This is a genomic window from Aquabacterium sp. A7-Y (genome assembly GCF_026153205.1).
Classification (GTDB): Bacteria; Pseudomonadota; Gammaproteobacteria; order Burkholderiales; family Burkholderiaceae_C; genus Caldimonas.
In genome coordinates, this window is the sequence record NZ_JAPFBW010000041.1 from 1 (window position 1) to 53,210 (window position 53,210).

48 protein-coding genes and 4 pseudogenes are annotated in these 53,210 nt (G+C 67.1%); 34 read left to right on the top strand and 18 right to left on the bottom strand.

All coding sequences use genetic code 11. The annotated features are described in order from the left end of the window. Positions 1 to 1,042, bottom strand: a 1,042-nt coding sequence (locus OOT46_RS26680) for a PAS domain S-box protein (RefSeq protein WP_265406671.1), incomplete at its 3' end; no start/stop codon positions are given. A gap of 810 nt (positions 1,043 to 1,852) precedes the next feature. On the opposite strand from OOT46_RS26680, the pseudogene OOT46_RS31060 reads away from it, so the two are divergent. The 3 genes and pseudogenes from OOT46_RS31060 to OOT46_RS26690 all read left to right on the top strand — a co-directional run. Then, positions 1,853 to 2,227: pseudogene (locus OOT46_RS31060) on the top strand (transposase); the annotation flags it as partial. Next, on the top strand, positions 2,228 to 2,917 hold the full coding sequence (locus tag OOT46_RS26685) for a glutathione S-transferase family protein (protein WP_265406672.1): 690 nt from the start codon (positions 2,228 to 2,230) through the stop codon (positions 2,915 to 2,917). Positions 2,918 to 2,947: 30 nt separating this feature from the next. After that, positions 2,948 to 3,805 carry a MerR family transcriptional regulator gene (locus tag OOT46_RS26690; RefSeq protein ID WP_265406673.1) on the top strand — a complete coding sequence of 286 codons (858 nt, stop codon included), beginning with the start codon at positions 2,948 to 2,950 and terminating at the stop codon, positions 3,803 to 3,805. A gap of 502 nt (positions 3,806 to 4,307) precedes the next feature. Here the strand turns inward: OOT46_RS26690 and OOT46_RS26695 are convergent. Genes OOT46_RS26695 through OOT46_RS26705 form a run of 3 tightly spaced genes read right to left on the bottom strand, consistent with a single transcriptional unit; the run spans position 4,308 to position 7,691 of the window. Continuing rightward, entirely contained in the window at positions 4,308 to 5,912 is a 1,605-nt protein-coding gene (locus OOT46_RS26695) for an ATP-binding protein (RefSeq protein WP_265406674.1), read from the bottom strand. A 2-nt stretch (positions 5,913 to 5,914) separates the two neighbouring features. After that, positions 5,915 to 7,279 carry an ATPase domain-containing protein gene (locus OOT46_RS26700; protein ID WP_265406675.1) on the bottom strand — a complete coding sequence of 455 codons (1,365 nt, stop codon included), beginning with the start codon at positions 7,277 to 7,279 and terminating at the stop codon, positions 5,915 to 5,917. Then, positions 7,257 to 7,691 carry a response regulator gene (locus OOT46_RS26705; protein ID WP_265406676.1) on the bottom strand — a complete coding sequence of 145 codons (435 nt, stop codon included), beginning with the start codon at positions 7,689 to 7,691 and terminating at the stop codon, positions 7,257 to 7,259. Before OOT46_RS26705 ends, OOT46_RS26700 begins: the two co-directional genes overlap by 23 nt. A gap of 439 nt (positions 7,692 to 8,130) precedes the next feature. On the opposite strand from OOT46_RS26705, the gene OOT46_RS26710 reads away from it, so the two are divergent. Both OOT46_RS26710 and OOT46_RS26715 read left to right on the top strand, forming a co-directional pair. Continuing rightward, positions 8,131 to 9,537, top strand: coding sequence for a response regulator (locus OOT46_RS26710; RefSeq protein ID WP_265406677.1), 1,407 nt, complete (start codon positions 8,131 to 8,133; stop codon positions 9,535 to 9,537). Then, positions 9,530 to 10,699 carry a PAS domain-containing sensor histidine kinase gene (locus OOT46_RS26715; RefSeq protein ID WP_265406678.1) on the top strand — a complete coding sequence of 390 codons (1,170 nt, stop codon included), beginning with the start codon at positions 9,530 to 9,532 and terminating at the stop codon, positions 10,697 to 10,699. The genes OOT46_RS26710 and OOT46_RS26715 overlap by 8 nt, the downstream gene beginning before the upstream one ends. 504 nt (positions 10,700 to 11,203) lie before the next feature. Here the strand turns inward: OOT46_RS26715 and OOT46_RS26720 are convergent. Both OOT46_RS26720 and OOT46_RS26725 read right to left on the bottom strand, forming a co-directional pair. Then, entirely contained in the window at positions 11,204 to 12,343 is a 1,140-nt protein-coding gene (locus tag OOT46_RS26720; RefSeq protein WP_265406679.1) for a glutathione-independent formaldehyde dehydrogenase, read from the bottom strand. Next, positions 12,340 to 12,858 carry a hemerythrin domain-containing protein gene (locus tag OOT46_RS26725; RefSeq protein ID WP_265406680.1) on the bottom strand — a complete coding sequence of 173 codons (519 nt, stop codon included), beginning with the start codon at positions 12,856 to 12,858 and terminating at the stop codon, positions 12,340 to 12,342. Before OOT46_RS26725 ends, OOT46_RS26720 begins: the two co-directional genes overlap by 4 nt. Positions 12,859 to 13,058: 200 nt before the next feature. Between OOT46_RS26725 and OOT46_RS26730 the strand changes: the two genes are divergently transcribed. After that, complete coding sequence (locus tag OOT46_RS26730) at positions 13,059 to 13,265, top strand: hypothetical protein (RefSeq protein ID WP_265406681.1); 207 nt, start codon at positions 13,059 to 13,061, stop codon at positions 13,263 to 13,265. 12 nt (positions 13,266 to 13,277) lie between these two features. Beyond that, positions 13,278 to 14,018, top strand: a complete 741-nt coding sequence (locus tag OOT46_RS26735) for a type 1 glutamine amidotransferase domain-containing protein (protein WP_265406682.1) — start codon at positions 13,278 to 13,280, stop codon at positions 14,016 to 14,018. A 67-nt stretch (positions 14,019 to 14,085) separates the two neighbouring features. On the opposite strand, the gene OOT46_RS26740 is transcribed toward OOT46_RS26735, so the two are convergent. The 5 genes from OOT46_RS26740 to OOT46_RS26760 form a co-directional block, all read right to left on the bottom strand. After that, positions 14,086 to 16,365, bottom strand: coding sequence for a xanthine dehydrogenase family protein molybdopterin-binding subunit (locus OOT46_RS26740; RefSeq protein ID WP_265406683.1), 2,280 nt, complete (start codon positions 16,363 to 16,365; stop codon positions 14,086 to 14,088). Between the two features lie 55 nt (positions 16,366 to 16,420). Continuing rightward, a complete protein-coding gene (locus tag OOT46_RS26745) occupies positions 16,421 to 17,443 on the bottom strand; it encodes an FAD binding domain-containing protein (protein ID WP_265406684.1) in 1,023 nt (340 codons plus the stop codon). Then, the gene (locus OOT46_RS26750) at positions 17,440 to 17,997 is read right to left on the bottom strand and encodes a (2Fe-2S)-binding protein (RefSeq protein WP_265406685.1); all 558 of its coding nucleotides are present in this window, start codon (positions 17,995 to 17,997) and stop codon (positions 17,440 to 17,442) included. Before OOT46_RS26750 ends, OOT46_RS26745 begins: the two co-directional genes overlap by 4 nt. Before the next feature lie 178 nt (positions 17,998 to 18,175). Then, positions 18,176 to 18,319 (bottom strand): hypothetical protein, encoded by a 144-nt coding sequence (locus OOT46_RS26755; protein WP_265406686.1) that lies wholly within the window; start codon positions 18,317 to 18,319, stop codon positions 18,176 to 18,178. A gap of 16 nt (positions 18,320 to 18,335) precedes the next feature. Then, positions 18,336 to 18,788, bottom strand: a complete 453-nt coding sequence (locus OOT46_RS26760; protein WP_265406687.1) for a PRC-barrel domain-containing protein — start codon at positions 18,786 to 18,788, stop codon at positions 18,336 to 18,338. Positions 18,789 to 19,180: 392 nt separating this feature from the next. Between OOT46_RS26760 and OOT46_RS26765 the strand changes: the two are divergent. Together OOT46_RS26765 and OOT46_RS26770 are read left to right on the top strand one after the other, a co-directional pair. Then, positions 19,181 to 19,294 (top strand): annotated as a pseudogene (locus OOT46_RS26765) (IS481 family transposase); the annotation flags it as partial. Beyond that, positions 19,267 to 19,416, top strand: a pseudogene (locus tag OOT46_RS26770) (integrase core domain-containing protein); the annotation flags it as partial. The pseudogenes OOT46_RS26765 and OOT46_RS26770, both read left to right, overlap by 28 nt. Positions 19,417 to 19,482: 66 nt before the next feature. Here OOT46_RS26770 and OOT46_RS26775 read toward each other — a convergent pair. Continuing rightward, positions 19,483 to 19,575 carry a LuxR C-terminal-related transcriptional regulator gene (locus OOT46_RS26775; RefSeq protein ID WP_265406717.1) on the bottom strand — a complete coding sequence of 31 codons (93 nt, stop codon included), beginning with the start codon at positions 19,573 to 19,575 and terminating at the stop codon, positions 19,483 to 19,485. A 251-nt stretch (positions 19,576 to 19,826) separates the two neighbouring features. Between OOT46_RS26775 and OOT46_RS26780 the strand changes: the two genes are divergently transcribed. The 4 genes from OOT46_RS26780 to OOT46_RS26800 all read left to right on the top strand — a co-directional run bounded on the left by OOT46_RS26780 (position 19,827) and on the right by OOT46_RS26800 (position 23,646). Next, positions 19,827 to 20,834 (top strand): LLM class oxidoreductase, encoded by a 1,008-nt coding sequence (locus tag OOT46_RS26780; RefSeq protein ID WP_265406688.1) that lies wholly within the window; start codon positions 19,827 to 19,829, stop codon positions 20,832 to 20,834. 21 nt (positions 20,835 to 20,855) lie between these two features. Beyond that, positions 20,856 to 21,764: a protease HtpX gene (htpX, locus tag OOT46_RS26785; protein WP_265406689.1), complete on the top strand. Its 909-nt coding sequence runs from the start codon at positions 20,856 to 20,858 to the stop codon at positions 21,762 to 21,764. A gap of 10 nt (positions 21,765 to 21,774) precedes the next feature. Beyond that, positions 21,775 to 23,139, top strand: coding sequence for an NAD(P)/FAD-dependent oxidoreductase (locus OOT46_RS26790; RefSeq protein ID WP_265406690.1), 1,365 nt, complete (start codon positions 21,775 to 21,777; stop codon positions 23,137 to 23,139). Between the two features lie 384 nt (positions 23,140 to 23,523). Further along, positions 23,524 to 23,646: a hypothetical protein gene (locus tag OOT46_RS26800; protein WP_265406718.1), complete on the top strand. Its 123-nt coding sequence runs from the start codon at positions 23,524 to 23,526 to the stop codon at positions 23,644 to 23,646. Between the two features lie 131 nt (positions 23,647 to 23,777). Here the strand turns inward: OOT46_RS26800 and OOT46_RS26805 are convergent, their stop codons facing one another. The 4 genes from OOT46_RS26805 to OOT46_RS26820 all read right to left on the bottom strand — a co-directional run bounded on the left by OOT46_RS26805 (position 23,778) and on the right by OOT46_RS26820 (position 28,189). Beyond that, positions 23,778 to 26,078: a hypothetical protein gene (locus tag OOT46_RS26805; RefSeq protein ID WP_265406691.1), complete on the bottom strand. Its 2,301-nt coding sequence runs from the start codon at positions 26,076 to 26,078 to the stop codon at positions 23,778 to 23,780. A 616-nt stretch (positions 26,079 to 26,694) separates the two neighbouring features. After that, positions 26,695 to 27,021, bottom strand: coding sequence for a helix-turn-helix domain-containing protein (locus OOT46_RS26810; RefSeq protein WP_265406692.1), 327 nt, complete (start codon positions 27,019 to 27,021; stop codon positions 26,695 to 26,697). A 283-nt stretch (positions 27,022 to 27,304) separates the two neighbouring features. Then, a complete protein-coding gene (locus OOT46_RS26815) occupies positions 27,305 to 27,535 on the bottom strand; it encodes a copper-binding protein (RefSeq protein ID WP_265406693.1) in 231 nt (76 codons plus the stop codon). Between the two features lie 333 nt (positions 27,536 to 27,868). After that, positions 27,869 to 28,189, bottom strand: coding sequence for a hypothetical protein (locus OOT46_RS26820; protein ID WP_265406694.1), 321 nt, complete (start codon positions 28,187 to 28,189; stop codon positions 27,869 to 27,871). Positions 28,190 to 28,502: 313 nt separating this feature from the next. Between OOT46_RS26820 and OOT46_RS26825 the strand changes: the two genes are divergently transcribed. From OOT46_RS26825 to OOT46_RS26920, 20 genes and pseudogenes are all read left to right on the top strand, one after another. Next, complete coding sequence (locus tag OOT46_RS26825) at positions 28,503 to 28,946, top strand: hypothetical protein (RefSeq protein ID WP_265406695.1); 444 nt, start codon at positions 28,503 to 28,505, stop codon at positions 28,944 to 28,946. A gap of 10 nt (positions 28,947 to 28,956) precedes the next feature. After that, positions 28,957 to 30,387 (top strand): TolC family protein, encoded by a 1,431-nt coding sequence (locus OOT46_RS26830; protein WP_265406696.1) that lies wholly within the window; start codon positions 28,957 to 28,959, stop codon positions 30,385 to 30,387. Between the two features lie 20 nt (positions 30,388 to 30,407). Then, positions 30,408 to 31,826 (top strand): multicopper oxidase family protein, encoded by a 1,419-nt coding sequence (locus OOT46_RS26835; RefSeq protein ID WP_265406697.1) that lies wholly within the window; start codon positions 30,408 to 30,410, stop codon positions 31,824 to 31,826. Positions 31,827 to 31,912: 86 nt separating this feature from the next. Further along, positions 31,913 to 32,410: a cupredoxin domain-containing protein gene (locus tag OOT46_RS26840; protein ID WP_265406716.1), complete on the top strand. Its 498-nt coding sequence runs from the start codon at positions 31,913 to 31,915 to the stop codon at positions 32,408 to 32,410. Positions 32,411 to 32,481: 71 nt separating this feature from the next. Further along, a pseudogene (locus OOT46_RS26845) lies at positions 32,482 to 32,688 on the top strand (DUF411 domain-containing protein); the annotation flags it as partial. 21 nt (positions 32,689 to 32,709) lie between these two features. After that, positions 32,710 to 33,060: a copper-binding protein gene (locus OOT46_RS26850; protein WP_265406698.1), complete on the top strand. Its 351-nt coding sequence runs from the start codon at positions 32,710 to 32,712 to the stop codon at positions 33,058 to 33,060. 204 nt (positions 33,061 to 33,264) lie between these two features. Beyond that, on the top strand, positions 33,265 to 33,522 hold the full coding sequence (locus OOT46_RS26855; RefSeq protein ID WP_265406699.1) for a heavy-metal-associated domain-containing protein: 258 nt from the start codon (positions 33,265 to 33,267) through the stop codon (positions 33,520 to 33,522). A 58-nt stretch (positions 33,523 to 33,580) separates the two neighbouring features. Then, entirely contained in the window at positions 33,581 to 33,832 is a 252-nt protein-coding gene (locus tag OOT46_RS26860) for a DUF2933 domain-containing protein (RefSeq protein WP_416136262.1), read from the top strand. Next, complete coding sequence (locus OOT46_RS26865) at positions 33,801 to 34,103, top strand: hypothetical protein (RefSeq protein WP_265406701.1); 303 nt, start codon at positions 33,801 to 33,803, stop codon at positions 34,101 to 34,103. Before OOT46_RS26860 ends, OOT46_RS26865 begins: the two co-directional genes overlap by 32 nt. A 13-nt stretch (positions 34,104 to 34,116) precedes the next feature. Next, positions 34,117 to 36,537, top strand: a complete 2,421-nt coding sequence (locus OOT46_RS26870; protein ID WP_416136261.1) for a copper-transporting P-type ATPase — start codon at positions 34,117 to 34,119, stop codon at positions 36,535 to 36,537. A gap of 178 nt (positions 36,538 to 36,715) precedes the next feature. Then, positions 36,716 to 36,991, top strand: a complete 276-nt coding sequence (locus OOT46_RS26875) for a DUF2933 domain-containing protein (protein ID WP_265406703.1) — start codon at positions 36,716 to 36,718, stop codon at positions 36,989 to 36,991. A 10-nt stretch (positions 36,992 to 37,001) separates the two neighbouring features. Then, on the top strand, positions 37,002 to 37,667 hold the full coding sequence (locus tag OOT46_RS26880; RefSeq protein WP_265406704.1) for a methyltransferase family protein: 666 nt from the start codon (positions 37,002 to 37,004) through the stop codon (positions 37,665 to 37,667). Positions 37,668 to 37,865: 198 nt separating this feature from the next. Further along, positions 37,866 to 38,318: a hypothetical protein gene (locus tag OOT46_RS26885; protein ID WP_265406705.1), complete on the top strand. Its 453-nt coding sequence runs from the start codon at positions 37,866 to 37,868 to the stop codon at positions 38,316 to 38,318. Positions 38,319 to 38,433: 115 nt separating this feature from the next. Beyond that, positions 38,434 to 38,784 carry a DUF305 domain-containing protein gene (locus OOT46_RS26890; RefSeq protein WP_265406706.1) on the top strand — a complete coding sequence of 117 codons (351 nt, stop codon included), beginning with the start codon at positions 38,434 to 38,436 and terminating at the stop codon, positions 38,782 to 38,784. A 124-nt stretch (positions 38,785 to 38,908) separates the two neighbouring features. After that, complete coding sequence (locus OOT46_RS26895; RefSeq protein ID WP_265406707.1) at positions 38,909 to 39,307, top strand: hypothetical protein; 399 nt, start codon at positions 38,909 to 38,911, stop codon at positions 39,305 to 39,307. An 84-nt stretch (positions 39,308 to 39,391) separates the two neighbouring features. Beyond that, complete coding sequence (locus tag OOT46_RS26900) at positions 39,392 to 40,675, top strand: TolC family protein (RefSeq protein ID WP_265406708.1); 1,284 nt, start codon at positions 39,392 to 39,394, stop codon at positions 40,673 to 40,675. Positions 40,676 to 40,679: 4 nt separating this feature from the next. Continuing rightward, complete coding sequence (locus tag OOT46_RS26905; RefSeq protein WP_265406709.1) at positions 40,680 to 42,215, top strand: efflux RND transporter periplasmic adaptor subunit; 1,536 nt, start codon at positions 40,680 to 40,682, stop codon at positions 42,213 to 42,215. Further along, positions 42,212 to 45,418, top strand: coding sequence for an efflux RND transporter permease subunit (locus tag OOT46_RS26910; protein WP_265406710.1), 3,207 nt, complete (start codon positions 42,212 to 42,214; stop codon positions 45,416 to 45,418). Before OOT46_RS26905 ends, OOT46_RS26910 begins: the two co-directional genes overlap by 4 nt. Before the next feature lie 147 nt (positions 45,419 to 45,565). Then, the gene (locus OOT46_RS26915; protein ID WP_265406711.1) at positions 45,566 to 45,886 is read left to right on the top strand and encodes a response regulator; all 321 of its coding nucleotides are present in this window, start codon (positions 45,566 to 45,568) and stop codon (positions 45,884 to 45,886) included. A 168-nt stretch (positions 45,887 to 46,054) separates the two neighbouring features. Next, positions 46,055 to 46,588, top strand: a complete 534-nt coding sequence (locus tag OOT46_RS26920) for a hypothetical protein (protein WP_265406712.1) — start codon at positions 46,055 to 46,057, stop codon at positions 46,586 to 46,588. Between the two features lie 228 nt (positions 46,589 to 46,816). Here OOT46_RS26920 and OOT46_RS26925 read toward each other — a convergent pair whose 3' ends face one another. Then, positions 46,817 to 51,307, bottom strand: a complete 4,491-nt coding sequence (locus OOT46_RS26925) for a PAS domain S-box protein (RefSeq protein WP_265406713.1) — start codon at positions 51,305 to 51,307, stop codon at positions 46,817 to 46,819. A gap of 50 nt (positions 51,308 to 51,357) precedes the next feature. After that, complete coding sequence (locus OOT46_RS26930; RefSeq protein ID WP_265406714.1) at positions 51,358 to 52,311, bottom strand: diguanylate cyclase; 954 nt, start codon at positions 52,309 to 52,311, stop codon at positions 51,358 to 51,360. 651 nt (positions 52,312 to 52,962) lie between these two features. Here OOT46_RS26930 and OOT46_RS26935 point away from each other — a divergent pair. Continuing rightward, on the top strand, positions 52,963 to 53,210 hold a 248-nt coding region (locus OOT46_RS26935; protein ID WP_265406715.1), incomplete at its 3' end, for a SymE family type I addiction module toxin.

Genomic DNA, 53,210 nt, shown 5'->3' on the forward strand with positions numbered 1-53,210 from the left:
GGCGCCCCTGCAGCTCCAGCCCGGCGCCCATGGGGCGTACCTTGGGCTCCTTGAAGAACCGGGTTCGGTGCTCGGGGTGTGTCGCGCGGAAGCGCTCCGGGATCAGGATCTCGATCGGCTGGCCAAGCAGTTCTTCGCGTTGGTAGCCGAACAAGCGCTCGGTCTGTGAGTTGACCAGCACAATGACGCCGGCGGTGTTCACGATCACCATCGCGTCCGGCGCCGACTCCAGCAGCCCACGGAACTTCTGCTCGGCCTTGCGCCGGGCGGTGATGTCGCGGATCGCGCCCATGCTGACCCGGCCAACATCCGTCTGTAGCGGGCTCAGGCTGATCTCGACGGGAAACTCCTCGCCGTTCTTGCGCATGCCGTAGAGTTCCAGTCCGACAGCCATGGGACGGGTGCGCGAGCGGCTCACGTACCCCGCACGGTGGCCCACGTGCGCTTCCCGGTAGCGTAGCGGCAGCAGCACTTCCAGCGGCTGCCCTACGAGTTCGTCGCGCGAATACCCAAACACCGCTTCCGCCTGGCTGTTCACCAGCACGATGCGACCGATGTCGTTGACCATGACGATGGCGTCCGGCGTCGACTCGAGCAGATCACGGTAGCGTGCCTCGAGCAGCTGGGAATCGCGCCGAACCTTCAGATGTGTGACGTCGGTTTTTCCGTAGACCCAACCGCGCAGTGCGCCGCCGGGGCCGTGCAGTTCACGCACGCAGGCATTCACGTAGATCAACGCGCCGTCCTTGCGGCGTCGCATGGCCTCGTAGCTGCGCGGCGTAGCTGGCCCCGACAGACGCTGCGGCCCGACCTCGCCGTCAGTTGCGCCTTCCGGAATCACCAGTTCGCGCAGTGTGCGCCCGATCGCTTCATCCCGGGCAAAGCCAAACAGCTCTTCGGCGGCTCGGTTCCAGCAGCTGACCAGGCCGTCGGGCGAAACAACGATGACCGCACTCGGCACCTCTTCCAGTGTATGCAAGCTGCGGTGCTCGTGGTCTGGGGCGAAAGCCTCGCTGGCCGAGCTCCTGTATTTGTCGTCCATGCTGCCGCTCCAGTACTGCGTTTGAGCCTTGGTATGCGCCCCAACCATCCAAGCAATGGCCGTTCCGGCGATGCCGACCGCGTCGAGGTACGCACACGCGGCGGTGAAACCGCCGACCGGCCTTGACGAGCCAAGCGACGGGTGGGCGGCGCGAGCGGCACGGAGCGGTCCGTGGTCACCCGCTTTCCGCTCTGCGCCGAACGGCTAAGAGATGAACAGGTAATATTTGCAGATCTGCTCTATTGCCCCATTTGCAGGACTGGACGGTGACGACGCGCAGATCACCGGGTTTCCTCCGAAATGCCCTTCAGTCCCCGCGCTCGTACAACAGAGCCTCGTGTCAGCAGGGCGGAGGCGGCTGCGGCGGCAGGAGAGACGCCGCTTCTGGAGCAGCACGCGCGGAGATCTCGGCGCCGGTCCATGAGAGTCCGCGCTCGAGTCTGGGCGTCGGCCAGCGGCGGGTGCCGAAAGCTGTCATGGGAAAGCCCCACGAGAAGGGCGCAGGGCCAGGGGTTAACGTCAACCCACCGCGGCCACCCACTCCTCGCTCTTGCCGCGGAGCTGCCTCGCTTTGCCAAGGTCCAGTGCGTGGCTTCGGACGCCGTCGGCAAATGGAACGGGCGTGTCGTCGACGGGCGCGATTTCCCGCAACGGCGCGGGTTCTGGGCCATTCTGCGTAGGCCACGCCTTCGCCCTTCTCCGCCGTTTTTGGCCCGGTTGGACTCTCTTTTCCTCTCTCTTCTCTAAACATGGTGCGCAAGCGCGAGCACAAGGAGCTGCTGGCCGAGGGGCGGTGCCACGCGGCGCACGAGCAAGTACCTGTGGCTGTACAGCGCCGAGAACGTGCCTGAGAAATCACGCAAGCGCTTTGACGTCCTGAAGAACGCCGAGCTCAAGACGCCACGCGCGTGGGCACGGAAGGAATCGCTGCGCCAGCTGTGGCACTTCACCCGCCAGGCCTGGACCGAGAAGTTCTGGCGGCGCGGGTACTTCTGGGCCCCACACTGCCTGGTCTTGTCAGCGGTTCTCGGCAGTACGGACCAGCGGGAGGACGCGGCCAGGAGCGGTCGTTCTGAACACATGCCGCGAACCCGCCGCTGGCGGGCTTGCCGCATGGGCTTGACTTTGACGCAACGTCAAACTCGAAAGTACCAGCTCCCAACTGTTCCTTCTGAGGAGAGCTGAATGCTGAAGATCTACGGCGTACCAATTTCTGTACACGCGCGCAAGGTGATTGTGGTGTCCAGGCTGAAAGCACTGCCCTACGAGCTGGTGCCGGTGGCCCCCGTGATCCCCGGGAGCTTGCCGCCGAACTGGCGCGAGCTGAGCCCCACCGGGCTGATCCCTGTGATGCAGGACGGAGACTTCACACTTGCGGACTCATCTGCGATCTGTGTCTATCTTGAGCGCATGCACCCGCAGCCATCCGTGTACCCGAGCGCCCCACGCGACCATGCAAGCGCTCTGTGGCTCGAGCAGTACGCTGGCGGCACGCTGTTCCGCCAGATCGTGCATCCTCTGTTTCACGAGACCGTCGTGAATCCGAACATCCTGCAGCAGCCCACCAACCCGCATCGGGTCGACGAGGTAGTGACCCGCGCCATGCCGGAGGTGTTCGGCTACCTCGACTCCGTTTGTGGTGGCGCTCACCTCGCCGGGCCTGTTCTGTCGGTGGCCGACATTGCGGTGGCGTCTAACCTGGTGACACTGCAGTACCTCGGCTTCATGCTCGATCGCTCTCGGTTCGCCAAGCTCGCCGGATTGTTGGATCGAACGATCCGTCACCCGGCGTTCATCGAGGCGCTGCGGGCCGAGCAACCGGCGGTGCAGCAGATGGGACTGAGGGGCGATTTCCTGAAACCTGTCCTCGCCTAGACTCACGAACCACGAACAGGAGGCAGCGGCATGTTCCGAATCGGTGACTTCTCGCGCGTCGCACGGGTTTCGGCACGGCTGCTGCGCTTCTACGACGAGATTGGCTTGCTCGCCCCGGCCCACAGCGATCGGCAGACGGGCTATCGCTACTACACCATCGATCAACTGGCGCAGCTCAACCGCATCACGGTGCTGAAGGAGCTGGGCTTCAGCCTCGAGCAGGTGGGTGACATCCTCCGCTCGCCGGCACTCGATGCGGCGGAACTGCGGCGCATGCTGCAGCTCAGGCGCAACGATGCCGAGCGGGCCGTTGCACTGGAGGAGCAGCGATTGCGCAACATCGAGACTCGCATTGCACAGATCGAGTCAGAAGGCGCCATGTCGGTCGACGACGTGATCGAGCGCGCAGAGCCGGCGCGTCAGCTACTGTCATTGCGCCGTACCGTGGCTTCGCTTGCGGAAGGGCGAGCCTTGATCGGAGTGCTGCGAGAACAGTCGCGAGCGCTGCTGCCCAAGAACCACGGTTGCCAGTTGGTCGCCGTGGCGCATTCGTCGCAATTCGAGAGCGACGAGATCGATGTCGAATTTGGCTACACGGTGGATGGCTTGGACCTGCGCGTCCCTGGTGAGGGCTCGATGCTGAAACTGAGCGAGTTGGTCGCGGTCGAGCGCATGGCTGTGTGCGTGCGCATTGGCCTGCCGGAGGACGCCCATCTGGTCACGGCGAAGATCGGGCGCTTCATTGCGGCGAACGGCGACGTGTTCGATGGGCCCAGTCGAGAGGTTTTCCTGCAGCCGCCCGATCCACAGCGCATGCACGAAGCGGTGGTTGAGATGCAGTTCCCGCTGCGCCGGAGTTGCCTGGATCAAGACAGACCGGACAGATGACACGGTCGGGCTTGCTTCGATGCCCGTCTGCTTCGCCGACTCGCAGAGGTCAGCAGTGGGTCGGAGTACGACCGTCGAACCCCCCACAGGCGTCGCCCAACAGCTGGCTTGCGGGTTCTCCCGGTGTCTCTGCTCCTGCAAGACGATGCGCAACCGCTCTCTTCGACACACGTGGAAGTGCTTGATCTGAAACGCCTTCTGCGAAGGTGGCCTACGCAGAATGGCCCAGAACCCGCGCGGTTGCGGGATACCCAGAAAGCAAAACGCCCAGCCGAGAGCGGTTGGGCCTTGTGTTCTGGTGCAGGACAAGGGTGCTGCGGCGAGCCTTCCTCTCAAGCTCCTGGGGGCTTCCACGTGCGGCGGCGGGGGCGGGGGGGCTGCTGGTGGAGGAGCGGGGGGTGGCCCGGCTGCACCGCGACCGAAAGATGATCACCGGTCCGCCACTGGACATTGAGTGACATGGCGGTTGCGGGGGCCAGGCAATCGGCCGTAGCGTCCACGTTCAAGGAGTAGCGGCCCCGGCTCGTCTGTTCGTGCCGAGTTCGGATCGCAGGAGCACCTTCTCGATCAACTCGAAGCGGACGGGTTTCGTGAGATGAAGGTCGAAGCCGGCCGCGATCGCGCGCTCGACATCCTCGGAGAGGCCGTAGCCCGAAACCGCGACCAGCAGGCAGTCTTCGAAGTCGCCCGTGCGCCTGAGCGTGCGGGCGACTTCGTATCCATCCATCCCCGGCAAGCCCAGGTCGCAGAAAACCAGATCGGGCGCGTGGGACAGCGCATTGGCGACGCCGGACTCTCCATCGTGCTCTACCTCGATGTCGTGCCTGCCGTTGAGTTCGATCAGCTGCCGGAGCGTTTCTGCCGCGTCGGCGTTGTCTTCGATGATCAGGATCCGGCGGTGGCTGAGGTCCGTTCCCGGTGCGCTGGCCACAGGACGAGGCACTTTCCTCCGCGTCAGCGGCAGTCGCACGGTGAAGGTCGTGCCTTGGCCATGCCCTTGGCTCCACCCGCTCACGCTGCCGCCCTGCATCTCCGCCAAGCCTTTCACCAGCGCGAGCCCGAGTCCCAGGCCTCCCTGCGAACGCGCAAGGCTCTGTTCCGACTGCCAGAACGGCTCAAAGGCGGCGTCGAGTTGTTGAGCGTCCATACCGAGGCCGGTGTCCCGGATCGACACGATCGCCATCCCGGCGGCCGGGTCGCTGTCGAGCGTGACCGTTGCGCTGCCCCCGCGCCCCGTGAACTTGGCCGCATTGCTCAGGAGGTTCCCGAACATCTGCGCGATGCGCACCGCATCACCCCGCACACGCGCGGGCGCGGCCGGAAGCCGAAGGTCGAGGCCGATGCCGGCCCTCTCGAAGGTGCTCTGATAGTCCTGCACCGAGTGCGAGAGCAACTCGTTCAGATCGACGTCAGCGATCTGAAGCTGGACCCTGCCGCGGTTGATCCGGCTGATGTCGAGCAGGTCGTTCACGAGCCGGATCATGTGGTCGATCTGGCGCCTGATCACGCCGAGCGCGTAGGTCGCACCGGCGTTGTCGAATTCGACCCGCTGCAGCAAGTGCAGGCTGTTGCTGATCGGCGCAAGGGGATTGCGCAGCTCGTGTGACAGCATCGTGAGAAACGCGTCTTTGCGGCGATGGTCTTCCTGCAGGCGCTCGAGTGCTTCTTCGAGCTCGCGGTGCTGACGCGCGTGCGCGAGCGCGATCGCGACATGGTCGGAGAGCGCGGAGAGCATGAACTCCTCCGTTTCGCCGCACGGCGCGTCGCGCCGGTGGATGGCGAGCACGCCGCGGATTTCGCCCCGCTCGATCACCGGAGTCGCGACGAAGCGCTCTTCCGAGCAGTCGATCAGCCCGCACAGGCGCGAGCCGATGCGCTCGTCGAGCGGACAGTCGAACCCGCTTGCCCTCGCCGGATCGAGGCCGACAGAGGCAGCGACATCGGCCTCCCCGCGCTTCCCGCGGAGCAGGAGAACGCAGACGTTCGCATCGAGGGATGCCGCCGTTCTTTCCACGATCAGGCGCGGCAGTGCGGCGTAGTCGGTCGCGCCGGCGATTTCCCGGTTGAGTGCGAGCAGCTCTCGCATGCGCTCCGGCGAAAGCGTCATGATCAGCGCGGCTCGCCGACGACCGCGCCCTCGGAGGTGATGCGCAGCTGGCAGCGACGTCCGTCGTGCGCGCTCCCACGCGACTTGACGACGCGGATGGTGCGCTCCAGCGCCTCGCCCATGAGCATCTCGAGCTGCAGAACGTTGTCCACCAGCGGCGACACGTCGGCCGGGCTGAGGTTGTTGCGGCTCGCCTCCACGGTCAGCATGGCGGTGATGCCGAGTTCCGAAAAGCGCTGGGTGAGCGCATAGATGTAGTCGCGATAGCGCTGCTCGTCCTGTGCGGCGCTGAGGAGGTCATCGAGCGAATCGATCACCACCCGCTTGGCGCCCACCTCTTCAACGCGCCGGAACAAGCGACCGATGATCGAGTCGATCTGCAGTTCGACGGGGGAGGTATAGAGGTGTTCGAGGCCGCCGGTGACCAGGAGCTGGTCCGGGTCCCATCCCAGGTTCCTGACGATGCGGCGCAGCTGCGAAGGATTTTCCTGGAAGCTCGCCAGCAGGGCGGTTTCACCGAGCTGAACGCCCTCGCGAAGGAAATGCAGCCCGACGATCGTCTTCCCGGACCCGGGCGGGCCGATCACGAGCGTCGACGTGCTGCGCAGCCACCCGGTCTCGACCATGGCGTCGAGCCCCTTGACGCCCGTCTGCAGGCGTTCCTCGGTCGTCGCATAGCTGCCAGTGCGCCGTGGGGTGATGAGCCGCGGGTAGACGCACAACCCCGAGGCGCTGATCTCGAACGCGTGCGAGCCGCCAAGGAATCCGCTGCCGCGTAGCTTCGCGACGCGGAAGTAGCGTGCCTCGCGCTTGCCGTGCTGTTCGCGCGTGAGCTCGACGATGCTGTCCGCCACCGCGAACTCGGGCAGCCGCGGCACCATGTCCGCGATGTACTCGCCGATCCAGAAGGTGGTGGTGTCGTACGCCGAAAGGCTTCCGGCGAGCTCGTACAGTACCTTGCGCCAGGTGACGAGGTCGGGCATGAGATCACCGATGGCCTTGAAGGAATCGAACACGATGATGGCCGGCCGATACGTCTGCAGTAGCTCGAACACGCGCTCGGGAAGGTGCTGCGGGCCCTCGGTGACGGCGTCGGCGATCGACTCGTAGATGATCTCGCTGCCAACCGCCTCCTCCTTCGCGAAGCTGAACTCCTGCAGGTAGGTGAGGACCTTGGGGAGGGGCTCGGAGATCGTGGTGAGATAGAGGACAGGGCGCTCCTTGCAGAGGTTCGCGAACGCGAGCTGCTCGACGAAGATCGTCTTGCCGCTGCCCGGCTGGCCCATGATCACGTTGATCGAGTTCACCGGGAAGCCGCCGTTCAGGATGAGGTCAGCGTCTCGGTTACCTGTGCTGATGCGCCGCATGTGCGTTTCCCTCCGAGTGTCCGATCAGATGGCGAACCGAGTCGATGAGCAGGGTGCCGTTCAGCGGCTTGCGCACATACGCGTCGGCGCCCGCCTCGCGGGCGCGGTCCGCGCACGCGAGGATGCTGACGATGATCACCTTGATGTCGCGCGTGGCCTCGTCGCCCTTCAGCTGCCTGCAAAGCGCAAGACCGTCGCATTTGGGCACGAGCACTTCCGTGATGACGAGCGCCGGCCTGGTGCTGCGCGCGTAGTCAAACGCGCACAGGCCGTCGTCGGAGAACTGGACCATATAGCCGGCCTCCTCGAGAAGAAAGCGCTCGAGTCGCCGCACATGCGGGTCGCGTTCCACCACCAGGACCAGGGCGCGCGCCTCCCGGGACTCGGAACCGTTACCACGATCTTGCTGCATTGTTGAACTGAAGTCCTGCGTCGCGTATGACAGAGGCAGCAAGTGGCGCACCTGCGGTTGCGCCTCGCGAGCGCGCACTGATGGCGGTCGCATTCCGCGAGGTGACGCTCCCGGGCGCGCGTGGTGTACATGGCCTATAGTCGGAACAAGATGGGCGCGACACGCAAGGGGAAAGCCGCTCTCGGTAGCCTTCGCGCAAGCCGTTGTCGGCAGAAGACTCCCGTGCGGCAAAGAGCGTCCAACAGAGGAAAAAGCGGCAGGGAGGGGCGTCGACATGACCCGCCGCCGTGGCCTCTCCGCTCAGTGCTTCCGCGCCGCACGGGCAGCTGATCGTGCGGCGGTCGGACACCTCCTACAGCCCACTGCGCGATGGCCGACGACTGCGTCGTGTGCGGCCCCTATCCTTTTCTTGTCGATCGCAAAGGAACAAGGGCCTGAGTTGAAGGACACCCAGGACGTGCACACCTCTCTTGCGCCTTCCGCGCGCGATCTGAGCGAGCTGTTGACAGCCTGCGGACAAGTGGCGAACGCCGATGCGGCCCGGCGCGGCATCGAGTTCTTCTTTGACTTTCGCGGTCCGTCGTTTTCGGTGCCCCATGTCGCCGGCAGCGTTCACCGCCTCGCAACCCACCTGCTCTCCATGGCGTTGCGGCCTCTCACGCGTGGCTGCGTTTTCTTTTCGGTAGATGTCGTCCCCCACCTCGCCCACCGAGCGACGCTCTGCCTGCAGATCGCGCAGACCGGCGAGCAGGCGAGTGTGCCGGTCGTGGAGGCACTGGCGGCTGCAACGTCACCCGCACCGCTCGAGCCCGGCGACATTGTGGGTGCGGCAGAGGACTTGGCGGGCGAGGAAGAGCGAGCCGCGGCGGCGCTCTGCGAGTCCTTGGGCGGCTCGCTCCTGGTGGGCCGCCTGCCGGGCGAGGGGCAGGTGCTGCGTGCGCAACTGTTGCTTTCGTATGACCAGCTGAACGAAGACCTCACCGCGGCCGCGGAGCATGGCCTGGAGGCATGGCTGGTCGGTGAGCCGCCCGTGCTGTACGGGGCGCTGATGCGGCGCCTGGAGCGGCTGGGATGGCGGACACGGCTGCTGCGCGGCGTGGAGGCCGCGCTGGCGCATTGGGAGCGCAGTTCCACAGCGGACGCCGGTGAGCTACCTGGACTGGTCTTCGGCGCGACGCACTACCATGTGACGGAGCAGGCGTTCATGCGGCTGATCGGGCGGCTGCCGCCCGGGACGCCCGCGGTCCTGGGCCGTCCGCGGCAGTTCGGCGGGGGGATGCCGCCGCCAGCCAACGACGACCCCCCGGCCTATGAAGATGTACCGATCAGTCCGCGTCGCATGCACCGCATCACTGTCCGTGCTCTGGCCTGGGCACACCGCCCGCTGATTCTCACCGGCCGCGCATCGCTCGCGCTGGCCCCGAGACCCAAAGTGCTGGTGGCCGAGGACAACCTGGTGAACCAGATCATCCTGCGCGAGATGATCGAGGTCCTGGGTTTCGAGGTGGAGATGGCGAATGACGGGTGGCACGCGGTGGAGTGCTGCCTCAACGCTTCCCCGGCACTCGTGCTGATGGATGTCGACATGCCGGTCATGTCGGGCATTGATGCGACCCGGCGGTTGAGGAACTTGCACCAGGACGGACGGCTGCCCCGGATGCCGATCGTGATCGCGTCCGCCCGTCATATGCCGGACGACCGGAAGTCAGCCAGCGAAGCGGGCGCCGACGCCTACTTGGAAAAGCCGATCGACATGGGTTTGCTGCAGCGCACGATCGCCAGGATGCTCGCACCTCGGGAGTCAGAACCTGTCTACCACCGAAGCGAGGGAGTACCGGATGAGTGACCACAGCGACCCGCGCATGGCAGGCCGGACGCCAGCGGATCCAAGCGACGCATTTGTACTGAGCTGGCTCAAGCAGTCGACCAATTACGCGGCGGTGATGCTCGATCCGCAGGGGACCATCATCGCGTGGCTCGGAGCCTCTGAGCACGTGCTCGGCTACTCTGCGGAAGAGGTCATCGGCCAGCCGGTGTCGCTCATCTTCACCGACGAAGACCGCGCCCTCGGTCTGCCGTCGCTAGAGCGGAGCGTGGCGCAGGCGGGCAGCAGCTCGCAGGACGATCGCTGGCACGTCCGCAAGGACGGCACCCGCGTCTGGTTCGCCGGCACGATCGAGGCGATTTGCGGTCCATCCGGGGAGGTGCTTGCCTATCTCAAGGTGATGCGCGACCGCACTGATCTGCGGGCGACCATCGAGACGCTCGAGCACCGCGTTGAGGCGCTGACCGGTGCCGCCCGCTGCAGAAGCGAGTTTTTCGCCCGGCTGGTCCATGAGCTGCGCAACGCGCTGGCGCCGATCAGCAACGCGACCGAGCTGATCCGGCGCGCCGCGCAACCTTCACGGCTGGAGTTTCCGCTGGCGATGGTGCGCCGCCAGTTGGAGCTGCTCGGTCGCATGGTCGGCGACCTGTTCCAGATCACCCGGGCGGGCGCGAACCAGCTGCAGCTGCAAGTCCAGAGGTTCGACCTGGCCGGCGAGTTGCGGCTCCTGGCGGCGACGGTCCTGCCGGCGTTCGAGGAGAAGCGTCAGCAGCTGCGGCTGTGCCTGCCCCCGGCCGCGGTCGACATCGAGGCGGACGGCGCACGCCTGCAGCAGCTGGTCGTCAACCTGCTGGACAACGCCAACAAGTACACGCCCGCGGGCGGCACCATCTGGTTGAAGTGCACCGTCGAGGGCCGCAGTGCCGTGATCCGGGTGCAGGACACGGGCATCGGCGTTCCGCCGGAGCTGCTGCCCCGGATCTTCGACTTGTTCACCCGCGAAGCGGCGGACCCCGCGACGGAGGGGCTGGGGGTCGGCCTGTCCGTGGTGAAGGAGCTGGTCGATGCGCACGGCGGATCCGTGGAGGTGCGCAGCGGCGGCAGCGGCCACGGCAGCGAGTTCACGGTGCGGCTCCCCCTGCATGCAGACGCCGCAGCCCGACAGACGGCAAGGTCGACGTGACCGGGTCGAGTTGCGCGCCGGATCAGCCGACGCCGGATACCGAGGCCCACGGGTGCAAGCTCGCCTCAGCGAACTGACGAGGCGGCGTGGAAGAGGGCCTTGAACCGCGAGGGCCAGGACCGAGGACCACGCCCTGTCGCTGGCGGAGCCTGCGGCGCAGGCGTTTTCTGCCGCAGATCTCGGTGGCGTTCAGCCCGGCGGTGGTGCTGCGCGAGATGCACGACCTCCGACGGTGAAGGAGGTGCGCATCTCGCAGCGCGTCAAGCAGAAGGCAGCGGCATAGGCACCAGAGGCCGCATGCGTGCGCGGAGTGCGTACTCGACGGGCAATAGAAACCGCCGACGGCAACTGCAGATCCGCAATGCCTCCCCTGCAACCGTTTGGGGAAAAGATGGTCTTACGCAGGGAACGGGGGCCTGCTCGTACAAGCGTCGCCGGCGCACTGCGGCAGGAGGCGGCCAGGAGCGGTCCCTGACTCTGGGCGTCAGCCAGCGGCCGCTCGGATCAACCGTTCGGCTTCAAGGTCACCTTGGTCCAGCCGTCCTTGCGCGCGTCGAAGTTCTTGTACGCCTCGGGCGCCTTCTCCAGCGGCAACTCGTGCGAGACGATCCACGAAGGCTTGACCTTGTCCTGTTCGATCAGGCGGCTGAGGAAGCGGTTGTAGGCCTTCACCGGGCACTGGCCGGTCCCCATCTTCTGGCCCTTGAACCAGAACATGCCGAAGTCGAATGCCATCTGCCCGCGTCGCTGCAGCTTGTCCTGTGCGTTCGGATCCTGCGGCACGAAGACGCCCACCGTTCCGATGTGGCCGGTGAACTTGACCGCATGGACCAGGTTGTTCATGGTGAGGTTCGGCTCTTCCTGCTGGTGCAGGTTGCAGCATTGGTAGCCCACGCACTCGCAGCCACAGTCGGCGCCGCGCCCGCCGGTCAGCTCCATCACCCGCTCGATGCCGCCGCCTTCGGTGTCATCGATGGCCACGGCGCCTATCTTCTCCGCCAGCGCCAGCCGGTCCTTGTGGGTGTCGACCACCATCACCAGGCTCGCGCCCTTGACGGTGGCTGCCAGCGCGGCCATCAGCCCGACGGGGCCGGCGCCGTAGATCACGACGGACTGACCGGGGCGCAGTTGCGCCATCTCGGTGGCGTGGTAGCCGGTCGGAAAGATGTCTGACAGCATCACGTAGTCGTTCTGCTTCTCCTGGGCGTCCCTCGGAAGGATCAAGCAGTTGTAGTCGGCATAGGGCACGCGCAGCAACTGCGCCTGACCGCCGTGGTAGGGCCCCATGTCGGCGAAGCCGTAGGCGGCGCCTGCGAGCCCGGGGTTGGTGGTCAGGCAGTAGTTGCTCAGCCCGCGCTCGCAGTTCTCGCAGAAGCCGCAGCCGATGTTGAAAGGCACGGACACCATGTCGCTGACCTTCACGCGGTCCACCGCCGGCCCGACCTCGATGACCTCGCCCACGTTCTCGTGGCCGAGGATGCGGCCCGGCCTCATGTCGGTCCGACCTTCATACATGTGCAGATCCGAACCGCAGATGTTGGTGCGTGTGATGCGAACAAGCGCATCGGTGGGACGCTCGACCCGTGCGTCGGGCATGTCCTTGACCTCGACATCTCGCGGCCCGTTGTAGACAAGTGCCTTCATGACGCCACCTTCTTCTTTCCGGCCGACGAGGGTGTCGGCGCCTTGGTTTGCACTTCCTTTTGCAATTTCTTCTTGCGTTCGTGAAGCTCGGGCACCATGCCGCGCAGATCGGCGACCGAGTAGCGCGCCTTCAGGAACACCTTCTCGCGCTCATCCATCACGTGGTCGATCACGGTGGTGAACAGGTGCATGACCGCGGTGTCGTAGCCGTCCTCGGTGGGCGCCATGCCCTGAATCCGCGCGATCACCTCTTTCGCCTCGGCGTGCTCTTTCAGTGCCTCGTCCATCAGCGCGTCGTCGTCAATGGCGGCACGCACGCGCGGGTAGAAGATTTCCTCCTCGATCTGCGTGTGGACCGTCAAATCCTGGCAGATCTTCACGACCAATTGTCCTTTGGTCTCCGAAGGACCGCCGTTGTCGCACAGGCCTTGGAAGTCAAGGAACAGCTTCTGGACCAGCTTGTGGTCCGCATCCAGCAGATCGATCGCATCTTCATAAAAGAGCGTGGCGCTCATGGCGACTCCTTGTGGACCGGGGGGGGGGAATCATTGTGCGCGTGCGGCATGCGTGCAGTGGCCAAGACCTTGCTGATGTGCAGGAACGTCGATGGCTCGCACGCCTGCTGCCGGCTGCGTCGGGCAGCCGCTCGCCAGCGCCGGAATGAACGCGGGCACCGCTCTTGCCGCGCATGAAGCCCCGACAAAGGAGTCGCCTCATGCTCGCCATGACCTACCGCGGTCCCTACCGCATCCGCGTGATCGACAAGCCGGTGACCGAGATCGAGCACCCGTGCTGGACGGACGAAGAAGGCGGCGGTCGTGGGCCTGGGCGCCGCGGCCTGGATCGTCTGGTCGCGATCGCACCGCCGCCGCTGGCGCGACCTCCTCACCGACCGCGGCGTGCGAGCCGCGACCAACTCTGAACGGAGCCCACCATGGAAGTCGTGCAACGGTTGAATGGAACACGGGTCGCGGTACTGGCCGCGGACGGTTTCGAGAAGGTCGAACTGACGGTCCCCGTCACGGCCCTGCGTGCAGCAGGCGCAGACGTCGACATCGTCTCCCTGCGCCGCGGGCGCATCCGCGGGGTGAACCTGCACGAGCCGGCAAGCCGTGTCACGGTGGACCGCTTGCTTTCCGAAGTTTCGGTGGACGACTACGACGCGCTGCTGATCCCCGGCGGCTTCATCAGTCCCGACCTCCTGCGCCAATCGGCCGAGGCTCGTGAGTTCGTGCGCCAGTTCGACGCCTCCGGCAAACCGATCGCGACGCTATGCCACGGCCCCTGGTTGCTGGCCTCGGCCGGGCTGACCGCCGGTCGCCGCATGACGTCGTGGCCGGGCGTGCGCGATGACATGGTCAACGCCGGTGCGACGTGGGTGGACGAGACCGTGGTGCGGGACAGAAACTGGCTCACCAGTCGCGGGCCGCAGGACATGGTGCCGTTCGTGGGCGCCCTGTTGCCCTTTTTCGCCGGACAAGCGCCGACCGCGGAGCCCGCGGCTTCCGGGGCCGTCTCGTCCCCGCAGCGCGATGCACCGCCGCAGCTGGTGCTGGACGCGATGAAGTGGTTGCCCCGGCCTTCGCTGCGGACCGTGGCAATGATCGGCGCCGGGCTCGCGTTCTACGCGGCCAGCGGCCATCGCAGCCACGGCTCGCACGCGCGTCCGCGTTAGAAGGCTGGCACGCTGCAGCCGAGCTGAAGCGACACACATCCCCGTCCCAAGCTGCGAGCCTTCCACGCTACTGCGGCGCCATCACCTTCTCCGGCGTCATCGGCAGCGCCCGGATCCTGCGCCCGGTGGCGTGCCAGATCGCATTGGAGATCGCGGCGGCGACCCCCAGCCCGCCGATCTCGCCCACGCCCTTGGCACCCAGGCGGCTGACGATGCGGTCGTCTTCCGGCACGAAGCTGACGTCCAGAGCGTGGATGTCCGCATTCACCGGCACGTGGTAGTTGGCCAGGTCCACGGTCATGAAGCGGCCCAGCGCGTGATCGATCAACGTCCCTTCGTGCAGCGCCTGCCCGATGCCCCAGACGATGCCGCCCAGCACCTGGCTGCGCGCCGTGAGCTCGTTGATGATGCGGCCGGCCGCCACCGCGCTCACCACCCGCGTGACACGCACGGTGCCCATCGCCTCGTCCACCCGCACCTCGCAGAACACGGCCGAATGCACGGCCCGCTCGTAGCGGCCCTGCTCGTCCTCGTCCGGCTGCAGGTGGAAGTTCGCCTCCAGCTGGCCGACGCCGGAAGCCGTCAGCACTTCAGTCAGAAGCAGTGCATCGCCCGGCAACCCGTGCAGCCGGACCTTGCCGTCGACGAACTCCACCTCCGCGAACTTGCTGCCCGCCAGCGGTGACTTCGCCATCGCCCGCGCAAGTTTCCAGACCTTCTTGCGCAGCTTCTCGCACGCACCGTCCACCGCCGAGCCGACGCTGGCCACGTGCGAAGATCCGCCCTCGGTCGGCGCCTCGGGCAGGCGCGTGTCGGCGATTTGCACGCGCACGTCCTCCAGGGGCACGCCGAGCGCGGACGCGGCGACCTGCGCCAGCACGGTACAGGTGCCGGTGCCAATGTCGCTGGCCGCCGTTTCCGCCTCGACGTGGCCGTCGGCGTACAACACCACCCGCGCCCGCGCCTCCTCCTGCTCGGCGATCCACTGCCCGCTGGCCATGCCCCAGCCGACGAGCTCGTGGCCGTCGCGCATGCTGCGGGGCTTCGGGTCACGCCGCGGCCAGCCGAAGCGCTCGGCCGCCAGCGCGTAGCACTCGCGCAGCTTCTTGCTGGAATACGGCTTGTCGCCGGAGGGCGCGCGCTCGGCGTAGTTGTGCAGGCGCAGCGCCAGCGGGTCCATCCCCAGCGCTTGCGCCAGTTCGTCCATGCCGACCTCCAGCGGGAACAGGCCGCTGGCCGCCCCCGGTGCTCGCATGTCCAGCGGCGTGGGCAGGTCCAGCGGCACCACCCGGTAGTCGCCGCGCAGGTTCTCGCAGCGGTACAGCGTGCCCGACCATTTGGTGACCATCTCGGCGAAGTCGTGCACGCGCGAGGTTTCGCCCACCGCCTCGTGGATCAGCGCCTTGAGCGTGCCGTCGCGCTCGGCGGCCAGTCGCACGCGCTGCCAGATCTCGGGCCGGTGCCCGAAGGTGAACATTTGCCGGCGCGTCAGCACGACGCGCACCGGGCGCCGCAGGTGCAGCGCGCCCAGCATCGCCAGCAGCAGGTTGTACTGCGGCCGCAGCCCGGAGCCGAAGGCGCCACCGACGAAGGTGTTCAGCAGGGTGAGCTGGCTCTCGCGCAGGCCGAACACCTTCGCGAGCCGCTTGCGGGTGCCGTGCCCGCCCTGGTTCTTGTCGTGGATGGTGAGCCTGCCACCGCTCTCGATGATCACCGTGCTGGCGTGCAGCTCCATCGGGTTGTGGTGCTCCGCGGCCTGGTGGAACTCCGCGTCGATCTTGACAGGCGCCACGGCGAAAGCCGCATCGGCATTACCGCGCGGCTTGGGCGGCGCCGTGTCTTCGTCGAGTTCCTTCGGCGCGTGGCCCTCGGCGCGGTGCCGCAGCAAGTCGGTCGCGTGCGCCTCAACCTGGTAATCGATCCGCACCAACCCGGCCGCGCAGCGCGCCGCCTCCCAGCGCTCCGCCAGCACCAGCGCCACGGGCTGGCCGGCATGGTGCACCTGGTCGCTCACCAGCGGCTTGACGGGCACGGTGGAGAAGTCCTCGCCCGTCTCGAAGTAGTGCGCGAGCTGCGGCGCCTCGGGCCGATGGCCGTGCCACAGCACGTCCAGCACACCGGGCACGGCCCGCGCTTCGTCATCGTGCACGGCCAGCACGCGTCCGCGGGCGATGGCGGCATTGACCACCACGCCATGCACGAGACCGTCGACCGCAATCTCGGCGGCATAGCGCGCCTGTCCGGTCACCTTCGCGCGCCCGTCGATGCGCGGGACGGCGTGGCCTTTGGCGACGTAGCCGGCGCCCACGGGGGCGACCGGCTGCAAGTCCTCGAGGTCGTCGCTCACTAGACGACCCTCCGTCCTGCGGACTGCGGGATTGGCCTTGCGGCGGCCCGGCGGCTCATGGCACGTCCTCCCCGAGATCGGTGACCGTGCCGGCCGTGGCCAGCCCCAGCGCGCGGACGATGGCCCGCCGGGCCAGCGGGATCTTGAACGCGTTGCTGCCCACGCCGGCGCCCTGCGGCACGGCACCCTGCAGCAGGGCGTCGGCGGCGCGGCCGAACGTTTCATCGGTCGCCGGCTGGCCGACCAGGTGTGCTTCGGCCGCCGGATCGCGCCAGGGCTTGTGGGCCACGCTGCCCAGGGCCAGGCGCGCGGCGCGGATCGTGTTGCCGTCCAGGTCCAGTGCCGCCGCCACGGAGACCAGCGCGAAGGCATAGGACAGGCGCTCGCGCAGCTTGAGGTAGACGCTGTGGGCGCGGAACCCGTCCATCGGGGGCAGCGTGAGCGCGACGATCAACTCGTCCTGTGCCAGCGTCGTGTCCCTATCCGGCCGGTCGCCGGGCAAGCGGTGGAATTCGGCGAAGGGGATGGCGTGTTCGCCGCGCGGGGAAGCGACTTGCACCCTAGCTTCCAGCGCGGCCAGCGCCACGGACATGTCCGACGGATGGGTGGCGATGCAATGCTCGCTGGCACCCAGGATGGCATGCTGCCGCGCCAGCCCCCCGATCGCCGAACAGCCGGAACCCGGTTCGCGTTTGTTGCAGGGCGTGCCGGTGTCGTAGAAGTAATAGCAGCGGGTGCGTTGCAGCAGGTTGCCGCCGTTGCTGGCCATGTTGCGGATCTGCGCCGAGGCGCCGGACAGGATGGCGGTGGCGAGCAGCGGGTAGTGCTCGCGCACCAGCGGGTGGTAGGCCGTGGCCGCGTTGCGGGCCAGCGCGCCCAGCCGCAGGCCGCCGTCGGGCGTGCGCTCGATCGCATCGAGCCCGAGCCCATTGATGTCGACCAGCCGCGCCGGCCGCAGCACGCCTTCCTTCATCAGGTCGATGAGGTTGGTGCCGCCGGCGATAAAAAACGCACCCTCGCCGGCCTGCGAGAGCGCCGCGGGAACGTCGCTCGCGGTGACAAAGGTGAACGGGTTCATGCCGGTCCCAGCTTCGCCCTCGCATTCACCGTCGTCCCCGCAATCCAGGCCCTCTGCACCACCTCGCTCTTGGGGGGCTCGGGTCCGAGCACCACCTGCGCCACCGCCTGCGCGATCTGCGCATAGGCGCCGCAGCGGCACAGGTTGCCCGACATCAGCTCGCGCACGTCGTCCAGCGACTTCGCCTGTCCCTCGTTCGCCAATCCGACCGCGGAGCACAGTTGGCCCGGAGTGCAGTAGCCGCACTGGAAAGCGTCGTGCTCGATGAAGGCCTGCTGCAGCGGGTGCAGCCGGTCGCCTTGCGCGAGCCCCTCCACCGTGGTGACCTCGCTGCCGTCGCGCATGACCGCGAGGGTCAGGCAGGAGAGCACGCGCACGCCGTCGACGAGCACGGTGCAGGCGCCGCACTGGCCGTGGTCGCAGCCTTTCTTGGTGCCGGTGAGGTCGAGGTGGTCGCGCAGCAGGTCCAGCAGCGGGGTCCAGCTCTCGACTTCGAGGTCGTGCGGCGTGCCGTTGATACGCAGCCGGATGGGGTGGCGGGAAGGATGGAGCATGATCGTCGGTCTCAACCGTTGGGCGTCAGGGTCACTTTGATCCGCGCCCGCCGGTCAGCTCCCTCACGCGCTGGATGCCGATGCGCGCACAGAGGTCGGTGAACCGCAGCAGCGTGACGCCGGAACGGCCAGCTGCTCCTTGTCGGCCGATGACACGCCGATCTGCGGCGTCTCGCCCTCAGCCGGCTGGTGCTCGCCACGCGCCTTCGCTGACCGCCTCCGCGTGGTGCTGGTCGCACAAGGTGATCCGGCGCGTCTGGCTGCCATCGCGGACGGTCAGCTGCGTGGTGGCGGGCCGTCCGCACACGTCGCACTTGGCCATCGCAATCTCCCCCGGCTCAGGTGTACTCGAACTTCGGCAGGGTCTTCAGCTGATCCTTGCTGGCATTCGGCAGGACCGCCTTGGGCGCGATATGCTGGAACTGGCGCACCGGCACCGCGACGCGGTGGTCGGCGATACCGAGAAAGCCACCGACATTGATTACCGCGATCGACAGCGTGCCGTCCGGCGCGACGACGAGGTCGTCGATCTTGCCGATCTTCTCGCCCTTGTCGTTGTAGACATCCTGCTTCAGGAGCTTGGAGGCGCGAAACCCGGTGGCAACCAGCCGCTCTTCCGCAACCGTCACGCCCAGCACGGCCTGGCCGGCCACCGGCACGCGGACAGCAGGCGCGGATGCAGCGGATGTGCCCGGTGCCGCCTTGCCGGCCTGCGCGTGGGCGCCGTTCACCGGGTACAACCCAGCGACCGCGCAGGCAAGGGCGGCGCCAAGCAGGAACTTCGTGGACATCATGTACTCTCCTTCTGCGTTGGGGGGGCGATCAGCGGCCGCTAGCGGCAACGGCCGGGTGGAACAATTCCTCGCGGATCTCGGGGGCCTGCACCCGCGGCTCTCACTTCGATTCGGCGATCACGTCGGCCTCGACTTCGCCATCGCTCCGGGTGGTAATGGCAGCGGTCATTGCTGCTTCTTTCTCGCATCAGGAAAACGCCCTTGGGAGGAAAGCCGCTGCTGCGCCGGGCGATCGCTGCCGGCTCTGATTAGAGACTAGGGTCTCGCCGCGAATGGGTCTTGCAAAGACTTGCGCACCTCTTTCCAAGGCTGTACGGACCGGAGACATCGGTAGCGGCTGTGCGAGGACATAGGTAAAGCTTTCCGGAAGTCATTGCCCGGAGGAGCCGATGCCCTGGCAGGAGAAGAACACCGTGCCATTGCGCCGAGAGTTGGTGGAATTGGCCCGTCAGGAAGGTGCCAATGTGCGAGAGCTGTGCCGGCGCTACGGCATCAGCCCCAAACTCACCGGTCGCTGCAAGCCGAGGTGGTGAACTCTCGCACTTTCATGGACCTTGCCTGCGAACAGCGCGCGCTGAACGCGTGGCGAATGGTCTACAACTGCCAGCGCCCGCATGAAGCACTGCAGATGCAGACGCTGGTGCAACGCTACCGCAGCAGTCCGATTGCCTGTCACGTGCCGGCGGTGCACCTAGACCGTCGCTTCTGTGATGCCGAGTGCGGCCGCCACCTGCTTGTTGAGAAGGCCCTTCAAGATCAGCAGCATCATCTCGCGCTCGCGCATCGAGAGCGAGCCGATGCGCTGGCGCAGTCCGGCCAGTTCGGAAGGGCTTGGACAAGAATTCGATCGCGCCGGCCTTCATCGCCCGTACGGTCATCGGAATGTTGTCGTGGCAGCTCCACCATTCCTTCACCGCGCTTGCACGCTCCGCCTGCCGCCGGAGTTGACCAGGTTCCACAGCAATCCGCAAGATTCGCGGGCGCCGGCGCCGTTACGCTGTTCCTGGTGCGCTCCAAGGCGCTACGGGAGACTGCATGTTCAAGGTCGATCCCACTGCCCGCGTGGAAGGGGCCCCCGGTTTCCGCCGCATGTTCGCGGCCGACCGCCTGACACTGGGAGTGTTCTTTCCCATCGAAGCTTTTCCGCATGACCAGCCGACCCTGCGCGACCAGGAACGGCTGGCGGTGCGGGCGCAGGAGCTGGGCTTCGCGGCGCTGTGGTGCCGTGACGTGCCGCTGCGGGACCCGAGCTTCGGCGACGTCGGCCAGGTGTACGATCCCTGGGTGTACCTCGGCTGGATCGGCGCCATCACACGCGACATCGCGCTGGCGACCGGCTCCATCGTGCTGCCGCTGCGCCACCCGCTGCACGTGGCCAAGGCCGCAGCGTCCGTGGACCAGCTGTCGCGCGGGCGGCTGGTGCTGGGCGTGGCCTCGGGCGACCGTCCGGTGGAGTTCCCGGCCTTCGGCGTCGACATCGAACGCCGCGCCAACCTGTTCCGGGAAGACTTCGAGGCGATCCGGCGCGTGCTCGGGACCGAGTTCCCGGTGCTGAAGACCTCGCGCGGCGTACTCACCGGCCAGGCCGACCTGGTGCCCAAGCCGATGGGGCGGCTGCCCCTGCTCGTCACCGGCAACAGCGGGCAGCCGCTGCCATGGATCGCCGCGCATTCGGACGGCTGGATCACCTACCCGCGCTCGATAGAGCGCCAGGCCGAGACGGTGGCGCGCTGGCGTGCCCAGGTAGAGGAGGCAGCACCGGGACGCTTCAAGCCGTTCGCCCAGTCGCTCTATGTCGACCTCGATGCCGACCCGCAGTTGCCGCCGACGTCGATCCATCTCGGCTTCAAGTCCGGCCGGCTTTTCCTACTGAGCTTCCTGGAGGGCTTGCGCGGGGTCGGCGTCAACCACGTGATCCTGAACCTGAAGTACGGCGCTCGGCCCGCCGCCGAGGTGCTGGAAGAGATCGGCGCCGAAGTCCTGCCGGCGCTGGCGGCTGGAAACAAGACCCGCACGGCCAGCGACGACGGCACCCTGGCGTGAGCCGTCGCGTGGAGCCGCATGGTGAAACGAATCCTTCTCTTCCTCGCCACCAACCTCGCGGTCCTGCTGGTGATCTCGGTGTCGCTGCGCTGGCTCGGAATCGACCGTTTCCTGAGCGCCAACGGGCTCGACATGGGCACGCTCATGGTGTTCTCGGTGGTCGTCGGCTTCGCCGGGTCGATGGTGTCGCTGCTGATCTCGCGGCCGCTGGCGAAATGGTCGACCGGCGCCCACGTGATCGAGACCCCGAGCAACTCGGACGAGGCGTGGCTGCTGGCCGCCGTGCGGCGGCTGGCGCAGGATGCCCACATTGGCGAGCCCCAGGTCGCCATCTACGAAGGCGCGCCCAATGCCTTCGCCACCGGCGCCTTCCGCGACGCCTCGCTGGTGGCCATCTCCACCGGGCTGCTGCAGTCGATGAGCCGCGAGGAGGCCGAAGCCGTGCTGGGCCACGAAGTCGCGCACGTCGCCAACGGCGACATGGTGACGCTGGCCCTGATCCAGGGCGTGGTCAACACCTTCGTGGTGTTCCTGGCGCGGATCGTCGGCTACGTGGTCGACAGCACGCTGGTCGGTCGCGGCAGCGACCAGCAGCACAGGGGCACCGGGCCGGGCTACTACGCCACCGTGTTCGCCTGCGAGATTGCGTTTGGCCTGCTGGCGTCGATCATCGTGGCCTGGTTCTCGCGCCAGCGCGAGTTCCGGGCGGACGCCGGTTCCGCACGCCTGCTCGGCACGTCGGTGCCGATGATGGCCGCGCTGGCGCGGCTCGGTGGCCTGCCGGCAGGGTCGCTCCCGCAATCGCTGCGCACCTTCGGCATCACCGACATGCCAGCTTGGCTTGGCCTGTTCGCCAGCCATCCGCCGATCGAGGCGCGCATCGCGGCGCTGCAGCAACACCCGGCGGCAGGCACCGCAACTTCGCGCTGAAGGGGCGGCCATGGAAACGCAAGGCAAGCAGGAGCCCGCAGCCGCACGGGCCGATGCCGAACTCGATGCGGCGATCGACGAGGCTCTGGACGATACCTTCCCCGCCAGCGATCCGCCGCCCTGGACCCTGGGGCGGGAGCAGCACACGGCGCTGGCGGCACCCGGAGACGGGCACAAGGTTCGCATCTGGGGCCGCCTCGGCAACGCCGCGGCGTACGCGATCCGCGAGTTCCTGCACCGCTGCGACGTGCCGTTCGAGTGGGTGCAGGTGGCGGGCTCCGCGCCGCGCGACCCCGTGTGCGTGTTCCCCGACGGCACACGCATGGAGGCGCCGACGATCCGGCAGATCACCGAGAAGCTCGGCTGGTTCCGCAATCCCTCGCGCACCGAATACGACCTGGCGATCTATGGCGCCGGCCGGGCCGGCCTGAGCGCGGCCGTGTATGCCGGCGCCGACGGGCTCAGCAGCGTGCTGGTCGAGCGCTGGGCTATCGGCGGCCAGGCCGGCAGCAGTTCCCGCATCGAGAACTACCTCGGTTTCGACGAAGGCATCAGCGGCACGGAACTGGCCGAGCGCGCGCGCCGGCAGGCTGACAAGTTCGGCGTCGAGATCCTGCTCGCCCGCGAAGGCCGCGGCGCGGAACTGCAGCCGGGCCGCGGGGTCGGCGTGCTGGAGGACGGCACCCGCATCGTCGCGCGCGCGTCGATCTGCGCCACTGGCGTGGCCTACCGCCGCCTGGGCCTGCGGGACGAGGACCGCTTCCTGGGCGCCGGGCTCTACTACGGCGCTGGCGCCAGCGAAGCTCCGCTCACGGCCGGCGAGCACGTGTTCATCGTCGGCGGCGGCAACTCGGCCGGCCAGGCCGCGTTGCACTTCGCTGCGTATGCCCGGCAGATCAGCGTGGTGATCCGCGGCGAATCGCTGCGCAGCACCATGTCGCACTACCTGCTGGAACGCATCGCGACGGCGCCCAATATCCAGGTGCTGGCGTGCACCGAGGTGACGGCGCTGCACGGCAACGGCACGCTGAGCGAGATCACGCTGCGCGACCACCGCAGCGGCCGCGAGCGCCGCATGCCGGTGCGCTGGCTGTTCGTGTGCATCGGCGGGGACCCGCAGACGCAGTGGGCCGAGAGCATCGGCATGGTGCGCGACAAGGCCGGCTACATCGTCACCGGCCCGGACCTGCTGCGCGAGGGCCGGCGCATGCCGGACTGGCCGCTGGAGCGCGAGCCCTATTACCTCGAGACCAGCATTCCCGGCGTATTCGCCGCAGGCGATGTGCGCCACAACGCGGTGCGGCGCTGCGCCGCGGCGGTGGGCGAGGGCGCCATGGCGGTGGCTTTCGTGCATCGGGTGCTGGACGGAGGTTGAGCCCCGTCCTTGCTGCGTCTCCTGCGCCCGCCCGCAGGCCGACGGACAGCGAGGTCGCGCGCTGGTCGGCACTGAAGGGGCAGGTCCCGACCGTGCTCGGCTTGCCGCACCATCGCGCTTCCGCCGACGCGCGCCGGCTGCAGGCGACCTTCCACCGCCGTGCGGCCGTCGTGGCTGGCATGACGCGCCCCGCGCCAGGAGATCTGAGCGGGGATGTGCAGTTTCGGTTCGTTCTTCACGGCCTCGTGCGCTTGCTGGGCACGCTTGAGCAGTACGTCGATCTGGGCCTTCAGTTCGGCCTCGGCGTTGAGCGTGTGGCCGTAGCTCATGGCCCCGTGGCGGGGGGCGTTGGCCTTGGTGCCGTCCACCGCAATGGTGCCGAGCTTGACGATCGACTCGGAACTGCTCGCCGAGTTTCGCGAGGCCGGCAGCCCGGCCGGCACGGACTCAGGGGAGGAGTCAAAGCGGATCATCGAGCCGGAACAGAAGCGGCGCCGGATCGGCTGAGCCAGCTTCCCGTTGCAGGCCGCCGCCTCGCGTCCTGACTGCCCACCGCACTTCGTCGTCCACGACGCAGAGGCTCGCTTCGAGGGAGCCGGTCCGTGCGGGTGCCAGCTCCCTGGAGGCCCATGCCGGCGTCAGTTCTCCAGCAGCACCGGAACCACACCCAGGGTGAGCTCGCGGTTCACGATCCCAGTCGTCGTGCCGTTGAGCCGCGTCGCCTTGGTGTAGCTCCACGCGCTCGGCAGCTTCACCTTGCGGCTGTTGGTCGACCACAGGACCACCGCAGGCGTGCCGTTCTCCCGCTCCAGCTCGAACACGTACACCAGGTGCTCGTCATAGGGCTGGTCGCGCACCTCGTAGGCCTGCTTGAATCGCGCGCCCTTCAGCCACTCGGTCGCGACCCGCTTGTAGGCAGCGCCGGCCGGCGTGAGGCTCTTGTAGTCCGGGGACACCAGGGCGCTCAGGGGCGAACGGTACGGCAGGCCTTCGTAGAAGTAATAGTTGAAGTTCTCGATCCCCTTGGCCCACATGACAAACAGGGCCCGGGCAGCGCTGGACACGTGTTCATCGGCACTCGGGTTGTCGCCCAGGCAGCCGCCCGTGCCGGTGTTCAGCGGATCACAGTTCGGCCCCCCTTCGGTGTTCCAGATTTTCTTGGTCACTTGCTCGCGCGCCAGCAGGTCGCGCAGGTTCTGGATCGGGGCGGCCACCAGCTCGGGCTGGGTGGGATCGTAGTAGAAGTGGAAGCCGATGATGTCCACCAGGTCTCGGCCTCGCTTGCGGGGGTCGCTCGGTGCCGGGGTGTCGAGGAACTTCTCCAGCCAGGCGTAGCCGGTTTCCGTGGTGAGGCCGGGCGACACGATCGGTGCCGAGCCGAGCTCCTGGCGTGCGATCACGGCCAGATCGAGCATCTGTGCCACGGTGCCGGTGTAGAAGAGCCGGTAGTCCGCCTCGTTCCACAACTCCCAGTAGTGGATCCGGTTGGCGAAGCGGGTGTCCGTTTTCAGTTTGCGCACATACTCGCGCCAGGCGTCGGCGCGAGGCGCGTCGGTTCGGTTGCTGCCAGACGCCGTGGCCCACGGTGGGGAGTAGCCGAGGGTATAGAGCACTTTCGTGCCCTCCATCTCCGCGTTGCGCGCCTGCTGGTAGAGCATGGTGAACGCGGTCGTCGACAGGTTCCCGGGGTCCTTGGGATGGTCGATCGTCTCCCACAGACCGAAGCCGGCAGGTTGGAGCTGGTACCACTCGCTTCCGGTGTTCCAAAGCCGCCGGATGTTCGCTCCCAGCTTCGTCGCCACATGGTGTGCCGAATGCCTGTTGTAGTGCATGCCGAACAAGGTGGGGGGCACCCGGTCCCGGGTGTTGGCCGGCGCAACGTCGTTCTTGAACACCTCGACCACCTTCATGTCGTCGATGAGGACCTCCTGGTTGCTCTGGTTGACCGTCACGCGGACCGAGCCCGGCTGAAAGGTCGCATAGGCGAACTGCAGCGTCACCGGTTGCCAGGCTCCGTTGCCGGTCACCTCCTGGCGGACGACGGTGCTGTAGGAGACGTCGTTGCGCACCACCACGGTCGCGGTGGTGCCGCTCGGCACCTTGACCTGCAGCGTGACCCGGTAGCTCCTGCCGGCCCGGAAGGGGAAGGCGTAGTAGAGCAACGCGTCGCCTCCCGCGGCCTTGGACACCTTGAAGCTCAGGGAACCGCCGCCTTCGAAGGCCGTGGTGCTCGGCGCCACGGCGTACGTGGCCGGCTTGAGGACATTGACGTTCCATCCGCGCAAGGCGGCGGCCGGCTCGTTGAAGTTGCTTGATGCCAGCAAGGCGGGCTGCGGCAGCGAAGGGGGCGAGGCCGGAATCGCGGTCCCGTTCGGGTTGTCGACGTCAGGCAGCTTGTAGACGGTCAAGTTGTCGATGTAAACCGCCTTGTCCAGGCGGCGCAATGCCACGCGCAGCAGGGCTGCACCGGCGGCATCGACGCGGGCGTTGAGTTCCATCTTGCGCCACCCGGAGCCGACCCCGGCGGTCACCTTGCCGAAGAACTTGACCGGGGACGTGGTGCTGGTCAGCGAAAACTCGACCGGATGATCTTCCGCTTTCTCCCTGTCGCTCTCGTTCGTGACGTCTCGCTTCATCCACAGCACCACTCGGTAGTAGCCGGGGCTGGAAAAGCTCAGGTCGTGCACGAGATGCACATCGGCGCCGTCGCCGCCCATTGCGGTGCGCTGGAAGCGCTGCGAGCTGCCGCCCCGGTGCTGGACCGTTTCCTCGGCGAAGGTGGCGGCCGCACCGCCCCAGGCCAGGACTTTCCAGCCTTCGGCGACACCGTTGCTACCGAAGGTGCCGTTGAAGTTGTCCTCCAGCAGGCGCGTATAGCCCGCATGCAGTTGCTCGAGCGGAAGTGGGGCAGGGGCGGCTGCGGCGGCCGCCTGTTGCATCTCGGCGGCGCCATCTCCATTGCCGGAGCCTCCGCAGGCCGCAAGCGTGAGCAGGGCGACGCCTGATAGATGACGATGAAAAGCTGGCACTTGCTTTCTCCCTGAATATTAGGGCGCCGATTAGATGCGCAAACTATTCGAAGGGGAGATAAAAGTTGTAATGCCCCTTTGCGGCGCCGCAAAGGGAGTAGCTATCGGCGGCGGCTCAGGCGACTATGGCCGCTCTTGTCCGGCCCATTGAAGCGAAGCACCCGCAAGGTCCCGACTCACCCTGTTCACGCGCTCGCAGATCGGCTTCACACCCATTGACGCTGCCTTGGCGCTGCGCGGCTGCGCCGAAGCCATGCACAGCACGAAAGCAGCCCTTCAGCGAGCTGCCGACACCCGGGGCGAGGGGATAAAAGGCATCGTGCGGATCTCGGCCGGCGAGGTGATGGGCGCACCGTCCAGCAAACTTCAGCAACGGCCCCAACGCGAGCAACGAGGCCTTAAATCTTAAGTCTCACGCCCCTGCTGATAGCACTTGATCAGCTGACTGACTCGCGCTGTCGACAGCCCCAATTCCTTACCAACAGCGTGCGACGGGGTCACGTGCGGAGGGGGCAGGCGTTAAATCTTAGGTCCCACGCCCCTGCTGATAGCGCTTGATCAGCTGACTGACCCGTGCCGTCGACAGGCCCAGTTCCTCACCGATCTGCGTCATCGTCAGCCCGGAGCGCGCATGTGCCAGCCACATCGCCTCTTCGCGCGTTGCCGCTTCGGCAACGTATTGCCGCAGCGTCTTGCCTTCGCTGCGTTGCTGAACCTTGGCGATGTCGCGCGCTTGATCAAGCCGCGCCGATCCCGCGACGATGACCTGCATGCGCGCGACGAAGTCGCCGTTACCGAAACAGCAGTTCCCGGTCCGCATCGTCGTCAAAGATCGGCTCGCGTCGATCACCACGTGAGCTGACGTGATAGACAGCGCCGGGAAACTCGATGCGCAGCGGACGGGTCATGCCTCCAATGCGCAGCGACCCTTGGGGCCCGTACGGCTGCAGGCGGAACGGGCCACGGATGCCGTCAGCGCGCACTTCGGCGCCTGCGGGCAGAGCAGGCCCATCGTGGGACAAACCGGCTTGGCGCAGGCCGGCCGGGGCCGACGATATAGCGGTCGTACAGCTGCGTCTGATCTGAGGTCTGGCCAGTCGTCGTCGCCCCTGGCCGCCGCACGGAGGAGCTCCTTGCTACCGGGGAGCCCGCTCACCGGCGGGCTCCACGTGAGTGAGGGTCGGTTCGCCTTTCACGATCTCCGCGTAAAAGCGCACCTTGTCCCCGACGCTGAGCCGCTCGAGCACCTGCTTGCTGGCGTTGAACGCCATGGTCATCGGGGGCATGCCGAGGCTGGGCAGGTCGCCGTGCTTCAGGACCACTTCGCCCCGTTCCTTGTCCACCTGTTCCACCTCGCCATCGGTCATGGGCAAGGCCGACGAGGCGGCGCTTGCAGTCCCGTGCGCTCTCTTGGGTAGGACTTTCGTGGGGCGCGACGTCTGGGCGTGCGCGGAGTGGACGGCAACGAGGAGGGACGCGACAACGGCGGGCAGCATTTTCATGGCTTGCGGGTGGCTAGGCAGTGTGGTTTGGGGTCGCTGGCGAAAACCGTGTCGCGGCCGGTGACTCGAAGCTGGAGGGATTTGCGCGGTCGCCGTGCATTTTGCCGGCCGTGCCCGCCGGAATGGTTCAGCAGAGGCGACTCGAGCACATTGCGTCTGGTGCCGCAGACAGATACCACACCCCGCCGTACCGTGATTTCACATCAAAAATAACTCCGATGAGCCAGATCTCTTAGACTGTCGCCCATGTGGCGCGTCGTCCGATCCGTTTTGCTGTGGGTGCTTGCCGTCGCGCTGCCGTTCCAGGGAGCGGTGGCGGCGACGATGGTCGCCTGCGGGCCGCACCATCACGGCACTGCCGTTGTGTTCTCCCAAGCTGCCGCCCACGACCATGCTGACGACGCCGATGGCCACATCGGGCACGACCACAGGCAGCACGGGCATGGGCTGACCGCTGACCCCAGTGCCGCCCCAGATGCCCCCGGTCTCGCCGCGTCCGACGCCCTTCCGGATGGCCATGGACATAAGGCGTCCGCGTCGAAGTGCAGCGTCTGCGCGTCCTGCTGCGCCGCCGCCGCGCTGCCAGCGACGGTGATCTCCATCGATCCACCGCCCGCGGACGACAGCCTCCACCCGGCCCCAGAGTCGCACGCCGCGGTCTTCATGACTGGCGGCCCTGAGCGGCCTCCCCGAACCTCCCTCGCCTGACACCGCCGTGGTGCGCCTCGGTGGACGCCTCGCCGCGTCCTGAGGCCGTGCCGTACACGACCTGCCGGGGTCGGAGCGCGCATCTTGTCGGCGCGCTTGGCGCCCGGCGTCTCGCGAGGATCTCATGTCCCTCTGGAAAACCGCCAGCCTGGCGGCCACGCTCGGCGCGTTGCTGCCGGCTGCGCACGCGCAGTCACCCGCCGCGCCGGCGGTCCCCACCGTCTCGACGCCCGCCGCCGTCATCTATCGCTCCGCCTTCGACGGCTACCGCCGATACGCCGAGGAGCCGGTCGTGTCCTGGAAAGAGGCCAACGACCGTGTCGGCCGCATGGGTGGCTGGCGGACCTACGCCGCGGAGGCGGCCGGCGACGCCGGTGGCGGCCATGCCGGCCACGGCGCTGCCCCGTCCTCGTCTGGCGCCACCCCGCCGCGCGCCGGCACCGCGAACACCGACAAACCCTTCGGACAGACGGAGATGACCCACCCGCCGAAGACGGCACCGGCGCCGCCGACGGTTCCGGCCGCATCGCAGCCCGCGGCACCCGCTGGCCACTCGCAACATCATTGAGGAGTCCCGCATGACCTCCAGGGCTGTACCCCGCCCTCGGCTCGCCGCGGTGACGGCGGCGCTGCTGCTCGCCGGCTGCGCCAGCACGGCGATCGACCAGAATGTCCAGGGCGTCCAGCGCCTGACCCAGGGCCGCCTCGGGGCCGAGGTGAAGTGGCTCAACAGCGACGAGGCCCGCCGGCAGGCACAGGCCGACGTCGACGCGACGCTCGCCAAGCCGCTCACGGCCGACGACGCGGTGCGGCTGGCGCTCGCGCACAGTCCGGCGTTGCAGGCGGCGCTCTTCGAAAGCGCCGCCGCCTCGGCCGGCGCCACCCAGTCCGCCCGACTGCCCAACCCGATCTTCACCTTCGAGCGCCTGGTGCGGCGAGAAGGCGGGGAGACCGAGCTCGACATCGGCCGCATGCTGGGCATCTCGGTGTTCGACTTCCTGCTGCTGCCGTCGCGGCTGCGCATGGCGGATTTCCAGCAGCAGCAGATCCAGCTGCGGCTGGCCGGCGACGTGGTGCAGGCGGCCAGCGACGCGCGCCAGAACTGGGTGCGCGCCGTGGCCGCGCAGCAGTCGCTGCAGTACTTCGAGCAGGTCAAGCAGACGGCCGATGCCAGCGCCGAACTGGCCCGCCGGATGCAATCGGTGGGCAACTTCAACCGGCTGCAACGCGCGCGGGAGCAAGCCTTCGCCGCCGACGCCGTTGCGCAGCTGGCCCGCGCCCGCCAGGGGGCGCACAGCACCCGAGAAGCGCTGGTGCGCTCGCTGGGGCTGAACGAGGCCCAGGCGCGACGCCTGACGCTGCCCGACCGCCTGCCCGACCTGCCCAAGGCGCCCCAACAGGAAGCCGACATCGCGCAGCAGGCACTCGACCAGCGGCTCGACGTCCAGCTGGCGCGCGCTGACCTGGAGTTCACGGCAAAAGACCAGGGGCTCACCCGGGTGACGAGTTTCGTCAACGGTCTGCACGTCGCCGCCGTGCGCAACAGCGAGACCGGCGAGCCGCCGCAGAAGGGCTACGAACTGGAGCTGCCCCTGCCGATCTTCGACTTCGGCGACGCCAGCCGCGCCCGCTCGCAAGCGACCTACATGGCCGCACTGAACCGCACGGCCCAGATCGGCGTGGACGCGAGTTCGCAGGTGCGCGAGACCTACGGTGCCTACAGGACCGCCTACGACGTCGCCAAGCACTACCTGGAAGAGGTGGTGCCGCTGCGCAAGACCATCGCCGATGAAAACCTGCTTCGCTACAACGGCATGTTGATCGGCGTGTTCGAGCTGCTCGCCGACGCCCGCGAGCAGGTCGGCAGCGTCGTGCAGGCGATCGAGGCGCAACGTGATTTCTGGCTGGCCGACGCCGCTTTGCAGGCGGCCCTGATCGGCACACCCACCGCCGGCGTGTCGATGGAGGCCGCCCCTGCGGCCGCCGCCGGCGGCGATGGTGGCCATTGAACCCCTAGACGGAGTACCCCATGACAACGAGTCGACGCCGCTTCCTGACGGGCACCGCTGCCGCGGGCGCCGCGGTCGCGGCCTCCACGGTGAGCAAGGTCGCGATGGCCGCCTTGCCCGAGCCGGTCATCCAGACCAGTCCGCTGACGGCCCCGCCGCTGGTCCCCAACACCGGGCGGCCCTACAACCCCATGGTGACGCTCAACGGATGGAGCCTGCCCTGGCGCATGAACAACGGCGTCAAGGAGTTCCACCTGGTGGCCGAGCCGGTGGTGCGCGAGTTCGCCCCCGGCATGAAAGCCCACCTGTGGGGCTACAACGGCAGCTCGCCGGGTCCGACGATCGAAGTGGTCGAAGGCGACCGGGTGCGCATCTTCGTGACCAACCGCCTGGCCGAGCACACCACCATCCACTGGCACGGCTTGCGGCTGCCCAACGGCATGGACGGCGTCGGCGGCCTGACCCAGCCGCACATCCAGCCCGGCAAGACCTTCGTCTACGAGTTCGTCGTGCGGCGCAGCGGCACCTTCAAGTACCACCCCCACGCCGATGAAATGGTCCAGATGGCGATGGGCATGTACGGCATGTTCATCGTCCATCCCAAGGATCCGAAGTTCATGGCCGTCGAGCGCGACTACGGTTTCATCCTCAGCGCCTTCGACATCGAGCCGGGCAGCTACACCCCGCGGGTGGCCGAGATGACCGACTTCAACCTGTGGACCTTCAACTCGCGGGTCTTCCCCGGCATCGACTCGATGGTGGCGCGGCTCGGCGAGCGGGTGCGCATCCGCATGGGCAACCTGACGATGACCAACCACCCGATCCACCTGCACGGCCACGAGTTCGTCGTCACCGGCACCGACGGCGGCTGGACGCGCGAGAGCGCTCGCTGGAACGAGGTGACGACCGACGTGGCCGTCGGCCAGATGCGCGTCGTGGAGTTCCTCGCCGACGAGCCGGGCGACTGGGCCTTCCACTGCCACAAGAGCCACCACACGATGAATGCGATGGGCCACGACCTGCCCACGATGATCGGGGTGGACCACACCGGCATTGTCAAACAGGTCAGCAAGCTCATCCCCGACTACATGGCGATGGGCGAGCGGGGCATGGCCGACATGGCCGAGATGGAGATGCCGCTGCCGGACAACACCCTGCCGATGATGACCGGCCAGGGCCCGTTCGGGCCCGTCGAGATGGGCGGCATGTTCACGGTGATGAAGGTGCGCGCGGACCAGAAGCGCGGCGACTTCAAAGACCCGGGCTGGTACCAGCACCCGCCGGGCGAGGTGGCCTACGAGTTCACCGGCACGCTGCCCGAGCCGGCGCGGTCCTTCGCGGCCGGCGGCCAGTCGATGCCGCTGGCGCGCAAGGCGGCCAAGAACGTCGAGATGCGCGTGCGTAAACCCAACGGCGGGGGCGGCCACCACGGGCACTGAACCCCGGCCGCGTCCGCTCTGTCCCTCACCGATTCACTTCAAGGATCCCCATGACCTTCCCCACCCGCCGCATCGAGCGAGGCGGCATGAAAAACATCCACACCCTGGTGCTCGTGGCGCTGCTGGCCGCCGCCGGTGCGGTGCAAGCCCACGGCGACGACGACCACGCCAAGAAAGACACCCGCCAGCCGATCAAGAAGGAGCAGAAGCCCTGGGGCATCGCCGGCGACGCCAAGGCGGTCAAGCGCACCGTCGAGATCAAGATGACCGACGACATGCGCTTCACGCCCAGCCAGCTGAGCCTGCGCCAAGGCGAGACGGTCAAGTTCGTGATCCGCAACGCCGGCCAGGTGCTGCACGAGCTGGTGATCGGCACGAAGCAGGAACTCGACGAGCACGCAGCCTTGATGGCCAAGTTCCCGGAGATGGAGCACGACGAGCCCTACATGGCGCACGTCACACCCGGCAAGACGGGCGAGTTGATCTGGACCTTCAACCGTCCGGGGGAGTTCGACTTCGCCTGCCTGATCGCCGGCCACTACCAGGCGGGCATGGTAGGCAAGATCAAGGTGGCGGCCCAATGAAGCGCCGCGACTTCGTGATGGCCGGTGCGGCCCTCGGGCTGGCCGCCGGCGCCTCCGCCGCACCCGGGCAGAGCGCGATCGAGGGCCACGTGCCGGCGCGCGAGATCCGCCGGCTGCTGAAAGAACGACCCAAAGCCGTCGGCCTGGCCGTGCCGGCCACGCCGCTGGGCAGCCCGGGCATGGACGGGCCCGACTTCGGCAACCGCACCCAACCGTACGACGTGTTGCTCGTCCTCCGAGACGGCGGCACGCCTGTGTACCAGTCCTACTTCCGCTGAAAGCCACCAAGGAGCATCTTCATGAACAAAACGTCTCTGCTGGCCCTGCTGGCCGCCGCCTCGCTGATGACCAGCACCGCCGTGTTTGCCGCGCCGCCCGCCACTGGCGCCGCAGACGCCACCGCCGCCGCCGCTTCGACGACGGCCAGCGACCTGGTCGAGGGGGAGGTCCGCAAGATCGACACGGCGAACAAGAAGATCACCCTGAAGCACGGCGAGATCAAGAACCTCGGCATGCCGGGCATGACGATGGTGTTTCAGGCGAAGGACCCGTCGCTGCTGGACAAGGTCAAGGTGGGCGACAAGGTGCGTTTCGCCGCTGAAAAGTCCAACGGTGCCTTTGTCGTCACGGAGCTGCAACCGGCTCAGTGAAGCTCGCGCTTCACAGCCCGGCAGTCGATCGACCGCCGGTGGCTTGACCATTCCGCTGCACCTTGCCACCGTGGGAAGGTCAAGCCCCGTCTCAGTCCCCGCCCCCGGGTGGGGTTTTACACATCACCCGCTGGACATTGCCATGGTGGGAAGCTTCACAGTTCAGTCACCGGATGCCCCGGACCCCTAGCCAAGGAGCCTGAGATGATTGCATTTGAAGTGAACGACATGACCTGCGGCCACTGCGTGAGCACGATCACCAAGGCGGTCAAGCAGACCGACCGCGATGCGGTCGTCGCCGTCGATCTCGGCAGCAAGCGGGTGCAGATCGAGGCGAAGGCCGCCGACGAGGCCGAGTTGAAGGCGGCCATCGAAGAGGCCGGATACACCCCCGTCTCGGCCACTGCCGTGGCCAAGGCCGCGCGTCCATCCGGCGGGAGCTGCTGCGGCAGCTGCCACTGAGCGCGATGGATTGATCGAAGTCAAGCGGCCCGGCAGCGTCTTCCAGGAACATGGTGTCATGAAGACCGCTCCTACTGCCCTTTCGAGGCGCGCCCGGCGCCTGCTCGCCATCGCCGCTTGGCTGCTCGGCGCGATCGGCGCGTACTTTCTGCTGACGCGCCACTTTGACCACGTGCTGCAGGCGCTGCCTTACCTGCTGCTGCTGGCCTGCCCGTTGATGCATGTATTCGGGCACCGGCACGGCCACCACGATGCGCACCACGCCCCAGGGAACGCCCGTGACCCAGGCCGCGACAGAACCGGCGACTGATGCCGGTGCCCTGAAGGCCGCCGAATTGCTCTCGACGTTGGGGGCGGCCGTGCTGGGCGCCGGGCTCGCGCTGCTGTGGCCGAGCCTCGCGAAGCAGGCGGTACCGCTGCTCGTGGTCGGCGCGCTGGCGCACGCCACCGGCATGGGACTCAAGCACCGCCTGCAGCTCGGCCAGGCCCAGCCACGCTGGAGTCGCTGGCTGGTGGCGCTGTGCTGGGTCGCGCTGGCGGTGCTCGCGGCCGCACTCGCCTGGCACATCGGTTTCAGATGAAGGGAGAAGAAGAATGGCCCCCCACTCGCACGACCACCCTGGACACCCAGGACACCCGTTGGCGGCGCCCCCCGGCGGCGCCACGGTCTACACCTGCCCGATGCACCCCGAGGTCCGGCAGGACCGCCCGGGCGACTGCCCGAAATGCGGCATGCACCTGGTGCCGGAGGGCGCCGCCGGGTCGGCGACCGGACATGCGCACCACGGAGCTGGCGGCCTGCCACAGCAGGGGGCGGCGCATGGGCATGACCATGGCCACCCCCATGGCCATGGTGCCGCCGCAGCAGCGCGGCCGGCGCCGGCACATGCCCCCGTCACCGCTCCAGCCAGTCCCGGCGCGGTCTACACCTGCCCGATGCACCCGGAGATCCGGCAGGACCACCCTGGCAACTGCCCGAAGTGCGGCATGACGCTGGAGCCCTTGATCCCGGAGGCGACGGCGGACGACGACAACCCCGAGCTGCGGGATTTCACGCGGCGCTTCTGGTGGACGCTGCCGCTGACGGTGGTGGTCACCGTCCTGGCGATGGCCGGGCACCGGCTGGGCTGGATGGACCCGGCCCAGCAGAGCTGGCTCGAGCTGGTGCTCTCGCTGCCCATCGTCCTGTGGTCCGGCTGGCCGTTCTTCGCGCGCTGCGCGCAGTCGTTCCGGCATCGCAGCCCGAACATGTGGACGCTGATCGGCATCGGCACCGGCGCCGCCTTCGTCTACAGCGTCGTCGCCACCGTTGCGCCACAGCTGTTCCCGGCCAGCTTCGTGGCCCACGGGCGCATCGGCGTCTACTTCGAGGCCGCCGCGGTCATCATCTCGCTGACCCTGCTGGGGCAGATGCTGGAGCTGCGCGCACGTTCACAGACCTCCGCGGCGATCAAATCGCTGCTCGGTCTGGCGCCCAAGACGGCGCGGCGCATCGAGCCGGACGGCAGCGAGGCGGACGTGCCGCTCACCCATGTGCACGTCGGCGACCGCCTGCGCATCCGCCCGGGCGAGAAGGTGCCGGTCGACGGGGTCGTGCTCGAAGGCAGCAGCGCCATCGACGAGGCCATGCTGACGGGCGAGCCGGTCCCGGTGACCAAGCGGCCCGGCGACAAGGTCATCGGCGCCACCATCAACACCTCCGGCTCGCTGGTGATGCGGTCGGAGCGGGTCGGCTCGCAGACCATGCTGTCCCAGATCGTGCAGATGGTCGCGCAGGCCCAGCGCTCGAAGGCGCCGATGCAGCGCATGGCCGACCAGGTGGCCGGCTGGTTCGTGCTGGTCGTGATCAGCATCGCCCTGGCCTCCTTCTTCGCCTGGGGCTTTCTGGGTGGCGAGCAGGGCTGGCAGTACGGCCTGATCAATGCGGTGTCGGTGCTGATCATCGCGTGCCCCTGCGCCCTGGGCCTGGCGACGCCGATGTCCATCATGGTGGCGACCGGCAAGGCCGCCACCCAGGGCATCTTGTTCCGCGACGCCTCGGCCATCGAGCACTTCCGGCGCGTCGACACGATGATCGTCGACAAAACCGGCACGCTGACCGAGGGCAAGCCGGCGTTCGACCGGGCGGTGGCGGCGCCGGGACGGTCGGAGGACGAGGTGCTGCGCCTGGCGGCGAGCCTGGACCAGGGCAGCGAGCACCCGCTGGCGCAAGCGATCGTGGACGCAGCACGCGCTCGGCAGCTCGCGCTGGCCCCGGCGCTCGACTTCGAGTCGTCCACCGGCATCGGCGTGCGCGGCCGGGTCGAGGGGCAGCGGGTGGCGCTCGGCAACACGGCGCTCATGGAACAGGACGGCGTGGACGTCTCGGCGCTGCGCGGCGCCGCGGAAGCGATGCGCCAGCGCGGCAGCAGCGTCATGTTCCTCGCCCGCGAGGGGCAACTGCTCGGCATCCTGGCGGTGTCCGACCCGATCAAGCAGAGCACGCCGGAGGCGGTCCAGAGCCTGCACCAGGCCGGGATGCGGGTGGTGATGGCCACCGGCGACGGCCTGACCACCGCCCGGTCCGTGGCCCGGCAACTGGGCATCGACGAGGTGCACGGCGAGGTCAAGCCGGCCGACAAGCTCGCGCTGGTCGATCGGCTGCAGCGCGAGGGCAGGGTGGTGGGCATGGCCGGCGACGGCATCAACGACGCGCCCGCGTTGGCGAAGGCGGACGTCGGCGTGGCGATGGGTACCGGCACCGACGTGGCGATGAACAGCGCCCAGGTGACGCTGGTCAAGGGCGACCTGCGCGGCATCGCCCGGGCCCGTGCCATCTCGCAGGCGACCGTCGCGAACATGCGGCAGAACCTGGTCTTCGCCTTCGTCTACAACGCGCTGGGCGTGCCGCTGGCTGCCGGCGTCCTCTATCCGTTCACCGGCTGGCTGTTGTCGCCCATGATCGCGGCGCTCGCAATGAGCTTGTCGTCGGTGAGCGTGGTGTTCAATTCGTTGCGGCTGCGGGGGACCCGGTGAGCTGCGGGCCCCGTCGCGGTTGCGGCGGGGCGGCGTTGCCCTCTCTGCGAGGGGCCGAAGGGGCTGGCGTTCGCCGGCCCTCTGTGCCACGGCCGCGGCCCCGTGTTGATCCCCATCAAGGCGCGCCGTCGGCTGACGCTTAAGCTGGCACAGACGTTCTCACCGAAAGGAGGAACACATGCCTGCCCCCTTGCAAGACCGGGAGCCGCGGCGCGGCCCATCGAAGTCCTCTGTGGTCTTCGGCCTGTTCGCGTTGATCGCGCTCTTCTTCCTCGTCACCGAGCACCGGGCGCACCTGCTGGGCGCCCTGCCGTATGTGCTGCTGCTGGCCTGCCCAGTGCTGCACCTGTTCCACCGACATGGCGCCCAGGGTCCGAACGACGAGCGGCGCGGGCCCGACACCGGGCCGGGGGGCGCCGGCGCACTCCGAGACATCCACTCGCACCGATCCTAGGGAGATCACCATGAATGTGACCCACCCTCCCGCTTACGGCCTGTGGTCGCTGGTGGTCCTGAACTCGCTCGTGTTCATCATCTTCGCGTTCAGCTTCGCCAAGCCGCAAAGCGGGCGCGATTGGCGTTCGTTCGGTGCCTTCTCGGATTTTTTGGTGGCGCTGTTCACCGAGATGTACGGCTTCCCGCTGACGATCTACCTGATGTCGGGGTGGCTGAGCACCCGGTTCCCGGGCGTCGACTTCATGTCCCACGACGCGGGACACCTGTGGGAGCTGCTGTTCGGCTGGCGTGCCAACCCCCATTTCGGCCCCTTCCACCTCTTCAGCACCCTGTTCATCGTCGCTGGGTTCTGGCTGCTGTCGGCCGCCTGGCGGGTGCTCTGGAAGGCGCAGCGCCGGCACCTGCTGGCCACGACGGGCGCCTACGCGAAGGTGCGGCACCCGCAGTACATCGGCTTCGTGTTGATCATGTTCGGCTTCCTGCTGCAATGGCCGACCTTGCTCACGCTTGCGATGTTTCCGGTGCTCGTCTTCATGTACGTGCGGTTGGCGCTGCGCGAAGAGCGGGAGTCTGAGCGCGAGTTCGGAGAGGCGTGGCGCTGGTATGCGGCGCGCACGCCGCGCTTCATCCCGCGTTCTGGCCGTGCCGACGGGGACCGCCGCCACCAAGCTTGACGCAGGAGGCGGCCCGGGGCGCAGCTGCGGCGCCGTCGTCCAGGCCTGCCAGTGGGTCTCCACCGGGCAGATTTGACCCGCGCCGTTCGGGGCCTGTGGCGCGGCAGCCGCGAGATGCCGCTGGCTTGAGCGGCATCAAGGCTGCGGGAGGCGGGCTGGTTACGCTGGCATTCCATCGGAACTTTCACCGGACCTCTCATGAAGACCATCGCCCGCCCCGTTCCTCAAGCGGCCTGGCGTCTGCTCGCTGCCACCGTCGTCGTTGCCGCCGCGGTTGGCTGGTTCACGAGCGCCCATGCACAGAGCGAGACTGGTTCCGCGACCCAGACGACGGCCGTGCAGGGCGTGACGATGAAGGTCACACCCCAGCCCTTGGCGTCCGGCGCCACCGAGTGGGAGTTCAAGGTCTCGCTCGACGCGCACAGCGGCAGCCTGGACGACGACCTGGCCAAGACCTCGGCGCTTGTCGTCAACGGCAAGGAGATCGCCCCGACGGCCTGGAACGGTGCGGCGTCCGGCGGCCATCACCGTGAAGGCGTGTTGAGGTTTCCGGCGCCCGCTGAGCCGCCCGCCGCCGTGGAGTTGCGCATCCGCAGGGCGGGCGAGAGCGAGCCGCGCGTCTTTCGCTGGGACGCCGCAGGGTTGCGCTGAGCTTCGCCTGGTCGGCGCAAGGGCTCGCGACTGTCGGACATCCCTTTAGGAGCGCTGATTGCTTGGCTCGAAGTCGCGGGATGGCCCGTGACCTTTGAACATTTCAGGAGTGCACATGAACCCTCACCTGACGCGATCGTTTCGTTGGGCCCTGTGCCCGCTCGTCATCGCTGCGGGCCTGGCCAGCGGCGCAGCGCTGGCTCAATCGGCCCCCCACGGCTCCGACCCGATGCACCAGTCCATGATGTCCGGCATGCAGGCCATGCAAGACATGAAGCCGACCGGTGACACCGACAAGGACTTCGCGACGATGATGAAGATGCACCACCAGCAAGCCCTGGACATGGCCAAGGCGGAGCTGGAGCACGGCAAGTCGCCCGAGATGAAGGCCATGGCCCAGAAGATCATCAAGGACCAGACGAAGGAAATCCAGAAGCTGGACAGCTGGCTGGAGAAACAAAAGTAAACCGGACGGCGGCGACCAACGCGTAACGGTCCGCGCGGTGCCTTGCAAGGAACAAGTGGCACTTCTTTGCGCCACCGCAAAGCCCGGCGAGCGCCGCCGGCGCTGCGTTCGGTAAACTGACCGCATGAAGCTGAACAAGGTAACCCGACGCTGGGTGGCGACGCTGCTCGCCGCGGTGTTGGTGTGCCTGCAGCTCGTCACCGCCGCCTATGCCTGCATGGGGACCCCGTCGTCCGAGGTCCTCGCGATGGCGGACATGCCCGACTGCGAAGGCATGTCGGCGGAGGATACCCAGCAGCCGCAGTGGTGCAAGGCGCACTGCGACCGCGACAAGCAGACGGTGAACAGCGCGCCGGTGGTCGACGCGCTGGCCCCGCCGGTGCTCGACTGGCTCATCACGCGCCTGCTGCTGGTGGTGCCGACGCTGGACGGGGAGGCCCTGCCTGCCACCGTCGCGGCGCACACCGGCCCCCCCGACGGCAGCCCACCCCCGTACCTCGCCTTTCTGGTTCTCCGCAATTGAGCCCTGACGCCTCGTGCGCAGCTGCCCTGGCGCAGCCGCGCTGACACGTGCTGTTCGTCTTCTGGGTCATTGTGGAGAACCGTCATGGCATTCCGTCTGGGCGAGGGCTTGGGAGCCCGCCCGTTCGCCGCGAGCGTCGCTCGCGCGCCCCTGCGCGCCGCCGTGGTCGCGGCCGCGCTTCTATCCGGTGTCGTACACGCCGCACCGCTGTCGTTCGAGCAGGCGCTGGCGCTGGCCGAAGAACGCGCCGCCAGCTTGCAGGCCAGGCGGTCGGCGGTCGAAGGGACTCAGCAAGCGCGGGTGGCCGCAGGCCAGCTGCCCGACCCCCAACTGGCCGTCGGCGTCGAGAACTACCCGGTCTCGGGCCCCGAGCGCTTCAGCTGGAACCGCGAGTCCATGACCATGCGCCGCATTGGCGTGATGCAGGAGGTGCCGAACGCTGCCAAGCGGGCGGCGCAGCGCGATGCGGCCGAGGCCGTGGCCGAGCGCGAGCGTGCGATGCTGGAGGCCGACCGGCTGGCGGTGCGCCGTGAGGCGGCGCTGGCCTGGCTCGCGTCGCACTTCGCTGAGCGCAAACTCACCGTCTTCACGGTCCTGGAGCGGGAGAACCAGGTGCTCCAGGACACCCTGGCGGCGCGCGTGGCGGCCGGCACGGCGATGCCCGCCGATGCCTTGATGGCGCGCCAGGAAACGCTGGAGCTGGCCGATCGCCGCGACGAGCTGCGGGCCGACGTCGAGCGGGCACACGCCCAGCTGCGGCGCTGGACCGGGGAGCTGCCGGATCTGTCGACGCACGCCGACGCTCCCACACTGCGGCTGGATCTCGCACGGCTGCTGAGCGGGCTCGACCGGCATGCCGAGCTGCTCGCCTATGCGCCGATGCAGGCGATGGCTCGCGCCGACGTCGACGAGGCGGAGGCCATGCGCCGAGGCGACTGGGGGTGGGAGGTGACCTACGCCAACCGGGACCGCGCCTTCGGCGACATGGTCTCGTTCCAGCTGACCTTCGAGCTGCCGGTCTCGCGCGGCACCCGCCAGGAGCCCCTGATCGCCGCCCGCCGGAAGGCGGTGGAACGGCTGCAGGCCGAGCGGGAGGACGCGCTGCGCCGCGTCCGCGCCGAGGTGGACGCCCAGCTGGCCGAGCTGCAGCGACTGGAGCGCACGCTGCAGCGGCAACAGGGCGCCGCCCTGCCGCTTGCGCAGGAGCGCGCGAAGGTGACGCTGGCCAGCTACGAGTCCGGTCGGACCGATCTCGGCGCCGTGCTCGCGGCGCGCAAGAGCGCCGCCGAAGCGCAGCTGCGTGGCCTGGATCTTCAAGCCCAGGTGATGGCCCAGCAGGCCCGCCTGGCCTACCTCATCGCGGAGTGAGGCCATGACTGCCGACAAGAAGCTTTTTGCCGCCGCCGTGCTGCTCGTCGCCCTTGGAGCAGGTCTGGGCTACGGTGTCGCCCACTGGCGAGGGGAAGCGGCACCCGCCGCGCATTCCGACCCGTCCCACGTCACACCTGCGGCCAGCGCTCCGGCTTCCGGCGACCGCAAAGTGCTCTATTGGTACGACCCGATGCTGCCGCAGCAGAAGTTCGACAAGCCCGGCAAGTCGCCCTTCATGGACATGCCGCTGGTCCCCAAGTACGCCGACGAGGCGCCTGCGGGCGGCGTCGCGGTCGACCCACGTGTCGCCCAGACGCTGGGCGTGCGCACCGCGGTGGTGGAGCAGCAGCGCCTCGCCGCCTCGGTCGAAGTGCCCGCCACCGTACAGCTCAACGAGCGCGACGTGGCGATCGTGCAGGCGCGGGCCACGGGTTTCGTGCAACGGGTGGCGCGGCTGGCGCCGGGCGACGTGGTCGCTCCAGGCGCTGTCCTCGCCGAGCTGCTGGTGCCCGACTGGGCCGGCGCGCAACAGGAGTTCCTGGCGCTGCGCCGCATCGGCGATGAAGCGCTGGTGGCTGCGGCACGACAACGCCTGGTGTTGCTGGGCATGCCCGCCGCACTCATCCAGCAGGTCGAGCGCAGCGGCCAGGTGCAGGCCACCGCTGCGATCCACGCCCCGACCGGCGGGCTGGTGCAGGAGCTGATGGTGCGCCCCGGCATGACGGTCGCGCAGGGCATGAGCTTGGCACGCATCACTGGGCTGTCCACGGTCTGGCTGGAAGCCTCGCTGCCGGAGGCACAAACCTGGGTCGCCCGCGTGGGACAGCCAGTCGAGGTGCAGCTGTCCGCGTTTCCCGGTGAGACGCTGCGTGCCCAGGTGACCTCGGTGCTGCCGGAGGCCAGCACCGAGACGCGCACGCTGCGGGTGCGGGCGGAGCTGCCGAATCCGCAGGGCCGGCTGCGTGCCGGCATGTTCGCTCGGATGCGCTTCGGCGCGCCGGGGGAAGAAGCGCTGCTGGTGCCTGCAGAAGCCGTCATCCGCACCGGACAACGCGCGCTGGTCTACGTCGTCGAGCAGCCCGGCCGCTTCCGCCCTGTGCAGGTGCAACTCGGCCGCGAGCTGGGCGACCGGCTCGAAGTGCTGCAGGGCCTGCAGCCGGGCCAGCACGTCGTGGCCTCCGGCCAGTTCCTGATCGACTCCGAGGCGAGCCTGCAGGGCGTGTTGCAGCGTGAGGCCGGCGCCAGCGCGCCCGCCGCCCCTGCGGCCGCAGCGCCGGCCCCGTTGCCCGCGGCTGCGCTGCACCAGGGCGTCGGCCGGATCGTGGCGCTGTCGGCGCAGGAGGTGACCTTGGACCACGGTGCCGTGCCGAGCCTGCAGTGGCCCGCGATGGAGATGGGATTCACGCTGGCACAGCCCGAGGTGGCGAAGGGCTTCAAGGTCGGCGACACCGTCCGCTTCACGTTCCGCGAGGGCAAAGACGGCTATGACGTGACCCGCCTGGAGCGTGAGCAGCACCAGCACGGAGGTGCCCAATGATTGCCGCCCTCATCCGCTGGTCGGTGGGCAACCGGTTCCTGGTGCTCCTGGCCACGCTTTTCCTCGCTGTCGCGGGCGTGCTGTCGCTGCGCTCGACGCCGATCGACGCGCTGCCGGACTTGTCGGACGTGCAGGTCATCATCCGCACCAGCTATCCCGGCCAGGCGCCGCAGATCGTCGAGAACCAGGTCACCTATCCGCTCGCCACCACGATGCTCTCGGTGCCCGGTGCCAAGGCGGTGCGGGCGTTCTCGTTCTTCGGCGACTCCTTCGTCTACGTGCTGTTCGAAGACGGCACGGACCTGTACTGGGCCCGCTCGCGGGTGCTGGAGTACTTGAGCCAGGTCCAAGGGCGCCTGCCGGCCACCGCGAAGCCCTCGCTCGGGCCCGACGCCACCGGGGTCGGCTGGGTGTTCCAGTACGCGCTGGTGGACCGCAGCGGCCGCCACGACCTGTCCCAGCTGCGCGGGCTGCAGGACTGGTTCCTGAAGTTCGAGCTGAAGTCGGTGGCCAACGTGGCCGAGGTGGCGACCGTCGGCGGCATGGTCAAGCAGTACCAGGTGGTGGTCGACCCGGCCCAGCTGATCGCCTACGGCATCACCCACGACCAGGTGCGCGAGGCGCTGATGAACGGCAACCAGGAGACCGGCGGCGCGGTGCTGGAGCTGGCCGAGGCCGAGTACATGGTGCGCTCGGGCGGTTTCCTGAAGTCGCTGGAGGACTTCCGCAGCATCGTGCTGGACAGCCGCAACGGCGTGCCGGTGCTGCTGAGCCAAGTGGCCACGGTGCAGATCGGCCCCGAGATGCGGCGTGGCATCACCGAGCTGGACGGGGAGGGCGAGGCGGTCGGCGGCGTGGTGATCCTGCGCACCGGCAAGAACGCCCAGTCGACCATCGCCGCGGTCAAGGACAAGCTCACGCAGCTGCAGACCAGCCTGCCTCAGGGGGTGGAGATCGTCACCACCTACGACCGCAGCTCGCTGATCCAGCGCGCCATCGACAACCTGTCGATGAAACTCGTGGAGGAGTTCGTCGTGGTCGCGCTCGTTTGCGCGGTGTTCCTCTGGCACCTGCGCTCGGCGCTGGTGGCCATCATCTCGCTGCCGCTGGGCGTCATGGCGGCCTTCCTCGTGATGCAGCAGCAGGGGCTCAACGCCAACATCATGTCGCTCGGCGGCATCGCGATCGCGATCGGCGCGATGGTGGACGCCGCCGTCGTCATGATCGAGAACGCACACAAGAAGCTGGAGGCCTGGCAGCACGCGCACCCGGGGGAGGACCTGAAAGGCGAAGCGCGCTGGGCGGTGATCACGGACGCGGCCGTCGAGGTGGGACCGGCGCTTTTCTTTTCCCTGCTGATCATCACACTGTCCTTCATCCCGGTGTTCACGCTGGAGGCGCAGGAAGGGCGGCTGTTCGGGCCGCTCGCCTTCACCAAGACGTACGCCATGGCGGCCGCGGCGGGTCTGTCCGTCACCTTGATTCCGGTGCTCATGGGCTACTGGATCCGCGGGCGGATCCCCGACGAGCAGCGCAACCCCATCACGCGCGGGCTGATCGCGGTCTACCGTCCGGCGCTGGAGGGGGTGCTGCGCTGGCCCAAGCTCACGCTGGTGATCGCCGTCGCGGTGTTCGCCACGACCGCCTGGCCGCTGATGCGGCTGGGCGGTGAGTTCTTGCCGCCGCTCGACGAGGGCGACCTGCTGTACATGCCCTCGGCGCTGCCGGGCTTGTCGGCCCAGAAGGCGTCGGAGCTGCTGCAGATCACGGATCGGATGATCAAGACGGTCCCGGAAGTCGAGCGCGTGTTTGGCAAAGCGGGGCGTGCGGAGACCGCGACGGACCCGGCGCCCGTGGAGATGTTCGAGACCACCGTGCAGCTCAAGCCGCGCGAGCAGTGGCGGCCGGGCATGACGCCCGAAAAGCTGGTGGAAGAGCTGGACCGAACGGTCAAGGTGCCAGGGCTGAGCAACATCTGGATCCCGCCGATCCGCAACCGCATCGACATGCTCGCCACCGGCATCAAGAGCCCGATCGGCGTGAAGGTGTCCGGCACGGACCTCGCTTCGATCGACCGTGTGGCCTCCGCCGTCGAAGGCGTGGCCAAGGCGGTGCCGGGCGTCAGCTCGGCGCTGGCGGAGCGCCTGACCGGGGGCCGCTACGTCGACGTGCAGATCGACCGTGCAGCTGCGGCGCGCTACGGCCTGAACGTGAGCAACGTGCAGTCCGTCGTCTCCGGGGCCATCGGGGGCGAGAATATCGGGGAGACGGTCGAGGGCTTGGCACGGTTTCCGATCAACCTGCGATACCCCAGGGAACTGCGGGACACGCCGGAGAAGCTGCGCAACCTGCCTCTGCTCACGCCCACCGGTCAGCAGATCACGCTGGGGACCGTGGCGCGGGTGGCGCTGGTCGACGGCCCGCCCATGCTGAAAAGCGAGAACGCGCGCCCGTCGGGCTGGGTGTACATCGATGTGCGCGGCCGCGACATCGCCTCGGTGGTCAACGATTTGCGACGCGCGGTGGCCGGGAAGGTCGAGCTGGAGCCGGGTGTGAGCCTCGCCTATTCCGGGCAGTTCGAGTACATGGATCGGGCCAACCAGCGCCTGAAGGTGGTCGTGCCGGCGACGCTGCTGATCATCTTTGTGTTGCTGTATCTCACGTTCCGGCGGTTCGAGGAAGCGCTGCTGGTCATGGCCACGCTGCCGCTGGCGCTCACCGGGGGCATCTGGTTCCTCTACCTGCTCGGCTACCACCTGTCCGTGGCCACGGGCGTCGGCTTCATTGCGCTCGCCGGCGTCGCCGCCGAATTTGGCGTCGTGATGCTGCTCTACCTCCGACATGCGTTGGAGGACCGGGCGCGTGCCGGCATGGTGATCGACCGAGACGTGGTGCTCGACGCGATCCGGGAAGGGGCGGTCCTGCGGGTGCGCCCCAAAGCGATGACGGTCGCGGTCATCCTTGCGGGTCTGGTGCCCATCGTCTGGGGCTCGGGCACGGGATCGGAGGTCATGAGCCGGATCGCCGCCCCGATGCTGGGCGGAATGCTGACGGCGCCGCTGCTGTCGCTGTTCGTCGTGCCGGCGGTGTTCTTGCTGATGAATGTCCGGGGGCGTCTCATGTTCGGAGGCGCGGCGGTGTCTCCCGCCCCTTTGCACGGTTCCACGGCTCCATCTCCCGCTGCCTCACAGAGACCGGTCTGAGCCTACGGCTCTCGAAACAGTGCGCGGAGTAGGCATGTGCTCCCCCGAGACCGGTCGACGACATGAAAAAAGACCTCGCAGGAATCGGACTGGCCGAAGCATTCGATGCGCTCATGCTGCTGTGCAAGGACGATCCGAAGTTCCCCAGTGAACAGGGTGCTCGCCACCGAGATGCTGTCCCTGCTGGGTTACCGCACGTCGGTCGCGACGGACGGAGCAGAGGCGGTGGAGCAATGCCGCCGTCGCCCGCCCGGCGTGGTGTTGATGGACGTCCAGATGCCGACGCTGGACGGTCTCAAGGCGACACGTAGGCTGCGCGAGTTGCAATCCAATGGCGAGCTCAAGCGGTTTCCCATCGCGGGGGCTACCGCCTACGCGAGCGGTGCCGATGAGCGGCAGTGCCTGGAATCGGGCATGGACGGCTACTTGACCAAGCGCTCGATCTGCAGGACCTGTCGCTGGAACTGAAGCGGGTGCTTGGCGGCTAGGCCGGGAGCATCCTCGGCACGCATATTGCCGTGCTCCGGCAGCCAACGTGCGGCGAGGCTGTACAACACCTTAAAGTTTGCTTACCAGCTCCCCCACCTCGGCAGTAGATACTGAATAGTTAACAAAAACAGGGAAGCATTCGGACAGATGGATCTCGCGAAGTTGCTTCGCTGGCAACTGGAGGACATCAGCGGCAAAGCGATACGCGCCGCGAAAGCTCCAGTGCACCAGCGAGAAGTTGCACGTCAGGCGCTCGTGCTTGCGGCCGCAGGCCTGGTCGCCGTGCGCGAGCGTGTGCTGGCCGATTTGTCGGCCACCCAGGGAACGCCAGCGCACTGGGGTCGAATCGGAAAGCGATACGCCGCGCTCAAGCACGCTCTCGTCGATCTCGCGCCGCCATGGGGTCAAGGCGTACGGCACGACCAACGGCTGAAACGGTTTCAGAGCACGGTTGCCGCACTCATCACCGCCGAGTCACGCGACGTGTACCCGGTACTCGAGAAGCGCCAGATTCACGGCGGCCTGCAGTTGCTGGAAGCAGAGGTGCAACTGCTTCTGGAGCGGCACGCGGTGCCTGCCGACTATGTCAGCACACGCAGTTCCGAAGAGTTGCTTACCGAGGCGCGCCTGGTGCTGTCGTCCATGCCCCGCGATGCGGGAATTGCACCGGGCGATGACTGAACCACGTAGCGCGTCTACGGCTCCTTGTCCTTTGGCGACGAAACAAGAGGTCCTTCAGCACAGCGCGAATCGGACCGAGTCGGGCGGAAGCTTTCGGAGCTGCAGGTCGTACGGTCGTTGACGAGCGCCAAGCCGTTGAGGGGGACGCGTCCGGCGCGGGCCTTGTCGGACTCACGTCACGGCTTCCCGGGCGCCGAAACCGCGTCTCGGCCGCTGACCGCCAGGCCACTAACTTCCACTAGAAGGGGACGCCGCCGCGGAGGGGGCCGCATCCCGCAGGGTGGCAAGGAGCGAGGTTGCGGACGAGAAACTCAGGTCGTCCAGCTCACGCTCCAGACGCTCGAAGTGTTCGCGGCCTAACGCCTGTCTGAGGTCAGGGCGCATCCGTGCAAACAGGTCGAGCGCAGATAAGTCGCTCGCCTGTAGCAATGCGATCAAACGGCCTACTTTCTCTCGGTCCAGCTGCGCAGCGATATCGCTGGGGAGGGAGCGTCTTGTATACGGGCTGAGATGCTGCGACGAGCTTCGCTTCAATAGATCGAGCTCGGAACGCAGCTGTCGGCGCAACTTCACAAAGCGGTCGACGTCGCCCCGTCCAAGGGCGCCCTCGGCGGCGGTCGCGGTGCGATGCAGGTCCTTGGCTCCTAACAACGACGCGCCTCCGCGCAACCGGTGCATCCTCGCCTTCGCAGCGGTAAGGCGGTCTGGCGTCGCTGAAACTGGCTCATCTATGCGGATATCCTCCGCCTCTGCCAGCAACCGCTTCAACATTCGCAAGAACAGCTCGACGTCGCCATCGAGCCGCTGCCGCACGTCGCGGCCATCTATTCCCTCAATCTCCGGCCACTCATCGTCGTTGCCTGGGGCGAGTTCGGGGCTCGTCGTGCTGACGCTGGCCGTCTCTTCGCGCCGAGGGCCGAGGTGATGCACGATCGCAACCAGCCCTTTAGGGTCGAAAGGCTTGGTGATGAAGTCGTTCATCCCGGCGGCAAGCGCTCGCTGGCGTTCGCTGACGAGCGCCCCCGCAGTCAGCGCAACGATCGGCAGGTGCGTGAGACCCATCTCACCCCGGATGCGGTGGGTCACCTCGATGCCGTCTAGCCCCGGCATCTGTACGTCCATCAGAACGAGGTCTACCGTACTGCTCGCCTCCCTCAGTAACAGCAGCGCGGTCTCCCCGTCGGCCGCCAGCAGAACCCGGGCCCCCGCGCGTTCAAGTATTCCGCGCGCGACCTCCAGATTGATATCGCTGTCGTCGACGACGAGCACATGCATTCCTTTCAGCGGGTTCCGGTCGGGATGGGGCATGGCCAAGGCGCGGCGCGCTTCTGGCTCTGCTGATCCAACGGCGGGGAGGATCCGCATTGGAAGCACCACCGTGAACACGCTTCCGAGACCCAACTGGCTCCGCAGACTGACCTCACCCTGCAGCAGCTCGACGATGCGCTTGACGATGGATAGGCCCAGGCCCGTTCCTCCGAATCGGCGAGTGGTTGATGCGTCGGCCTGCGTGAATGGGGTAAACAGCTTTGCCTGTACGTCGGGTGCAATGCCGATGCCGGTGTCCTCGACGCTGAACTTGAAGATCGCCGTGCCGCTCTCGTCCAGGGCGTATGTGACGATGAGACGCACTTTGCCCTGCTCGGTGAACTTGATGGCATTGGACAACAGATTGGTAAGCACCTGGGCGAGTCGAGCCGCATCTCCGACAACCTGCCTTGGCAGATGAGGCGCATATTCGAACAGGAGGCTGATCTCCTTCTCGCGCGCCGGCACTTCCATCATCTCTTGTAGCTCACTGAGAACCTGGTGAAGATCGAACGGGTTCAGGTCGATGGCGAACTCACCGGATTCAATCTTCGACAGATCCAACACATCGTTGATGACCGAAAGCAGTGATTTGCTTGCGACCTTCACTTTGCGGACGATGCCTTGCTGTTCGTTGTCTAGGCGCGTTTGCTCGAGAAGATAGGTGAGACCGATCACTGCATTCATAGGGGTGCGTATCTCATGGCTCATGTTCGCGAGGAAGTGGCTCTTGGCTACGCTGGCTTGCTCGGCTTTGCGTATCGCGTGCCGCAGCGAGGACTCCTGCAGCTTTCGCTCGGTGATGTCGTGCGCCACCGCCAGGTAACCCCTCAGCCGGCCGTCCTCGTCTCGCATAGCCGTCACCGACAGCGAGACGGTGCGGCGAGACTGGTCTTTACGAACGTAGGTCCACTCTACCGCTTCACCGAGCGTCGACTCATCGAAGAAGACATCGGCTTCACTGATCGTGCGACCTAAACCGAGCGAAAGGTCTTTGGCTCTCGCTTGAACTTGCTCGATATTGTGGAAGCGTAGAAGGTTTCCTTTCCCTACCATCTCATCGCGCGTGTACCCAAGCAGTTGTTCCGCACCGCGGTTGAACACAGTGATCAACCCTGCAGGGTCGGTGGCGATGATAGATACCTCCGTAGCGGACTCGAGAACTTGCATTAGCAGCGACGTTGTGCTGCGCAGTTGGACCTCTGCGTTCTTGGCGGCTGTGATGTCAGACCGGATCGAAATGTACTTCTCGACTTGCCCGTCAGCGCCAAGGAACGGCGCGATCAAACTGTCGACCCAGTAAAGGCTGCCGTCCTTGGCCCGGTTGCACACTTGACCTCGCCATGGCTTGCCCGAGCTGATTGTTCGCCACATGTGGCGCCAGAATTCTGGCGGATGGACGCCGGAGTTGACGACGCGGTGATTCTTTCCGATCAACTCCTGTCGGGTGTAGCCGCTGATTCGGCAGAAGCCCTCGTTGACGTCGGTGATCCATCCGGCCGCATCCGCGGCAGAGAAGATGCCGTGGCTCTGCAGCGTGCTCAGCAGCGCCTCGTTTTCTCGGATGACTGCAGCGAGCTTTGCCTTGTCTTCGACCTGCTCCGAAATGTCCTGCACCAGCTCATAGAAGCCACGCGCTTGTCCGTTCACCATGTCCGGCACGCAGTAAGTCATCGTGTGCCGAGGAACCGTGCTTCCCTGGCGAAGAATCCTTCGCTCGAAGCGCTGCGGTTGGCCGGTGAGAACAGCTTGGACCCGGCGATCCCACTCCGTGCCCTCATCACCGCCGACCTCCGCAAGCGAGCGAGAAGGCAATTGCTCTGCCCCCACACCGGCCCACTCGCAATATGCGCGATTCGCAAACCTTAGACGCTGGGCATGGTCCCAATACCCGATGGCCGAAGGCACCGAATCGAGGATGTTTTGAAGGTCGCGGCGCGCACGTTCCAGTTGATCCGTCCGCTCCCGCACCAGCTGCTCCAGTCGTTCGTTATTGTTCAGGATGGTAGCTTCGGCGGCCTTTCTGTCCCTGATGTCTCGTACGGTGGTCGCAAAGCCGATGAGTTCCCCTCGCGCGCTTCTGACGGGGTAAGCGGACACGGATACGTCGATCGGAGAGCCGTCTTTGTGGCGGTGCATGGTGTCGAACGGCTCAATCGATTCGCCTTCGAGTGCACGTTGGATAAACCCTCCCCCCTCCTGCTCGGACGCGGACGGAAGCAGCAGGGAGGTGAAGTTCCTTCCCAGTGCTTCGTTGGGTCCATATCCAAAAAGGCGGACTGCCCCCACGTTCCAATCCGTGACGATCCCTTCCCGGTCGGTGCCGACGATTGCGTCATGCGAACTGCCCACGATGGCCGCTCTGCGAGCCCGCTCGCCTGCGTAAAGCTTCCTTCGTTCCCAGCTGACGAGGAGGTTGTAGACCAGTATTGCGAGCAACGAAGACCCTGCAATCCCCGCAGCCGCAATCTCACCAGTGGCGAACTTGGCAGTGCGTTGAATGAACATTGGGGATGCATGCAGTTCGGCCTCCCACTCCCGGCCGTAAAGCGAGAGAACAAGAAGGCGAGAGATATCATGCTGCGCGGACGAGTTGGTGCGGATTGAGCTGAAGAACGCCTCCTCATTTGGTCCTCGTTCTTTCAAAGCGAGCGCCACCTCTCCGTTCGCGAAGTCAAAATCCGCGAGTATCTCGTCGATGACCAACGGCGCGTACATCCAGCCGACCGTCGCAGCCTCTCTCGCACCCTCGGTATCGGTGGGCAGGTTGGTGCGGTACAGGGGCAGTAGAAGAAGGAACGAGCGCTTCGCCTGCCCGGACGCTTGCACGAGAGTAATGGGCGCCGTCAGCACTGCGTCGCCGGTCCGCATGGCACGTTCGGCAGCTTCCCGCCGATTTGGTTCGGAGGCGATGTCCAAGCCAACCGATGCTGCATTGCGCTCTACCGGCTCCACGTACTGCACCACGTAGCGAACGCCTGTGTTAGGACCAAGCCCATGGATTCGAAAGTCGGGCGTGCCATCAGCCCGGTTGGTGGCAACAAACGCCGCTTCTTCTGATTGCGGCACCCTGCGAATCAGGCCAAAACCCCTCGCACCGGGAAACTCCTTCTCCAGTTCCCGGCTCTCGATGTACTGACGAAACGTGCGGCGATTGATGCGGTCAGCGCCTACTGCCGAGACCACCGCCCGGGCTCCTCCCAACGCGTACTCGTATGAGCGCAGTCGCTGTTTCAGCTCGGCCATGACACGCACTGCAACGGCATCGAAACGAAGCTGCGCCTCTGTCTTGACCTCCCGAACGTGCAGCATGGCCAACAGGACGCACAGCGCGATGCCAGCCAAGAAGGCAAGCGCTGCGCCGGTAGCGGGTGCCGGGCGCCAACGGGCAGTCTTTATCCCTGCTTCCATTGCTTGTGCCTCGGATGTACCGCTCCGGCGACGGCGGCCACTTCGCACCGTCAGTCCTCTACATTCATTTGAACTGCGACCGCACGTCCTGCATTCTTGGCTGCATACAACGCCCGATCAGCCGCAAGGAGCAGGCTCTGCGATCCGCACCCCAGAGCAGCGTATCCAGAGTTGCGAGCCTCTTGCGGGACGCGGTGGCGCGGCTCCTCGAAGGTGGCAACGCCGACGCTGATCGAAACGCGGCCGCGCGGCGACGCCGCTTCGTGCCTGATCTGAAGCTCGTCGACTGCCTGAATCACTCGCTGCGCCACGTGCAGCGCGCCGTCCTCCGCCGTCTCGGGCATCAGCATTGCGAACTCCTCTCCGCCGTAGCGGGCGAGCAGGTCGCCCGGCCGGCGCAGCTCGCGTGACATTGCTTGCGCCACGTCTTGCAGACACTTGTCTCCGGCGGCATGGCCGTAGGTGTCGTTGAAGCGCTTGAAGTGGTCGACGTCGATCAACAGCAGCGATATTGGCTGCACCGACCGCCGCGCACGGCGCCACTCGCGGGACAGGACTTCATCGAAATGTCTTCGGTTGCTTACACCGGTCAGCCCGTCCGACTTGGACTCCCTTCTGAGGAGATCGGACATCCGTTTCAGGCGAAGCTGGGTATGAACTCGCGCGAGTAGTAAAGCCGGGTTGATCGGTTTGGCGATGAAGTCCGCGGCGCCCAGTTCGAGCCCGGCAACTTCCGTATCTGTGTCGCTGTGGCTCGTGATAAAAATAATCGGTACGCTTTCCAGCGCCGGGTCTGTTTTCATCGCCTCGCACACTTCGAAGCCGGTCATACCAGGCATCTCCGCATCTAGCAGCACCAGATCGGGGGCCGCACTACACGCGAGCGACATGGCCTGCTGACCACTTTGTGCAAATCGAAGCGCGCCCACGCCTGAAAGCATTTTCCCGAGCGCCCTGATCATATTGACATCGTCGTCTACGAGCAAAATATTCGGTCCATCCATGATTTCTTTCCCGGCGCGACAACGAGGAAGGATTAAGGGAAACCCGCCTGCCGTCCACTCCTTCGGATGATCCTGCAACCCATCGTTCCTCTCGGCGGCACGTGACCGCACACGAGCGCAGCAATCTAGGGGCCCAAGCGGGGGATAAGATAGGGCTGGCCAATGCCTCGGCGCGGAGCCGCGGTCTCTGCAAGGCCCTGTGCGTCAGCGGTAGTCAGAAGGCGTTTTTTTGGGCGCGCAACTGTCCCATGAGTCGCGATATATGCGCGTGCGCGCATGGCTTTGCGGTGAGAAGCGTCGACGCGCTGAACACGGAGGCCGGGATGTAGATGCTGCCGCAGGAGCATCGCCCCCTCGCTGGTAGCCGCCCGACGGCGCGCCTGAGACTTTCGCCGCTCAGCGATCAGTGCCGGTGCACGGCCGACACTTCGTCAGCATTACACGCTCACGCCCATACCGCCGCGGGCCATGACGACAGGCTGAGCTAAGCCTGCGCCTCGGTTAGCGAGGAGGCGACCCGTTGCTGGCCCTTCCCTGTATGGGCAGGTCTCTTTATCCTGTCCCCGTGGCAAGGCCGCAAAGGCGCCTGCCTGAAGGTGCTACCAACACCCCAGGCCGGCTAACCACAACCAACTTACTCGGAAGTTAATCGTGGCTGATGTCAATCATAGGCCGGGCGAAGCATTGCCCACAACAACCAGGCTGGAGAAGAACGAGCGCTACCTGAACGTCAACGGCGCGTTCCTCCCTCATGACCGGACCCGCCAACCGCCGGGTACACCTGATATTCCAGTGCCGTGGGTTCGCCTGCGGGGGAAATGGCTGAGGGAGGCGGGCTTTGAGGTCGACGCGCAGGTTCGCGTGCGCATCATGGCGGGGTGTCTGGTCCTGACGACCGA

What these genes read in the sequence shown, in the direction of transcription:
- OOT46_RS26840 (WP_265406716.1), top strand. Translation starts at nt 31,913, where the DNA reads ATGAAAAACATCCACACCCTGGTGCTCGTGGCGCTGCTGGCCGCCGCC.
- OOT46_RS26825 (WP_265406695.1), top strand. Translation starts at nt 28,503, where the DNA reads ATGTCCCTCTGGAAAACCGCCAGCCTGGCGGCCACGCTCGGCGCGTTG.
- OOT46_RS26780 (WP_265406688.1), top strand. Translation starts at nt 19,827, where the DNA reads ATGTTCAAGGTCGATCCCACTGCCCGCGTGGAAGGGGCCCCCGGTTTC.
- OOT46_RS26705 (WP_265406676.1), bottom strand. Translation starts at nt 7,691, where the DNA reads ATGCAGCAAGATCGTGGTAACGGTTCCGAGTCCCGGGAGGCGCGCGCC.
- OOT46_RS26775 (WP_265406717.1), bottom strand. Translation starts at nt 19,575, where the DNA reads ATGCGCGAGCGCGAGATGATGCTGCTGATCTTGAAGGGCCTTCTCAAC.
- OOT46_RS26805 (WP_265406691.1), bottom strand. Translation starts at nt 26,078, where the DNA reads ATGCAACAGGCGGCCGCCGCAGCCGCCCCTGCCCCACTTCCGCTCGAG.
- OOT46_RS26900 (WP_265406708.1), top strand. Translation starts at nt 39,392, where the DNA reads ATGGCATTCCGTCTGGGCGAGGGCTTGGGAGCCCGCCCGTTCGCCGCG.
- OOT46_RS26715 (WP_265406678.1), top strand. Translation starts at nt 9,530, where the DNA reads ATGAGTGACCACAGCGACCCGCGCATGGCAGGCCGGACGCCAGCGGAT.
- OOT46_RS26830 (WP_265406696.1), top strand. Translation starts at nt 28,957, where the DNA reads ATGACCTCCAGGGCTGTACCCCGCCCTCGGCTCGCCGCGGTGACGGCG.
- OOT46_RS26910 (WP_265406710.1), top strand. Translation starts at nt 42,212, where the DNA reads ATGATTGCCGCCCTCATCCGCTGGTCGGTGGGCAACCGGTTCCTGGTG.
- OOT46_RS26820 (WP_265406694.1), bottom strand. Translation starts at nt 28,189, where the DNA reads ATGGCCATCCGGAAGGGCGTCGGACGCGGCGAGACCGGGGGCATCTGG.
- OOT46_RS26905 (WP_265406709.1), top strand. Translation starts at nt 40,680, where the DNA reads ATGACTGCCGACAAGAAGCTTTTTGCCGCCGCCGTGCTGCTCGTCGCC.
- OOT46_RS26815 (WP_265406693.1), bottom strand. Translation starts at nt 27,535, where the DNA reads ATGACCGATGGCGAGGTGGAACAGGTGGACAAGGAACGGGGCGAAGTG.
- OOT46_RS26895 (WP_265406707.1), top strand. Translation starts at nt 38,909, where the DNA reads ATGAAGCTGAACAAGGTAACCCGACGCTGGGTGGCGACGCTGCTCGCC.
- OOT46_RS26720 (WP_265406679.1), bottom strand. Translation starts at nt 12,343, where the DNA reads ATGAAGGCACTTGTCTACAACGGGCCGCGAGATGTCGAGGTCAAGGAC.
- OOT46_RS26860 (WP_416136262.1), top strand. Translation starts at nt 33,581, where the DNA reads ATGAAGACCGCTCCTACTGCCCTTTCGAGGCGCGCCCGGCGCCTGCTC.
- OOT46_RS26745 (WP_265406684.1), bottom strand. Translation starts at nt 17,443, where the DNA reads ATGAACCCGTTCACCTTTGTCACCGCGAGCGACGTTCCCGCGGCGCTC.
- OOT46_RS26730 (WP_265406681.1), top strand. Translation starts at nt 13,059, where the DNA reads ATGCTCGCCATGACCTACCGCGGTCCCTACCGCATCCGCGTGATCGAC.
- OOT46_RS26880 (WP_265406704.1), top strand. Translation starts at nt 37,002, where the DNA reads ATGAATGTGACCCACCCTCCCGCTTACGGCCTGTGGTCGCTGGTGGTC.
- OOT46_RS26695 (WP_265406674.1), bottom strand. Translation starts at nt 5,912, where the DNA reads ATGACGCTTTCGCCGGAGCGCATGCGAGAGCTGCTCGCACTCAACCGG.
- OOT46_RS26875 (WP_265406703.1), top strand. Translation starts at nt 36,716, where the DNA reads ATGCCTGCCCCCTTGCAAGACCGGGAGCCGCGGCGCGGCCCATCGAAG.
- OOT46_RS26685 (WP_265406672.1), top strand. Translation starts at nt 2,228, where the DNA reads ATGCTGAAGATCTACGGCGTACCAATTTCTGTACACGCGCGCAAGGTG.
- OOT46_RS26755 (WP_265406686.1), bottom strand. Translation starts at nt 18,319, where the DNA reads ATGGCCAAGTGCGACGTGTGCGGACGGCCCGCCACCACGCAGCTGACC.
- OOT46_RS26725 (WP_265406680.1), bottom strand. Translation starts at nt 12,858, where the DNA reads ATGAGCGCCACGCTCTTTTATGAAGATGCGATCGATCTGCTGGATGCG.
- OOT46_RS26920 (WP_265406712.1), top strand. Translation starts at nt 46,055, where the DNA reads ATGGATCTCGCGAAGTTGCTTCGCTGGCAACTGGAGGACATCAGCGGC.
- OOT46_RS26760 (WP_265406687.1), bottom strand. Translation starts at nt 18,788, where the DNA reads ATGTCCACGAAGTTCCTGCTTGGCGCCGCCCTTGCCTGCGCGGTCGCT.
- OOT46_RS26700 (WP_265406675.1), bottom strand. Translation starts at nt 7,279, where the DNA reads ATGCGGCGCATCAGCACAGGTAACCGAGACGCTGACCTCATCCTGAAC.
- OOT46_RS26930 (WP_265406714.1), bottom strand. Translation starts at nt 52,311, where the DNA reads ATGGATGGACCGAATATTTTGCTCGTAGACGACGATGTCAATATGATC.
- OOT46_RS26870 (WP_416136261.1), top strand. Translation starts at nt 34,117, where the DNA reads ATGGCCCCCCACTCGCACGACCACCCTGGACACCCAGGACACCCGTTG.
- OOT46_RS26925 (WP_265406713.1), bottom strand. Translation starts at nt 51,307, where the DNA reads ATGGAAGCAGGGATAAAGACTGCCCGTTGGCGCCCGGCACCCGCTACC.
- OOT46_RS26835 (WP_265406697.1), top strand. Translation starts at nt 30,408, where the DNA reads ATGACAACGAGTCGACGCCGCTTCCTGACGGGCACCGCTGCCGCGGGC.
- OOT46_RS26890 (WP_265406706.1), top strand. Translation starts at nt 38,434, where the DNA reads ATGAACCCTCACCTGACGCGATCGTTTCGTTGGGCCCTGTGCCCGCTC.
- OOT46_RS26690 (WP_265406673.1), top strand. Translation starts at nt 2,948, where the DNA reads ATGTTCCGAATCGGTGACTTCTCGCGCGTCGCACGGGTTTCGGCACGG.
- OOT46_RS26750 (WP_265406685.1), bottom strand. Translation starts at nt 17,997, where the DNA reads ATGCTCCATCCTTCCCGCCACCCCATCCGGCTGCGTATCAACGGCACG.
- OOT46_RS26850 (WP_265406698.1), top strand. Translation starts at nt 32,710, where the DNA reads ATGAACAAAACGTCTCTGCTGGCCCTGCTGGCCGCCGCCTCGCTGATG.
- OOT46_RS26885 (WP_265406705.1), top strand. Translation starts at nt 37,866, where the DNA reads ATGAAGACCATCGCCCGCCCCGTTCCTCAAGCGGCCTGGCGTCTGCTC.
- OOT46_RS26790 (WP_265406690.1), top strand. Translation starts at nt 21,775, where the DNA reads ATGGAAACGCAAGGCAAGCAGGAGCCCGCAGCCGCACGGGCCGATGCC.
- OOT46_RS26855 (WP_265406699.1), top strand. Translation starts at nt 33,265, where the DNA reads ATGATTGCATTTGAAGTGAACGACATGACCTGCGGCCACTGCGTGAGC.
- OOT46_RS26735 (WP_265406682.1), top strand. Translation starts at nt 13,278, where the DNA reads ATGGAAGTCGTGCAACGGTTGAATGGAACACGGGTCGCGGTACTGGCC.